At 37.2% G+C, this 57671-nt stretch carries 42 protein-coding genes and 2 tRNA genes (1 of these 44 running past the window's edge); 1 reads left to right on the top strand and 43 read right to left on the bottom strand.

Translation table 11 applies throughout. The features are described from left to right. From ACYQ1N_RS06060 to ACYQ1N_RS06195, 28 genes are all read right to left on the bottom strand, one after another. Window positions 1–2669, bottom strand: a 2669-nt coding sequence (locus tag ACYQ1N_RS06060) for a YDG domain-containing protein (RefSeq protein WP_459833952.1), incomplete at its 3' end; no start/stop codon positions are given. 340 nt (window positions 2670–3009) lie between these two features. After that, window positions 3010–3639 (bottom strand): cytidylate kinase-like family protein, encoded by a 630-nt coding sequence (locus ACYQ1N_RS06065; RefSeq protein ID WP_459833954.1) that lies wholly within the window; start codon window positions 3637–3639, stop codon window positions 3010–3012. Between the two features lie 2 nt (window positions 3640–3641). Continuing rightward, window positions 3642–4673, bottom strand: coding sequence for an RluA family pseudouridine synthase (locus ACYQ1N_RS06070; RefSeq protein ID WP_459833956.1), 1032 nt, complete (start codon window positions 4671–4673; stop codon window positions 3642–3644). 1 nt (window position 4674) lies between these two features. Beyond that, window positions 4675–5187: a signal peptidase II gene (lspA, locus tag ACYQ1N_RS06075; protein WP_459833958.1), complete on the bottom strand. Its 513-nt coding sequence runs from the start codon at window positions 5185–5187 to the stop codon at window positions 4675–4677. Continuing rightward, window positions 5174–6283 (bottom strand): 3-dehydroquinate synthase, encoded by a 1110-nt coding sequence (gene aroB, locus ACYQ1N_RS06080; RefSeq protein ID WP_459833960.1) that lies wholly within the window; start codon window positions 6281–6283, stop codon window positions 5174–5176. Before aroB ends, lspA begins: the two co-directional genes overlap by 14 nt. A 30-nt stretch (window positions 6284–6313) precedes the next feature. Continuing rightward, window positions 6314–6862, bottom strand: a complete 549-nt coding sequence (locus tag ACYQ1N_RS06085) for a cell division protein SepF (protein ID WP_459833962.1) — start codon at window positions 6860–6862, stop codon at window positions 6314–6316. Window positions 6863–6885: 23 nt separating this feature from the next. Beyond that, window positions 6886–7575, bottom strand: a complete 690-nt coding sequence (locus ACYQ1N_RS06090) for a YggS family pyridoxal phosphate-dependent enzyme (protein ID WP_459833964.1) — start codon at window positions 7573–7575, stop codon at window positions 6886–6888. Window positions 7576–7590: 15 nt separating this feature from the next. Continuing rightward, the gene (locus tag ACYQ1N_RS06095; protein WP_459833966.1) at window positions 7591–8901 is read right to left on the bottom strand and encodes a biotin/lipoyl attachment domain-containing protein; all 1311 of its coding nucleotides are present in this window, start codon (window positions 8899–8901) and stop codon (window positions 7591–7593) included. Between the two features lie 9 nt (window positions 8902–8910). Further along, the gene (locus ACYQ1N_RS06100) at window positions 8911–10098 is read right to left on the bottom strand and encodes an FtsW/RodA/SpoVE family cell cycle protein (RefSeq protein WP_459833968.1); all 1188 of its coding nucleotides are present in this window, start codon (window positions 10096–10098) and stop codon (window positions 8911–8913) included. Continuing rightward, window positions 10098–12875: a penicillin-binding transpeptidase domain-containing protein gene (locus ACYQ1N_RS06105; protein WP_459833970.1), complete on the bottom strand. Its 2778-nt coding sequence runs from the start codon at window positions 12873–12875 to the stop codon at window positions 10098–10100. The genes ACYQ1N_RS06100 and ACYQ1N_RS06105 overlap by 1 nt, the downstream gene beginning before the upstream one ends. Next, on the bottom strand, window positions 12856–13386 hold the full coding sequence (mreD, locus tag ACYQ1N_RS06110; protein WP_459833972.1) for a rod shape-determining protein MreD: 531 nt from the start codon (window positions 13384–13386) through the stop codon (window positions 12856–12858). The genes ACYQ1N_RS06105 and mreD overlap by 20 nt, the downstream gene beginning before the upstream one ends. Before the next feature lie 13 nt (window positions 13387–13399). Then, window positions 13400–14254 (bottom strand): rod shape-determining protein MreC, encoded by an 855-nt coding sequence (gene mreC / locus ACYQ1N_RS06115; protein ID WP_459833974.1) that lies wholly within the window; start codon window positions 14252–14254, stop codon window positions 13400–13402. Window positions 14255–14272: 18 nt separating this feature from the next. Continuing rightward, window positions 14273–15295 (bottom strand): rod shape-determining protein MreB, encoded by a 1023-nt coding sequence (gene mreB, locus ACYQ1N_RS06120; RefSeq protein ID WP_459833976.1) that lies wholly within the window; start codon window positions 15293–15295, stop codon window positions 14273–14275. A gap of 19 nt (window positions 15296–15314) precedes the next feature. Then, window positions 15315–16010: a RadC family protein gene (gene radC / locus ACYQ1N_RS06125; RefSeq protein ID WP_459833978.1), complete on the bottom strand. Its 696-nt coding sequence runs from the start codon at window positions 16008–16010 to the stop codon at window positions 15315–15317. Window positions 16011–16262: 252 nt separating this feature from the next. Beyond that, window positions 16263–18248: a DUF6020 family protein gene (locus ACYQ1N_RS06130; RefSeq protein WP_459833980.1), complete on the bottom strand. Its 1986-nt coding sequence runs from the start codon at window positions 18246–18248 to the stop codon at window positions 16263–16265. 322 nt (window positions 18249–18570) lie between these two features. Continuing rightward, window positions 18571–20274, bottom strand: coding sequence for a DUF6020 family protein (locus ACYQ1N_RS06135; RefSeq protein WP_459833982.1), 1704 nt, complete (start codon window positions 20272–20274; stop codon window positions 18571–18573). Window positions 20275–20323: 49 nt separating this feature from the next. Continuing rightward, entirely contained in the window at window positions 20324–21268 is a 945-nt protein-coding gene (locus ACYQ1N_RS06140; protein WP_459833984.1) for a glycosyltransferase family 2 protein, read from the bottom strand. 228 nt (window positions 21269–21496) lie between these two features. Next, on the bottom strand, window positions 21497–22180 hold the full coding sequence (locus ACYQ1N_RS06145; protein WP_459833986.1) for a phosphoribosylaminoimidazolesuccinocarboxamide synthase: 684 nt from the start codon (window positions 22178–22180) through the stop codon (window positions 21497–21499). Window positions 22181–22276: 96 nt separating this feature from the next. Beyond that, a complete protein-coding gene (locus ACYQ1N_RS06150) occupies window positions 22277–23599 on the bottom strand; it encodes a methionine gamma-lyase family protein (protein ID WP_459833988.1) in 1323 nt (440 codons plus the stop codon). Next, window positions 23600–24598: a tRNA (adenosine(37)-N6)-dimethylallyltransferase MiaA gene (gene miaA / locus ACYQ1N_RS06155; RefSeq protein ID WP_459833990.1), complete on the bottom strand. Its 999-nt coding sequence runs from the start codon at window positions 24596–24598 to the stop codon at window positions 23600–23602. Further along, on the bottom strand, window positions 24564–26540 hold the full coding sequence (mutL, locus tag ACYQ1N_RS06160) for a DNA mismatch repair endonuclease MutL (protein ID WP_459833992.1): 1977 nt from the start codon (window positions 26538–26540) through the stop codon (window positions 24564–24566). Before mutL ends, miaA begins: the two co-directional genes overlap by 35 nt. Window positions 26541–26616: 76 nt before the next feature. Further along, the gene (gene mutS, locus ACYQ1N_RS06165; protein ID WP_459833994.1) at window positions 26617–29274 is read right to left on the bottom strand and encodes a DNA mismatch repair protein MutS; all 2658 of its coding nucleotides are present in this window, start codon (window positions 29272–29274) and stop codon (window positions 26617–26619) included. Window positions 29275–29286: 12 nt separating this feature from the next. Continuing rightward, window positions 29287–30693, bottom strand: a complete 1407-nt coding sequence (gene miaB, locus ACYQ1N_RS06170) for a tRNA (N6-isopentenyl adenosine(37)-C2)-methylthiotransferase MiaB (protein ID WP_459833996.1) — start codon at window positions 30691–30693, stop codon at window positions 29287–29289. Next, complete coding sequence (locus ACYQ1N_RS06175) at window positions 30690–31937, bottom strand: glutamate-5-semialdehyde dehydrogenase (protein WP_459833998.1); 1248 nt, start codon at window positions 31935–31937, stop codon at window positions 30690–30692. The genes miaB and ACYQ1N_RS06175 overlap by 4 nt, the downstream gene beginning before the upstream one ends. A gap of 31 nt (window positions 31938–31968) precedes the next feature. After that, window positions 31969–32535, bottom strand: coding sequence for a 5-formyltetrahydrofolate cyclo-ligase (locus ACYQ1N_RS06180; protein ID WP_459834000.1), 567 nt, complete (start codon window positions 32533–32535; stop codon window positions 31969–31971). Next, a complete protein-coding gene (locus tag ACYQ1N_RS06185) occupies window positions 32489–33673 on the bottom strand; it encodes a hypothetical protein (protein ID WP_459834002.1) in 1185 nt (394 codons plus the stop codon). The genes ACYQ1N_RS06180 and ACYQ1N_RS06185 overlap by 47 nt, the downstream gene beginning before the upstream one ends. After that, on the bottom strand, window positions 33674–34498 hold the full coding sequence (proB, locus tag ACYQ1N_RS06190; RefSeq protein ID WP_459834004.1) for a glutamate 5-kinase: 825 nt from the start codon (window positions 34496–34498) through the stop codon (window positions 33674–33676). A gap of 48 nt (window positions 34499–34546) precedes the next feature. Beyond that, window positions 34547–36250 carry a tetratricopeptide repeat protein gene (locus ACYQ1N_RS06195; protein ID WP_459834006.1) on the bottom strand — a complete coding sequence of 568 codons (1704 nt, stop codon included), beginning with the start codon at window positions 36248–36250 and terminating at the stop codon, window positions 34547–34549. A gap of 148 nt (window positions 36251–36398) precedes the next feature. On the opposite strand from ACYQ1N_RS06195, the gene ACYQ1N_RS06200 reads away from it, so the two are divergent. Beyond that, the gene (locus ACYQ1N_RS06200; RefSeq protein ID WP_459834008.1) at window positions 36399–37244 is read left to right on the top strand and encodes a patatin-like phospholipase family protein; all 846 of its coding nucleotides are present in this window, start codon (window positions 36399–36401) and stop codon (window positions 37242–37244) included. Between the two features lie 96 nt (window positions 37245–37340). Here ACYQ1N_RS06200 and ACYQ1N_RS06205 read toward each other — a convergent pair whose 3' ends face one another. From ACYQ1N_RS06205 to purD, 15 genes are all read right to left on the bottom strand, one after another. Further along, on the bottom strand, window positions 37341–38054 hold the full coding sequence (locus ACYQ1N_RS06205) for a DUF6557 family protein (RefSeq protein ID WP_459834010.1): 714 nt from the start codon (window positions 38052–38054) through the stop codon (window positions 37341–37343). Between the two features lie 218 nt (window positions 38055–38272). Further along, a tRNA-Lys gene (locus ACYQ1N_RS06210) sits at window positions 38273–38345 on the bottom strand. 60 nt (window positions 38346–38405) lie between these two features. Continuing rightward, window positions 38406–38478 (bottom strand) — tRNA-Lys (locus ACYQ1N_RS06215). 239 nt (window positions 38479–38717) lie between these two features. Then, the gene (addA, locus tag ACYQ1N_RS06220; protein WP_459834012.1) at window positions 38718–42446 is read right to left on the bottom strand and encodes a helicase-exonuclease AddAB subunit AddA; all 3729 of its coding nucleotides are present in this window, start codon (window positions 42444–42446) and stop codon (window positions 38718–38720) included. Beyond that, window positions 42439–45894, bottom strand: coding sequence for a PD-(D/E)XK nuclease family protein (locus ACYQ1N_RS06225; protein ID WP_459834014.1), 3456 nt, complete (start codon window positions 45892–45894; stop codon window positions 42439–42441). The genes addA and ACYQ1N_RS06225 overlap by 8 nt, the downstream gene beginning before the upstream one ends. 201 nt (window positions 45895–46095) lie before the next feature. Further along, the gene (locus tag ACYQ1N_RS06230; RefSeq protein WP_459834016.1) at window positions 46096–46464 is read right to left on the bottom strand and encodes a lipocalin family protein; all 369 of its coding nucleotides are present in this window, start codon (window positions 46462–46464) and stop codon (window positions 46096–46098) included. A 126-nt stretch (window positions 46465–46590) separates the two neighbouring features. Further along, window positions 46591–47217 carry a response regulator transcription factor gene (locus ACYQ1N_RS06235; protein ID WP_459834018.1) on the bottom strand — a complete coding sequence of 209 codons (627 nt, stop codon included), beginning with the start codon at window positions 47215–47217 and terminating at the stop codon, window positions 46591–46593. Then, on the bottom strand, window positions 47210–48160 hold the full coding sequence (locus tag ACYQ1N_RS06240; protein ID WP_459834020.1) for a sensor histidine kinase: 951 nt from the start codon (window positions 48158–48160) through the stop codon (window positions 47210–47212). The genes ACYQ1N_RS06235 and ACYQ1N_RS06240 overlap by 8 nt, the downstream gene beginning before the upstream one ends. Further along, complete coding sequence (locus ACYQ1N_RS06245) at window positions 48153–49820, bottom strand: hypothetical protein (RefSeq protein WP_459834022.1); 1668 nt, start codon at window positions 49818–49820, stop codon at window positions 48153–48155. The genes ACYQ1N_RS06240 and ACYQ1N_RS06245 overlap by 8 nt, the downstream gene beginning before the upstream one ends. An 11-nt stretch (window positions 49821–49831) precedes the next feature. Further along, window positions 49832–51208, bottom strand: a complete 1377-nt coding sequence (locus ACYQ1N_RS06250) for a leucine-rich repeat protein (protein ID WP_459834024.1) — start codon at window positions 51206–51208, stop codon at window positions 49832–49834. A 200-nt stretch (window positions 51209–51408) separates the two neighbouring features. Continuing rightward, window positions 51409–52956, bottom strand: a complete 1548-nt coding sequence (locus tag ACYQ1N_RS06255) for an ATP-binding protein (RefSeq protein ID WP_459834026.1) — start codon at window positions 52954–52956, stop codon at window positions 51409–51411. Between the two features lie 71 nt (window positions 52957–53027). Continuing rightward, a complete protein-coding gene (locus ACYQ1N_RS06260; protein ID WP_459834028.1) occupies window positions 53028–54404 on the bottom strand; it encodes a vWA domain-containing protein in 1377 nt (458 codons plus the stop codon). A 231-nt stretch (window positions 54405–54635) separates the two neighbouring features. Continuing rightward, window positions 54636–55082: a hypothetical protein gene (locus tag ACYQ1N_RS06265; protein WP_459834029.1), complete on the bottom strand. Its 447-nt coding sequence runs from the start codon at window positions 55080–55082 to the stop codon at window positions 54636–54638. A 16-nt stretch (window positions 55083–55098) separates the two neighbouring features. Beyond that, window positions 55099–56349, bottom strand: coding sequence for a histidine--tRNA ligase (hisS, locus tag ACYQ1N_RS06270; RefSeq protein ID WP_459834030.1), 1251 nt, complete (start codon window positions 56347–56349; stop codon window positions 55099–55101). Between the two features lie 140 nt (window positions 56350–56489). Next, window positions 56490–57671 carry the 3' portion of a phosphoribosylamine--glycine ligase gene (purD, locus tag ACYQ1N_RS06275; RefSeq protein WP_459834031.1) on the bottom strand. Its footprint extends 93 nt past the window's final position, so the window shows 1182 of its 1275 coding nt (coding positions 94–1275); its start codon lies beyond the right edge, outside the window — the gene reads right to left on this strand; it ends in the stop codon at window positions 56490–56492.

Raw genomic sequence — 57671 nt, forward strand, 5'->3', positions numbered from 1 at the left:
TCGGATTTAAGAGGATTCGTTCTGTCCTTCTTCTCATCTCCGTCACTTACTCCGTCTCCGTCTGTATCGGCTTTAAGTGGATCCGTTCCGTCTTTCTTCTCGTCTCCGTCGTTTACTCCGTCGTCGTCTGTATCAGGTTTAAGAGGATTCGTTCCGTCTTCTGTTTCCTTATCATCCGCTACTCCGTCATTATCAGAATCCCAGTCCGGATTATGTGTGATATTGTATAACTTATTGACGGTTCCGCTGTAGTTACCCTTACCTTCTATTCTTACGGTATATTCTCCGACTTCCTTACATTCGGTTACATTATTATCTTTCAATATATAACTTATTTCGTAATCCGTACCTTGAACCAAAGTCTGATTTGTTGATTTATCTTTTACGGTTACGACAGGATTTTGGACGTTTCCGTTATATATATTTTCCGATGTTACGGTAATTTCATAAGCGGATAAATCATCCGTAATTGCCTTTTGGTTTATTGTTGCCAATACGTATGTCTGCTGTCCGCTTGATGCAAGAGAATAATTATCGGCATTCGTTCCCAAAAGTGAAAGATTTGTAATATTTACACGTTTGTTATTTCCGACTTCCGGACTTTCAAATGTTCCGACTCCCGATACGGTAATATTGTCCGAATTTACTGTTCCGACAATATTTACTGAGCTGAAATCAAGTTGCGCACCTGTATTACCGTCAAATACTTTATTTTTGACTTTTATACCTGAAACCGTAACCTGCTTTTTATTAATTGTATATGTATTGCTTACGGATCCGGTGTAATTACCCTTACCCGTAACGGTTACCGTATACGTTCCCGCATTTTTACATTCGGAAACGGATTGTCCGTTAACGGAGTATGTAACCGTATAATCAATATCCTTACGTAATGTGTTCCCACTTGTGGAATCGGTTATGTTTAATGTCGGGTTCTGAACATTTCCGTTGTATGTAACACTTGCATTTACAACATTCGCCTTAAACGAACCCTGAGTAATATTCGCTTTTAATGTAATATTCTTGTTTGTCAAATTGTAATTGGAAGCTCCCGTTCCGGTAAGACTTAAACTTACGGCTACGTTTTTGTTATTTCCCACATCAGCAGTGTCAAATGAAGCACTTCCCGTCACCCCTACATTATCTCCGGAGAAAGTGCCTAAAGTTACTTTTGTAAAGTCTATTTGTGCATCTGTGACGCCGTCATAAACTTTATTTTTTATACTGATGTTTGAAGCCGTGATATCCGCCTTATTTATGGTATATGTTTTTGAAACGGAGCCCGTATAATTGCCTTTACCGGCAACTGTTACCGTATATGTTCCCGCATTCTTACAATCGTTTACTGTTTGTCCGTTAAATGAATAAGTTACGGTATAATCGGTACCTTCATTGATTACCGTGCCGTCGGGAGCTTTTACCGTAACGGTCGGATTGTTTGTATTCCCCGTATATGTTCCGGCAGCTATGTCGTCAACGGTAAATGTACTTTGCAATATATTGCCGTTTAATGTTTTTGTTACATTTTGTGATTCGTTAATAATATAATTATGAGCTTTGCTTCCCGTAAGAGTGAGCGGTTTAAGCGTTACACTTTTATTGTTTCCCGCATCGGCGGTTTCAAAATCAGCCGAGTATGAGATTTGCACATTCGGTTCGTCTCCCGAAACAAGTCCCGTAACAGACAACCGACCCGTATCAAGCTGAGCAGAAGTGCTTCTGTCATATGTCTTATCAAGAATCTTATATGTTCCCGATATATTAACCTGCTTTTGATTTATCCAATAATATGTAACCTGTTCTCCGCCGTACAATCCCTTACCGACAAACTTAATAAGATACCTTCCCGCATCGACACAATTTGTTACAACTTCTCCGCTGCTTTCGTATACATATTGAACATCATAATCCGTGCCTTTAACGAGGGTAACTCCTCTTTTGCTGTCTGTTAACGTCTGATTTGCAACATCATCAGGATTATGTGTATTTCCGTCATAATCGGAAGCCGTTCCGGGAGAAGTGCTTACTCTTCCGTCACCTATGTCATATATACCTGCTCCGTAATTAAACTCAATCTCTCCGATTGTATGAAAATCTTTGCTGAGAGATTTTGATGAACCGTCATTTGTCACATCAACTGTTGTAAAAAGTCCGTTGGATAATTTCAAATATCTTATGTAATAATCGTCATTACTGTGTTTAACGGTTACATTAATCATTTTATTTATATTGTCATTTATGTTTAAATAATATTTTGAAGCGGTACTGTTATATGATAAGCGCATCTGTTCGTTGTTCGACGGCGTAATAGTAACCGTGACACCGTTCGGAAAGACAGCTTCGGCCTTAGTGGAAACCATGGTTCCGTCCTGATTCGTAAATCCGCTTAATTCGGCTTCGTATGCATCTGCATCGTCAGGTGCAGTGTTTTGTAAATAAACTTTGTTATCCTTTATTATAAAATCATATATTTGGCTGGTCGTTGCATATGCCGCATTTGATATAACATGTTCAGGGCTTTCAACTTTATCGCTTGATGAGATTCCGTCCTGTGCCATAACCGGGGCCGTAACTCCTATTGCAGTCGCCAGTGCGCCGGATAAAATAAGCGCATTGACTTTTTTCATACTTCCGTTGACTTTGCTTTTCCTGTTTCTGATTTTTTTCATAGCAATATTCCTCAATTACAGTAAAGATATTAATTTAGTCTTAATAAGTTTTTATACTTATAAAACTTTTATAAATATAAAAACTGTCTTTTTTGTAATTGTATAACTATTAACAATATTTTTTTTACTTATTTGTGCGTAATTTAATACATTTATGTTACAAATGCATTATTTACAAATTTTACCGTTGACATAAACAGTATCTGTTACTAAAATTAACGTCACACAAAACTTTTTCTACAAAACAAACAAAAGCAAGCGTACGGTTATATCAAGGTTTTATTGATATAACCGTACGCTTGCTTTACAAAATGAAATATTTAAGTAAGGTATTAACCCGTCAAATGTCTTTTTTCTTTATCATTGCATACATTTGAATAAGTTCTACCGCTTTATTTAACCCTAATTTACTTGAATCAAAACAGAGATCGTATGTATTGGCATCTCCCCACTTTCTCTCGGTATAAAAGTTATAATAATTTGCTCTCTTCTTATCTGTCTTTTTAATTATTTTTTCGGCCTTTTTTTCATCTAATTCGTATATTCTCTTTATTCTGGATATTCTTTTTTCAAAAGGAGCATGAATAAATACGCTGATAAGATCCGGATCGTCTTCCAATGTATAATCAGCGCATCTTCCGATAATTACGCATGATTCGCGGGCCGCAATTTCCTTGATTACATCCTGCTGAGCATTGAATACTTTTTCATTAAGCGGAGTTTCCGTATAAACGCCTGCAGGATAACCGTATGAATATGATTCCATAGCCAAAGTATATATAAGACTGTTTGATCTTGACTCATCCTGCGCCTTAAGCACTTCCTCACTGAGTCCGCTTTCCTTTGCGGCAAGTTCAATAAGCTGCTTATCGTAACATTTAACGCCCAATGTTTTAGCTAATTCTATTCCTATTTCATGACCGCCGCTTCCAAATTCACGACCTATTGTGATAATAAATCTACCCTTCACCTTTAAATACCGCCTTTCTTTTTTATGAATTCGATGCAATCCCTAAAATACTTTGGTAACTCCGAAGTAAATTCCATATATTCTCCTGTGGAAGGATGTAAAAAGCCTATGGTTCTTGCATGAAGCATTTGTCCTCCGGAAGAAAATCTTCCAAGCATTGCACCTGTATTGGAATAAACTTCGTCTCCCAAAATCGGATGTCCGATACTTTTCATATGGACTCTTATTTGATGTGTCCTTCCCGTTTCAAGTATACACTCAATATTGGCAAATGTACCTATATTTTCCAAAACTTTATAATGCGTAACGGCTCTCTTTCCGTTAATACGATCAATTACGATTTTCTTTCTGTCTACGCTTCCCCTGGCAAGAGGTGCATCAACAACCCCCTCTTCTTCCCTGAAACCGTTAAGAACGATTGCCTCGTATTTTCTTGTCATTCCGTGACACGCCAACTGTTCCGCCAACTTAACATGAGCATTGTTGTTTTTTGCACATACAATCAATCCTGAAGTATCTCTGTCGATTCGATGGACAATTCCGGGTCTGTCTTCTCCGTTTAAATCAGATAAACCGTCTCTTCCGTATTTGTACAATAAAGCATTCACCAATGTATCGTCATAATGACCGGCAGCCGGATGAACGACCATACCTCTGTCCTTATTTACCACAACAACATCTTCGTCCTCATATATAATATTAACGGGTATATTTACCGGCAGTATTTCCTTCTCGTCATTATCGGGTATGTTGACTAAAACACTGTCTCCCGAAGAAACGGTAAAATTCGGTTTAACAACGGAATATTCGGAAAATAAATCTTCATTCTTCTCCGTACAAATTTCATCGGAAACATTGTTGTCCGAAACATTACGCAACAATATTTCCGTGTCGGTATCGATATTACGCGGAAAAACATATACATTTCCCGACTTAATAATCTTCTGAGCCGCCGATCTGGATATTTCTGTATTATTCGAAATAAATGTATCCAATCTTATTTTTTCATCTGCTTTTAGTATTAATCTTTCCATGTTATCTCTTTAATTTAAGGAATGCATAATCCTTTTCTCTGTATATAAATATAAGTGAAATAATAAGCAATACCGCTCCTATTGTTACAAATATATCAGCTACATTGAATACCGGAAAATCTATTCCGTAAAAATAAATAAAATCACGAACATAAGACAGCCACAGTCTGTCAATTAAATTGCCCAATGCACCTGTAAACAGACATATTATTGTTGCCAAAAGCATTCCGTAATGTTTAGTTGCGGGCATTTTGATCAGAACATAAATCATAAAAATTATTGCCGCTATTGCAATCACGGAAAATATTATTCCCGCTCCGGAGAACATACCCCATGCGGCGCCTTCGTTTCTGATAAATAAAAGCTCCAAAACACCGTCAATAAGAACTATGGGCTTTTTCCCTTCAAGAGTGGTTTGCGCAATAAACTTTGTCAGCAGATCCGTAAATAAAAAAAGTGAAGAAAGTGCAATAAATATGGAATATTTTATAATGTTATTTTTATTTGTATTCATTTTGCTCCTTATTCATTATTGCGGATAAACCGTAAAGCATTTCATCATCCGTAATATCTCTTACGATTATTCCGTTTCCGAGTCCGTCAAGAAGAATAAATTTGACAATACCTTTATCCATTTTTTTGTCGGATTTTGTGGCTGCTATTATCTCATCGGCATTCAGATATGAAATGTCCAGATTATATCCCAATCTTTCAAACAGTTCATAAATTCTGTTATAATCGTCTTCGCTTATCAGCTTTCTTGAAAGACTTATTTTCAGTGCCGCAACCATTCCCAATACCACACATTCCCCGTGTAATATCCTGAAACCGGCGCATTTTTCAATGGCATGTCCCAAAGTGTGACCGAAATTAAGCAATGCTCTCTCTCCGAATTCCTTTGGATCTCTTTCCACAACACCTTTTTTAATCTTACAGCTGCCCGTTACAATATGAGACAGTGCATCCGTATCTTTATCAATAATCTTACATGTGTTATCTTCGATAAAATTCAAAAGAGCCGCATCTCTGATTAAGGCGGTTTTAATCACTTCCCCGAGTCCCGATAAAAATTGTCTGTTATCGAGTGTATTAACGGTATCCATATTCATATAAACCAGAGACGGCTGATGAAATGCCCCCACCATGTTTTTGTAACCTCTGAAATCGACTCCGGTTTTTCCGCCTATACTTGAATCAGTCTGTGCAAGAAGTGTCGTAGGTACCTGTATAAAACCGATTCCTCTCAAATATGTTGCCGCCGTAAAACCGGTAAGATCTCCGACCACTCCTCCTCCGAGAGCAATTAAAATATCTCTCCTCTCCATATGCTTTTCAATAAGGAATTCATATAAATCCTGAACCGTATTAAGGTTCTTATTCTCCTCTCCTGCATTGAAAACAAAAGAAAAACATACATTACCGCATTCTTCAACAATATTCTTTATCTTATCCATATATAAAGGTGCCACATTACTGTCTGAAACTATGCAAACTTTTTGCCCATTTGACAAAAATGGTTTCAAGAACTTTGAAAATTCCTGAAACCCCTTTGTAATATTAATTTCATACAGTATGTCATCACCATTTTTTACATTTATGATTTCCGACATAACTATCTCCGTATTAATAATTATATTGTATTAAAACTTATATTCATATTTGCTTCCCGATGCCATTGAGGAAACGGGATTTGAATCTACGGAAGTCTCTCCGAACATACCCATGGCTTTTTCAAAATCACCGGATAACTGAACATCCTTAGGCGTAACAATATAAATAAAGTTTGTGATGCTGTGGAATTTACCGTCAATCGCACAGCATGTTCCGGCTGAATAATCAATTATTCTCTGTGAAAGATTATAATCGATTCCCTCCAAATTAAGAATTACGGCTCTTCCCGATAACAATGTCTTTGTAATCTCTTCACCGTCGTTAATTGAATTAGGTTTAATAACTACTACTTCCATCTGTTTTGTTCTCGTTGTACGAATAGGAACTACATTGTCGTTTCTTGATTCGTACTCATCTTCTTTGTATAAATCTTCTGAGTCGTCCTTTTTAGAAAAAAATCCACGCTTACGCTTAGTAGCCTTAGGTTCCTCATCCACATCATACTTTTCAGGTTCGTATAATTCCTCTTCGTCCTCTACATCTTCCTTGAAAAGGTTCTTCAACGCTCCGAATGCCATACCGACTGCCTCCACTCACATACTCAATTATAATTTCTTGCACCAAATATTGCCGTTCCGACTCTGACATGAGTCGCCCCCTCTTCTACTGCAACTACATAATCATTCGTCATTCCCATAGATAGCCCAGTAATATTTACATTATCAATGTTTTTCGCATTTATGTCAACACTTAACGACTTCATTTCCCTAAAGTAAATACGATTTTCTTCAGGATCGGCAACATACGGAGCGCTTGTCATGAGACCTGTCAGTTTAACGCCTTTCATAACGCTTACCTTTTCGGCAAAATCAAAGACCTCATCGCGTTTGAAACCGAATTTTGATTCCTCGCCGGCGATGTTTACCTCGGCCATAATCTCTGTTACTATACCTGATTTAACGGAGCGCTCATTTATTTCTTCCGCCAGTCTTATGCTGTCAACTGAGTGAATGCAGGCAACTTTACCCACCAGATATTTTACCTTGTTTCTCTGAAGGTGACCTATCATATGCCACCTTATGTCCTTTGGCATTATTTCGATTTTATCGACTAATTCCTGAACATAGTTTTCACCGAAATCTCTTACACCCTCATTATATACTTCAGATAACATTTCCACCGGCTTTGTTTTGCTTACGGCTATCAATGTTACGTCTTTTGGATCTCTGCCCGCTCTCTTACAGGCTTCCGATATATTTTTTTTAACTTCGTTTAATGAATCTTTTAACATATGTCTTTATCTCTCTTAATAAACAACTTCATCCGAACTATAATCTGCGGCATTTAAAAGTATTCTGTCGTAAATTGAAAGGCTTTGTTCATATCCGTACTTAATAATGGAATACTCTTTATTCTGATCCAGTATTTCAACCGGTTTAAATACCGTATATCCCGTATTTACACTGTATACGCCTGTAAGTCTTTCAATTTTCCCAACGGTATATGTTTCGCTTGAATCCGGTTTTTTCAACACCGTACCGCTGCTCATGCGGCGGGTTCTTATATAACAGTTTTCATTGTCCGTCTTTGTAATAACAGGCGTTATAAATGTCACGTTTGAACCGTTTTGCTGAAAGAAACCGTATTCTCCGGACGCTCCCTTTGTAAGATAATCCGCAGGAACCACATACATATCTTCAACCGCTAATGAAGAATTGGGAATCTTAAGTCCGCTTACATTATTGGATGTAATTTCAATATTGGCATATCTGTCCGAGAGGTAGTATTCAATATACTTGTTCAGCGTTATTTTTCCGTACTTTTTGCCGTTTTTTTCAAGAATTTCGAAATTACCTCTTGTTACAACATTATTTTTCCCTAATCTGAGGGAAACGCCATTTACATCGTCAAGACCGTATTCGGATATTATACTGTCATCCAGTTTGATATAAATATTCCAATCTTCGCTTGTCACAATCTTGTATGCAGGCTTACCCGCTTCCACTTTATTGTTGTCAGCGGTTTTTACGGGTTTTATTTCATTATTTTTGTCAAACATCGAATCACTCAGCGAATCTTCATTAATATTTTCCTGTCCGTCCACCCGATATTCAACATATCCCGTAACCTGAGCATTTACCGTGTTTATATCGTTACCCCCGTTTGTAACGTCATTGTGAGCACTTACAAGGATGGTATTTATCATATTCCTGGTATCATACAGTGAACCGAATCCGTCCGTATCATAATTGGTTACATATGATTTCAGTGCACTTCTCAACTGATCTATTCTTGTACTTGTAAGCTGAGTCTTGTCTTTGCCGAGTTCCTCTTCCACATTTCCCATTGCATAAATGGGATCATCCACTTTCACTCTCGCACCCTCATTTTGAAAATATGATATGGTTCCGCTGTTTTCGGCATTATAAACTTTTTCCTGTCTCATTACCAAACCACGGGCGGTATATGTCTGAGAAAGCCCTCCGGCAACTACCTCATATATTGCTGTTGTCGGTCTGAAAAGAATCATTACCGAAAAGCTTATTGCATAAGCGATTACAATTATGAAAATAATTATTGCCGCTTTCGGTTTTGCCGAATATCTTTTTCTTGCCATAATTACTCCTTACAGTCTGAGTCTGTGGGTCTTCTTCTCATCATCTCTGACTTCTTCGATGTCCACTATGCCGCTTATGAATAAATCTTTATCTTTAACCTGTCCGTTTTGCAAACTTATATTTAATACTATCCCCATTGAGGTATACAGAGTAATAAGAGAGCTCAGTCCGTAACTGAAAAACGGCAATGCCAGTCCGGTATTAGGCAGCAACTGAGTTACAACACCTATATTAAAGAATGTTTGAAAACCTATATATGACGCAATTCCTATGACTATCAGTCTTCCCGCATAGTCTCTGGTTTTGATTGCAATATATATACATACAAATACAATGGCAGCCAGAAGGCCTATGGCTATTACCGAGCCTATGAATCCAAGCTGCTCTCCTAAAGCCGCAAAAACGAAATCCGTATGCGCTTCGGCAATGTAATTGGAATTAAGGAGTGATGACGGGTCATCATTATCTAATCCCTTGCCGGTCAATCCTCCGGATCCGATGGCCTGAACCGCATATTTCTGCTGATAGACATTATCGTCATAATTTTCAGGGTTTATAAACGCCATTACCCTTCGCCACTGATAAGGTTTTAACAGTTTCTGATTGGGATTTTGTATGTAAATAAATAACCCAACCGCTACGGGAACCGCAACCATCATTATTTTCCCCAATTTCTTATATGGAAAACCGGCCGTATATAAAACAACAAACAATGTCAAAAACAGTAATATCGTCTGTGAAAGATCGGGCTGTGAAACAATAAGCAAAAGCGGAACCGCAAGTATTGCATTTACAAAAACCAGAAATTTCCATGAATTCAGCTTCCCCTTATTGGTATAAAGCAGCTGAGCAAGAAACAGTATAAGCATAAGCTTTCCCATTTCGGAAGGCTGAATTCTAAACGCGCCGCTTCCGAGCCAACGGGTTGCGCCGCCCGCCGATACACCGAACAGCTTTACTCCTACCAGCAGTAAAACAAGTAATATATACAGCACTCTGTAATATTTCAAAATAAAATGATAATCAACGAATGACAAAAACGTCATCCAAAGTAATGCCATAACAATGCCGCCGGCCTGTTTTACCGTGTATGATGAATCTGCACTGTTAATTATTAACAGTCCGAAAATCGAAGTTATTACAACAAGCGTTACAAGCGCATAGTTGTAGCTTCGCAAGTTGTATTTTTTAAACATTAATTATTGGCTCCATTCTTAAAATCTTTGAAATACCACTCATAAAAAGCGGCTGCACTCTGTGCATTATATGTTGATGTGTATCCGTTCGGAATCTCAATGGAAAGAGCAATTTCCGGATTGTCGTAAGGTGCATACGATACAAATGTACCGTTATCCATTGTGGTTTTATTGACCTGTGACGTACCTGTTTTTCCCGCTACCTTCAGTGACTCCAATCCGCTGAATGTCTTGTAATGCTGCACTGCAAGAATCATTCCGTCGTGAACGGCCTTCCATGCCGTATCTGAAATATAATTCATTTCATTTGATAAAACACTGTTTGTTTCTTTTATGGTCTTTCCCGAATTATCCGTAACTTTAAGAACAAGATGGGTTTCGTAACTCTTTCCGCCGTTTGCAATGGTAGATACATACCTTGAAAGATTAAGACAAGAATACTGTGCCGTACCCTGTCCTATCGCAGATGCAATGGCATTTGTATCAGACGCTTTCGGCGTGGATTCCGGTATTTCTATTCCCGATTTTACGGAAAGTCCCAAATCATCCGTATATTTTTTGAGTATATCCGTTCCGTAGTCCGAATCGTATGACCCGTCTTTGCTCTTTGCAAGATCATAACCTATTGAATAGAAGAATACATTGCACGAATCCCTGAGGGCGGTTTGAACTGTTTCATTGCCGTGTTCTCCGGGATAAACCGAACATCTCGGCGAAGGCGTAACCTCGGTAAATAAACCGCTGCAATATATCTGTGTATAAGGATCGATTATTCCATTGTTAAGTCCCGCTAATGCCGTGGCCATTTTAAATGTGGAACCCGGCATAGTTTGAGCCTGAGTTGCCCAGTTAAGCAACGGCTTAGAAGCATTTTTGCTTATTTGATTGTAATAATCCACATCCATGTTTCCGCTTAATTTGTTGGTATCATAACCCGGATAAGACACCAGTGCCAACAGCTGTCCGTTATTGGGATCCTCAAGAACGGCCGCACCGGAACTCGGAGCAATACCCAGAGTACCAGGCGTTAAAAGCTTATTGTTCATTGCCGTTCTTATAAAGTCGCTTGCGGATAATGTCCAATTTGACAATGAGTTATAATAATCATCCTTTTGTAAATACCCCTGATCGTATAAAAGCATACACATTTCTCTGCCCGAAACGGTTCCGTCCTGAATCAGATACTTAAAGATATTAAGACAAAACTTTCTGTCTTCCTTAACCTTTTCAGTAATATATGATGTTATTTTTGAGTATACTTCGGAAAGATCCGTATATTGACTGTCGGAGATTTCTGAAAGATCAACCCATCCGTTTGTTATACAGTGCTCTATAAATGCTTTAAAACTTATGTCTTCGCCGCTGTTCCATTTTACGGTTACGGGATCTTCGTTGTTCATAAGATCGGTTCTTATAATTTTGTTCTCTGTGAGAATTTCATATGCTCTCCATATATAGGACTTATTCTCATCCGAAAGATCCTTGTAATTTGTACCCTGACCGTTAAGTTCACCTGAAAGCCAGTCGGTTTTTTCTTTTAATCTTTCTTCATATCTTCCGTTAACGCTCTTCTCTAAATCCGTTGTAGGATTTCGCAACTTATCAAAGGATACCAAATCGTTATCTATCAGTGCGAAATATACTTCAGGCATTAATATATACAGATCTATAAGTGCTCCGCCTGAATCATATACATACTTTTCACCGCTCTCTTTCAGGTGCGCAAGCACTATTTCGGTGAGCTTTTCCTCAAGCAGGTCGTATAACTTTTTCTGAAGCCTTGAATCTATTGTGAGATATACGTCATGTCCGGCGACGGACTGTGTTTCGCCGATAACTTCTGTTATTCTTCCCACAGTATCCAGATATACCTGTTTTTCTCCCTTTTTACCCGCAAGGTCCATTTCAAACGCTTCTTCTATTCCGCCCTTTCCGACTAAATCCGTGTTGTCATATGAAGAATTTTCTTTACGTAGTTCATCCAACTGATCCGTGCTTACAACTCCCGTATATCCCATAAGTGCGGAATAATACTTACTGTCGTTGTATCTTCGTACATATTGACTGTCAACCGTTACACCGGTAAACGTGTTCTGATTCTCCGATATGGCGGCGATACTTGCCTCGGAAATTTCACTTGCTATGGTTATCGGTTTATATCTGGTATAAGAATTAGCGGTAAGATTCATTCTTAAATACAGCAATTCCAATAAATCATCCGGAGACAGTTTATCCGTATTTATTTGATAATTGGTTATCATATATTTCATCAGTTCATCAGCGGATGAATTCTTCTGTTCATCGGTTAAATCCGAAATTGCTGCCTTCCCGTAACAATCTCTCAGAAAACCAAGCCTTGTGTTTCCCTCAACATTATATTCGTATTTACCGTTTTCATATGATATTCCGAATGTATTGGTGTATTTGTCTCCGTTTTTACTGAGTATAGCCAATGTTTTTATAATTGAATTATTGATGGCTTCATTTTTTTCGGTTTTATTCTTAAATGAACCTGAGTCACTTATGTTTACGGCATATACTATATCGTCGTAAGCAAGCAGCACTCCGTTTCTGTCAAATATTCTTCCTCTTGACGCAGGTGTGCTGATTACCTTTTCAATTGATGAATTCAACGATTGCTTATATTCATTTCCCCTGATTATCTGCAGGTTAAACAAATGGACAACAAGTATGGAAAAAAGAACCGCCATAACAACAATAAGTACGGAAACCCTGTTGTTAAAAAATGACTTCAGGCTATTTTTTAATTTCTTCATCTATATTCACCGCCTTACTTTTCTTCTTATCTAAAATATTATTTAATAATCTGATAGGTTTATAAATAATCAAAGCTACGATTACTGTATAGACGACTTCCGGCATAATAATTCTTATAATGAAAAAATCGGCTATAATTCGGTTGTGTAATAAAAACTGAACTACAAATGACAGAAACCCGTATGAAAATGTTCCCGCCGCCGTCAAAAATAACGGAATAATAAAATTACTTTCTTCATATTGATTAAAAAACATGCCGCATATATAACCGATTACCGTATATATAAGCATGGTGAATCCCAATAATCCCGAAAAAAATATATCATATATAAAACCGGAAAATATTCCTACAAACATCCCCTCTTTTTTGCCTTTTAACAACCCAAAAAAGACAGGCAGAATAATCAGTAAATTAGGAGCTATTCCGCCTATCCTTATGTAATTAAAAAGTGTAACCTGCAGAATATAAAACCCGAATATGAGGCCGATTTCTGAGAATTTTCTTTTCATGTCAATCTCCCGCTTATCCGTTGGTAAGCTGATCTTTAGTCGTTGTAATAACCACAACGTCTGTCAGATGGTCAAAGTCCGCCGCCGGAACAAGATTTCCGGATTTTGAGAGTCCGGAATCATCTGACGTTATATCCTTAACATATCCGACCAACAATCCGGGAAGATATTTACTGCTTATGTTACTTGTGACAATTTTATCACCGCTCTTAATTCCCGCATTGGATTTAATTCGACTCAGCTTTATAATACCCGAATCCATAAGTGTAATATCACCCTCAACAATACACTGGTCTTTGGTTCTCTCATCCATTGCCGCAACATTTGAATTGTCTGCAACAATTGTAGTAACAACAGAATAAGAATCATAAACTTCCGTTACTATCCCCACAAGTCCCTTGTCGGTTATTACATTCATGTCAACTTTAATTCCTTTTTTGCTTCCCTGATCAATGGTGAAGCTCTGATTCCAGTTGGTCGATGTGGTACCTATTACTCTTGCACCCACTTTTGTATATGATGAAAGCTGACTTTCCATACCGTAAAAGTTTCTCAAGTCGGAAAGTTCATCCGCATCGCTTTTTAATGCGTCATTTTCCGCTTTTAATGATGCAACCTGAGATTCAAGTTCTTTATTTTGAGTTTGAAGTTCCTCTAACGTCTTCTTTTTATTGTCATCATCCGTCAAACCGGAACCGATTGAATTGATACCGTTTTGAATCGGCACCACTATGTATGAAAACACATTTCTTAACGGTGTAATCAGCTTATCCGTAAAGAAGCTCGTTGCCGTAAGAACAACACAGAAAAAAACTACTGCAAGAAGAATTCTTTTCGGTGTAAAAAACTTGGATAATTTATTTTTCATAAATATACTCTTTATCGATTAATCAAAAACCTTATCTCTAGGTATATATGCAAGACTGTTAAATGAAGGATTATTTACAACTTCAGTCAGTCCTCTGATTATACTCTCCTGAGGATTTTCCACCAATCTCGCCTCTATTCCCGTTTCAGACTTAAACAGTTCTTCAAGATGACTTATATTAGATGTTCCTCCCGTAAGATAGATCCCGTCCTTAACAATATCTGCAGCGAGTTCCGGAGGAGTTCTCTCAAGCATAACTTTTACTGAGTCCATAATCTGGTGCAGCGGATCTGATATTGCATTTTGGATAACCTTGGACGATACCTTAACGCTTACCGGAAGACCGGAAATAACATTTCTTCCGTATCCGTCGGTAAATATTTCTTCTGTTTCATCCGAGCAAACAGCACTTCCGAGTTCAATCTTTAACTTTTCGGCAGTTCTCTTTCCTATAATCAGATTATATTCTTTTCTGATTGCGGCAATGATACTTTCATCTAATTTAGATCCGCCTATCTTAATTGTTCTGCTGATTACAATTCCGCCCAGGGATAAAACGGAAATCTCCGTGGTCTCGGCACCTATGTTAACTACCATAATTCCCTTTGACGATGTAACATCAAGACCTGCTCCGATTGCATCGGCAACCGGTTTGTCAACTACGTATACATTGCCGGTTTTAATTTTTGATTTAAGAACAAGTTCGTAAAAAGCTCTTTTTTCAACTTCCGTAACATCTGTAGGTATCGCAATATAGAAATCTGCAGCTCCGGAAGCCTTCTTCGTTTCACTGATTTTTTCATAGAATTTATAAATCAATGACTGCATATTCTGAATATCTGCTATAACTCCGAACTTTACCGGAAACGAAACGTCGATATTGACCGGTGCTTTTTCATACATTTCATATGCTTCGTCACCGAATGCAATTATCTCCTTATTTCTTAAAGCAATAATATTTCTTTCGTTAAGAATGGTTTCGTCACAGCACATCTTAAAATTACTTGTACCAATATCGAGACCGTATGTATTCTGAGCCATTTCTTCTCCTTTCAGAAGACTAACACTTACCTGTTTCTTTTAAACTTATATATTGATTATTACCTATTATTATATGATCCAAAAGAGGTATATCAACTATTTCCGCAGCACGCTTTAACCTGTCAGTGAAATTATAGTCATCATTACTCGGCGTTGGATCGCCGCTTGGATGATTATGTATTACAACAATAAATACGGCTTTATGCTTCAGAGCTTCTATAATTATCTCTCTCGGAGAAATTACAGAGCTGTTAACGGTCCCCTGTGACACAAATTTATCGCAGATTAATCTGCATTTGTTGTCCAATATGACCAATAATACCTTTTCAACTTCAAGGTGCATCATGTCCTGCATGTAATAATCGGCTATTATCTTTGGATTCGAAAAGCATTTTCTTTCGCTTACACTTCCCTTTGAGAGTCTCTTAGCCAACTCGATTATAGCCCGAATCTGTATTGCTTTGACTTTTCCTATTCCCTTAATCCTCATAAGTTCATGGATTTCCGCATTACACAGACCGACTATTCCGTCTTTTCCGGCAAAGGCTCTTAGGACTTCCGATGACAGAGATGTTGCATCCGCTCCCTTTGTACCCGTCCTCAGAATAATTGCAAGAAGTTCCGCATCGCTTAGAGCGGAAATCCCGTATTTCATGCTTTTTTCATACGGACGCGGATTAACGTCATATGAATTATTATTCATGCCAATGTTCAATTATTACTCCTTATCCTTGGGCAGAGATAAAGCCTAATAAACAATATAAGATTATATCACATGTGTTTAAATTATAATTATTAAATAAAAGTTAAGTATGGTATTAATTTGCAATAATTGAGGATGCAATAAAAAATCATATGAATTTAAAGCCAATATAGCAATAAAGTCATATGATTTTTTGAATAACCATCTATTTGTTTTAATATCTATGACTATTTCTAATTCAACATAATCTACTTTTTAATATCATTATGGTATATCATCCGTAATTTTTTTATCGTCCCGCTCCTTATCAATAAATCCAAATATTGCCAATAGCATCGGAAGTGATGCAGCAACTGGAGCAAAATATCTAAAGCAATCATTTACAGGAGATGCTATACATGTAAGTATAAGAAGTTCAACCATAATAACAGGTAAAAGATATATATATTTCTTTTTACGGATTAATATCCAACCTATAAGAACCGTCAGCCATGTATAAAGAGCTATTACATCCGTTAAGCTTAAAAATAATGTGTTATCCCACACTGTTGTCCACTGCTGCATAGCTTCTCTCGCATTATCTAAATCCGGATTTTCGTAATGAAGTTCCGGAAATTCTTCTCCAAACATTTCTGAACTTGCCCAGTTCCATATTGTCATTCCAGAATTCATATTTCCGGAACCAAACGGTAATTTCGGTGTGAAGGAATAGTATCCATATGTAGAAGCAATGATCGCCGATAAGTAGCTTTCGGGATATTTCGATGCCATTTCAAACCAAGTATTCAGCCATGCTCTCCACTCATCTGACTTAAAGCTAAAACCGCTTTTTGCACGACCTTTAACCGGATCCGATACCGTTGGATTATAGGCCTTTCCGAGCTCTTCTATAGGAAATACGGCATCAATAGCTTTATACTCCTCTTCTGTAAGTTCATCCTTATGTTCCTTAACAGTGCGCGCAGTCACTTGATATGGCAATGACATCATTTCATTCGAAGAAGCCTTTTTTACTCCAAGACCTTTATATAAATATTGATTATATCCAAATACGCATACAAACGCTAAAATAATAATTCCAATTTTATATAGCTTAATTTTTTTAACAAGACAAAAAACAACCATTACTATTGCAACAGGAATTATACAATATATGTAATTATTTCTATACAACGATGCAACAAATACTGCAATTGCGAAATTAACATAATCCATCACTTTATCATCATGATTTTTTATCTTATATATAAGAGTTATAAAGCTAATCACACAATATGTAAATAAAGCTGCTGCAAAAGTATCCTTAAATCCATGTTTAGCATATGCAGCCCATACCGGTGTTATTGCGAAATATATAAGTACCAATCTATAAAATAATTTTCTTATACCAGCTTTACGAAGCATATTTACACCGGCGGCATATATAAATGCCATGATAATGTCTCTAATAAGAACATATAAAAATATCCCAAAATTGGCACTTCCCATCTGTTTGCCCAAAGAATAAAACATTGCTAGTATTGTATTGGCAAACCACGGATGGTGATTTATTTGTTCTATTTTCCCAAAATACAAAGCAAGCTGCCAATACACATCGTTATCCATACTTGCAGGATAATATATTATTAACCAAGGTATCCAACATAAAAAGATAATAATGGCAGAAGATATAAAAAAATGAGAACTACACCAAGCCCATAATCTATTCCAAAATGAATTCTTTGATGATTCAGTTTTTCGGTCAGATTCCTTACCGGATTCGCATTTTGCACTTTTATTATTGTCTATAGAAGCTTTAAGTAATCGGTATTCAACAAAATACCATACCCAATAGGCTGCAAGTAAAAAAGCAACAGTCCAACCTAACATGACAATTATTATCCAAAATGTGTACACACCACCGTAAACATTAGGTAATTTGTCCATATGATACATACAAAGTCCAAGAACATTTAATATTCCAAAAATAGGTGCTATGAAGAAAATTAATTTACCATATTTAAAGTTATATCTTCCCATATGCTTTAGCGTTTTATATACAACAAAGATTATGCAAGCACATATAAATGCATGAACAATCCTGTATCCATTTAAAACCTGTGATGTAATAGAAAATGCCCTTGCTACAAAACCACTTTTTTCTAAAGCGGGGGATAATTCTACAGCCTTATATTGAAAAAAGAAAGTATAAGTAAGTAATATTCCTATAATGATACTTTTTATTCTTCTTCGAATTATATTATTAGTCATTTCAAACTTTATCCTTATTCAGTAGATATCTTTTGATATCCTCACATTTTATCAATTCCATCTCAAATTCCTGCCTATTTCTTAATTGTATCGATGCAAGAATCATTCCACAGAAAAATGAGAGCAAGGCTGCTAAATAAACAAAGCCACAAACAATAAGTGTAGGAAATTCCATATCTTATACTTTTTCATATGGATGCGGATTAATGTCATATAAATTACTTATCTCACGGTTCAATTATTGCTCCTTATTCTTAGGCAGAAATAAAGCTTAATAAACAATATAAGATTATATCATATGTGTTTAAATCATAATTATTTTTTATTCATGATGATTATTATAGCTGTCATTTACTTCATAAGTATCTTTGTCTTTATTTTTAAATCCTGCCGTATACATCAGCCACATCAAAATTAATGGGGCTGAGTATGTGAGAGGATATAAATATCTTTTTCCTTCTATATGCATTGATAAAGGAGCTAAAAACAATCCTATAATTACAGATAAAGCTATAGGTACGGCTACTAACCAATACTTGTTTTTTCTTTTTTCTTTTGAATTAAAGAGTGTACATACAGCAAAAGAAGGAATTAATATGGCATATAGTCCATATGATATGAAAAAGTTTAGCACTGGTATCTTGCCCCATGTATCCATAATGTTTTGTACCATCTCCGCAGTGCTCTCAAAAAAACCATGCCTGCGTGTAACATCCTCATCAAATAAATTCCTAAGTGATGTATGGTGATTCATATTAAGCAATGGCGTTGCGGGATAAAGAGAAAACCATCCCGACATCATTGCAAATGCAGATTCAAAATATACTTTCGGATGATTTTTACCTTCCTTAAACCACACCTTTATATATTTGTCATAATATTCTCCATCAGCTCTTTGACCGAATCCCTTAATAGGATCTGCATTTAACGGATCGTATCTTTCTTCTATATTATCTAATCCTATGACTTTATCGATTACTTCTAATTCATCATTAGGCATCTCATCTTTATAATAAGTTACATACCTTGCTGTCATCTGAAATGGCATGGATAGCATCTCTTGCTTACCGCCCTTAGTTATATTCATAGCTTTAAATGATAATGGCATTATAATAAACATTACCGCAAGTATAATTGCTAATACAGATAATAATTTAATAAATTTTTTCCTTAAAAAAATTATTACCATCACAATCGAGAGTGTCAATATATATACACTTACCTTCTTTGTCACACAGCAACTTAGAGAAATCAATATAAAATATATAAATCCACTTTTTGAATTAAGGCTATCACCCTTACTTCGTATAATTTCAACAAATAAAGTAAGCCAAATAATAAATATCCATGAAAAAAAGGCATCCTTTGAAATCGTTTGTACACTCATAGTATACAAAGGGAGAAATATATACATTAACAAAAAGAATATGAGAGCACCTTTTCTTATATTTAATTTCTTATCAGCATAATGAAGCGTAAATGCAAAGGCAAAAGATGTGCATAAAGACTGTATTAATACATATATAAAAAATGCCACCTGTACATTAGCAAATAATTTTGTTAGAGGAAATATTATTATTCCAAGAATAAATGTATCAATAATCGGATGATGATCTGACAAACCTTTTCCTGTATTGATAAATTCTTGATACATATTCAGTTGCCACCAGGAGTCATTAATCAAAGTTCCTGGATAAAGCAATATTAATAAAGGTAGTTGTAATAAAAATATGATTATCGTAAGAATTAAAAGCGGATGGTTTCTTTCCCAAATAATTCTATAAATAAATGATACAAACCTATTTTCATAGCTCTTACTTATATTACTTTTTATCAGTACTCGTATTATGGAAGCTGATACTATAAATATGATACCGAGAAAAATGGATACTATAAAATATCCAATGGTAAAGTAGCATTCTCCTTTATTGATGTAGTGAGGAGCAGCAGCAAATGCGAAGCCAAGCAATAATGCCACAATTATCTCAAATACATTTATATTATTTTTTCTTAATAAACTAATCATATTTTATCCTCGGCTATGTTAATAAAAAAGAATCTTTATTTATTATGCATTATTTACTTTGTATTTTCCGTTTCTTTCTTTCCTCACATTTTATCAATTCCATCTCAAATTCCTGCCTATTTCTTAATTGTATAGATGCAAGAATCATCCCACAGAAAAATGAGAGCAAGGCTGCTAAATAAACAAAACCGCAAACAATAAGTGTAGGAAATTCCGGTACTAGGCCTGTTTTTACATAAGTTATCAGTATCGGAATTAAAAATATCGTACTTATAATTGCTAAAATTACTGCAAGAAATGAATAAAATCCCAATGGCCTATAATCTCTGTATAACCTTCCAATTGTTTTCAAAACCTTTATTCCATCACTGAAGGTATTGAGCTTTGATTCACTTCCATTCGGTCTGTCTCTATAATCCACAATAACATTTTCAACATACATATTCTTATCCACAGCATGAATTGACATTTCCGTTTCTATTTCAAATCCCTTTGATAACACAGGAAATGTCTTTACAAAGTTGTAGCTAAAAGCCCTAAAGCCCGTCATAATATCCTTTATGTTGCTTTTAAACATTCTATTTATAGACTTACGAACAATTTCGTTCCCAAAGTTATGAAATGGTCTTTTGTTTTCTTCAAAATAAGTTGAAGATAATCTGTCACCTACTACCATATCCACATTTTTGTTAAGCACAAGCTCTACCATTTCGCGTCCGTGTTCCGCAGGATATGTATCGTCACCGTCAATCATAATATAACTTTCGGCATCAATTTCACGAAACATACGTCTGATAACATTACCTTTTCCCTGTTGATATTCATACTTAACAGTAGCACCTGCATTCATTGCTATTTCTGCAGTATTATCAGTAGAATTATTATCATATACATATATCTTTGCTTCAGGCAAAGCGGATTTCCAATCTTCAATTACTTTTTTTATCGTAAGAGATTCATTGTAACATGGTATTAAAACCGCAATTTTATCCAATTATCATTCTCCATTCCATGCAACAAACAAGTTGTTTAGTATAACAGCCGACAAAATAGCTTTTCAATGTATCATATACTACATTATACAAGTACCTACCACAAATAAATCATGATAGGCTGTATATCATAAAAGTCATTTGTAACAAAATAAGTTCCACCCATGTTTAACATGATGTGAAACTTATTTTTACAAGTGACTTATATCGTAAAAATATATAAATTGTCGTTATTTATCTAAAATTAATTTTGTTAATTCAACAGGATCAACTCTTTTTCCGTCCTTGTATGCACGCATATTTCCGGATGAAATTTCATCAATGAGAATTACTTCATCGTTGTTATATCCGAATTCATACTTGATGTCCCAAAGATCGAGACCGTGCTTCTTAAGCTCACCGGCAACAACCTTTGTAATATTTAAAGTCTGCTCTTTAAGACTTTCAAACATTTCCGGAGTCATAATTCCAAGGGCAACAAGACCTTCCTTAGTTACAAGAGGATCGCCTAATGCATCATTCTTGAACGTACACTCAACATATCCGCCTTCAATAGGGGTGCCGTCTTCAATGTATTCACCGTATCTTCTTACAAAACTGCCTGTTGCAACGTAGCGGCAGATAACTTCAAGACCGTGTCCGAAAGGTTTTGCAGGAAGAACCTCCATTGTGGCATTTTCTACATCTGCGCTAACATAATGTGTCTTTATACCTGCTTCTTTTAATAAGTTGAAGAAGAGGACAGATGTTTCAAGGTTAGCCTTTCCGATACCGTCAATTGTGAGTCCTACGGCGTTCTCACCCGGATCGAACACTCCGTCTTTACCTGTAACATCATCTTTAAACTTTAATAAAATATTGCCGTTATCAAGTTTGTAGACATCTTTTGTTTTTCCTTCGTAGATCTTTTCCATCTTATAACTCCCTTACATGAATATGTATTACTTTGACGCGAATAATTGTAGCATAAAATATATTAAGAAATAAATAAAAAGTTGCAATTTTATTTATTATAAATTACCGTCCAATTCAACAAGGTTCCTGTCCACAAGAGTCTGGAGACTCTTTATGATTCCCAGCTTTGCGTGCGGCCATGTAAGTCCGCCCTGGAAATATGCGGTAAACGGCTCTCTCAATGGTCCGTCCGCAGACAGTTCAATCGATGAACCCTGAACAAAGGCTCCGGCGGCCATGACCACCTGACTGTCATATCCCGGCATATCCGATGCTACCGGAGTAACAAAGCTGTCTATGGGAGCCGCCGCCTGAATACCTGCGCAAAACGCCAATAATCTCTCGGGACTTCCGAGTTCAACCGCCTGTATAATATCTGCTCTGGGTTCCGTTCCGTCAGGGATTGATTTAAAACCTAACTTTTCATATATGTTTGCCGCAAATATTGCAGCTTTAAGTGCGGACGCAACAACGGTCGGAGCCAAAAACAAACCCTGATACAGTCTGTCGTTTACACTGAGTGTAGCTCCCACTTCCTTGCCGAGTCCGGGACTTGAGAGTCTGTATGCGGCGTTTTCAACACATTCTGCGGTTCCGGCAATATATCCTCCGCAAGGCGCAAGGCCTCCTCCCGGATTCTTAATAAGAGAACCTACAACCATATCGGCGCCCACATCGGAAGGCTCAATCGTTTCGACAAATTCTCCGTAACAGTTATCGACCATGCATATTACTTCGGGCTTTATCCCTTTAATAAAACTTATAAGTTCACCGATTTGCTTTACCGTAAAGCTCGGTCTGCTGTCATATCCTTTTGAGCGCTGTATTGTCACAAGTTTCGTCTTTTCATTAATGGCTTTTCTGATATTTTCATAATCAAAAGTTCCGTCCGAAAGCAAATCAACCTGTCTGTATGTTACTCCGTATTCCGCAAGACTTCCCTTTGATTGTCTTATTCCTATTATTTCATCCATCGTATCATACGGCTTTCCCACCGGGGAGAGTAATTCATCTCCTGGTCTTAAATTCCCCGACAGCGCAATATTTAACGCATGTGTTCCGCATGCAATCTGAGGTCTTACGAGAGCATCTTCCGTATGGAAAATATCCGCATATATTCTTTCCAGATTGTCTCTTCCCTCATCGTCATATCCGTATCCCGTGCTTCCGTGTAAATGCATTTCAGCAGTATTGTTTTTCTGCATCGCTTTTAACACTTTCATCTGATTATATTCCGCAACGGTATCAATGTCTTTAAATCTTTCTTCAAGTCCCGAAGATATTTCGTTACAGAATGAAAGTACATCGCTGTCGATACCGAAAAGCTCGCCGTAATTATTCTGTATTTTCTCTTTTAAAGTTAATGTTTCATTCGACATTTACATACCCTCACATTTTCTGTTTATTATCTCCATGGCCGCGTCCGTAATTTTATCTCTGTCATAATTCAGGTCGGATATATTGATTTCCTCAAAATCCTTCTCCCTTTTAAACCATGTAATTTGCCTCTTTGCATAATGCCTTGTATTCTGTTTTATGAGTTCTGTGGTTCTGTTTAGGTCCGATACATTATCGTAATAACTTACTGCTTCTTTGTATCCGATAGCTTGAAGAGCCGTACAGTTTCTCGGAATTCCTTTGTCAAGTATGGATTTTACTTCTTCAAACAGGCCGTTTTCAACCATTTTGTCTACTCTTTTGTCTATCCGTTCATACAATTTCGACCTGTCATCATTTAAGAATATACATGCCGCATTATATTTATATTCTCTTTTTTCTTCTCTTTTATTGTGAACTGACATCTTTTCCCCGGTGAGATAATTATATTCCAGAGCCCGAATCACCCTTTTAATATTGTTTTTGTGAACCGTATCCGCATAATCCTTGTCTATTATAATAAGTCTGTTATATAACTCATCTCTCCCGTCTTCCGTGGAAGATTTCTTATCGAAATATTCTCTGAGCAGACTGTCCGTTTTTTCTTCGGTAAAATCCACATCCTTTAGTACGGCCTGTATATAGAAGCCGGTGCCGCCTACCATAATCGGTAATTTACCTCTGCTTAAAATATCTTCAATTACTTCGTCAGCTTTTTTTTTATAATCATTTACGTTGAAGTTAACATCGGGCTCGACTATGTCTATTAAATGATGCTTTATTCCCTGCATCTCTTCTGCGGTTACCTTTGCGGTACCCACGTCCATTTCTCTGTAAATCTGCATTGAGTCGGCGCTTATGATTTCGCCGTTTAATTTCTTTGCCAGTTCAATTCCGAGCGCACTCTTTCCGACTGCCGTAGGTCCGGCGATCACAACCATATTATCCTTTTTACCCATCATAAAACTAAACAATCCTTTTGAATTTTTTTTCAATTTCATACTTACTCATTGAAATCAGAGTAGGTCTTCCGTGCGGACAGTTATATGGGTTGTCGGCCCTCATAAGCTCATTGATTAGTTCTTCCGCCTCTCTGAAGCTTATGGCATCATTCCCTTTTATGGCCGCCTTACAGGACATGGACGCCAGCTTTTCCATTAACAGGGCAGGCGTCATATCCCATCCGTTTTCCGAAAGAGAATCAAGCATGTCGATTATCATTTGCTTATAGTCGGCCTTCGGAAGGACGGCCGGAACGGAAAGCACTCTTATGCTCGACTGTCCGAACAATTCTATTTCATATCCTATGCTGTTAAATCCGTCTGTTATTGTTTCATCTTCCAGCATTAATTCAACCGTCGGATCCACATTTATAATAAAGGGCATAAGAAGTCCCTGACTTGCAACTTCCCTTGATTCGATCTGTTTCATCAGGCGCTCATACAATACCTTTTCATGAGCCGCATGCTGATCCATAATATAAAATGTATTTTCATGCTCGATAAGCCAATATGTCTTAAACAGCTGTCCTATAACCTTTATGGGCCTGCTTTCTTCAACGCTTTCCATTGCCTGCTGAATGAAGTTCTTTTCCGGAAATTCCGGAACTTCATCTTTGTTAAACACAAAGTCGCCGATGTGTGAATATTCTTTCACTTCACTTTTCACGATTGTTTCATGTTCCGGCTTTTGATCGGATTTTACAGTTACATCATTATTATGATCGATTTTTTCAATATCCGATGTTTTTGCATATATTACCGAAGAGTCTCCGACGGTGCTTCCGAAATTTCTGTTTTCTTCATGTCTGCCTTCGCTTGTTCCGTTATATATCCGTATATTACCGGTATTATCGCCATTAAAATGATTTGTTCCCTCGCCGTCAATCGGTTTTATTTCGTTGTTATTGTTTCCCTCCGTAAAGTCTTTTTTATTTTCTATATGTACATTGGGAATAATGTTGGATTTTGTGATTGCATTTTTAAAAACCGTTGTAATTATATTGGAAATTCTTTCGGAATCGGAAAGTCTTAATTCTTTTTTTGCCGGATGTACGTTTACATCCGTTAAAGAGTTGTCTATTTTAAATGAAACAGCCGTAAAAGGGAAATTATGCGGCATAATATAACCTTTATAAGCATCTTCAATGGATTTGCCTATTATATCGTTTGATATCAGTCTTCCGTTTATCCAATAATTTTCAAAACTTCTGTTGCCCCTGCTTATCATTGGTTTTCCGATAAACCCCGTAAAGCTTATTCCCTTTTCTTCGCAGCTTACTTCTATTATATTATTCGCAATCTCTCTGCCGTAAATCATGTATATGACTTCTTTCAGATCTCCGCTTCCGCTTGTATGCAGCTTAACTTTTCCGTTAACCGTAAGCTTAAATGAAATGTCAGGTCTTACCATAGCCTGTCTTTCCACAAATCCGACTATATATGAGCCCTCTGTTCCGGAATTTTTAAGGAACTTATACCTGGCGGGTGTGTTATAAAATATATCTTCCACGGTGATGCTGGTTCCGTTTGATAAACCCGTTTCTTTCTTTTCGATATTTCCGGAAATAATCGAATATGATGTTCCCAGTTCGTCCTCAGGCGTTTTCGTATTAAGCGTTACATTGGCAATAGAGGCTATGCTTGACATGGCTTCGCCTCTGAAACCTAAACTGTTAATGTCGAAAAGATCTTCCGCACACATAAGCTTGCTTGTTGCATGTCTTTTAAAGACCTTTTCTATGTCATCTCTGCTTATTCCGCTTCCGTTATCCGTTACGCGGATGAATTTCTTACCGCCGTCCTGAATTTCAATGCTTATTGATGATGCACCTGCGTCAATTGAATTCTCAACCAACTCCTTAACAACAGACAGAGGTCTCTCTACAACCTCACCGGCAGCTATTTTATTAATTGTATCAGAATCTAAAATATGTATGGACATACCGCACCCGTAACTTTCCGTAATACCCCTGCGGATTTAACATCTGCAGGGGTATTAAATATAAATACTAAAAGTCTTAAATTAATTCTTTAGCGCTTTCCTGAAGATCCATAAGTTTTTTTAACGCATCCAGAGGCGTTAAATGATTAATGTCAATACTCTTTATATCTTCGATAAAGTTTTGGTATTCTTCGGAAACGCCGTAATTATCCGTGTTTTCAGAACATTCGGTTCTGTCGCCGTCGTTATCAAAAAATGACAGCTGTGTTCTGGCTTTATCGCCATATTCCGTTGACCGGTCCCTCGTATAGACAAACCTTTCGTCTTTGGAATATTCCGCAAGCAAAATTTTCGCACGCTCAATAACATTTTTAGGCACGCCCGCAAGCTTTGCAACATGAATCCCGTAACTCTTATCCGCTCCTCCGCTTACTATTTTCCTTAAAAACACAATATCATCACCGTTTTCTTTTACGGCAATGCTGAGATTCTTAAGACATGGTATTTCTTCTTCAAGCTCTACCAATTCATGATAGTGTGTTGCGAATAATGTCTTTGCTCCGCATCTCTTTTCATCCGCAATATATTCGACAACGGCTCTTGCAATCGAAAGACCGTCAAGCGTTCCGGTTCCCCTTCCTATTTCATCAAGGATAAGCAAACTCTTTTTGGTAGCATTATTTAAAATAGTCGCAACTTCGCTCATCTCCACCATAAATGTTGATTTCCCGGATGACAGGTCGTCGCTTGCCCCGACTCTTGTAAATATTCTGTCTACTATACATATATTTGCGGATGATGCGGGAACGAAACATCCCATGTGAGCCATTAATGTTATAAGCGCTGTCTGACGCATATATGTTGACTTTCCGGACATGTTCGGACCCGTAATAAGTGCAATTCTCTCATTGGAATTGTTAAGTTCGGTATCATTGGCAACAAATGTATTCTCCGGAACCATATTTTCTATAACGGGATGTCTTCCGTTCCTGATTACAAGATCCCCGCTTGCATTTATACGAGGCCTTACATATGAATTCTGAGATGATACTTTGGCAAGCCCCGTATATACGTCAAGCCTTGCAATTCCGTATGATATCTTCCTCAGCCGTTCGGCTTCTCCCGCAATTTTTTCACGCACTTCCACAAATGTCTCATATTCAATGTTAGACATCTTTTCCTGCGCGCCGAGGATCATATCTTCAAGTCTTTTTAGTTCGGGAGTTATATATCTTTCGGCATTTGTAAGAGTCTGTTTTCTTATCCAGTCCTCGGGAACCTTATCCTTGTAGGAATTTGTTACTTCAAGATAATATCCAAATACTTTATTAAATCTGATTCTGAGATTCTTGATTCCCGTTTTTTCTCTTTCTTCATCTTCCAGCCTGTTTAGCCATTCCGTTCCATTGGTCTTTGCACTTCTGTATTCATCTATTTCATGTGAAAAACCGTCTTTAATTATTCCGCCGTCTCTGATAACAAGAGGAGGATCGTCAACTATTGCATTGTCAATGAGAGATTCTATGTCCGAACAGTCATATAGATTATTAAAGCATTCGGTAATAAGAACATCATTATATCCTGCTATAACCTGTTTTATGGCCGGTATTATACTGAGCGACTTTTTAAAACTCACAAGATCTTTCGGCATTGCGCTTCCGGTACATATCTTACCCAAGAGTCTTTCAATATCATATACCTGACCCAGATATTCTCTCAGTTCTTCTCTGTCTATGGGATTTTTCACAAATGACTCTACAGCGTCAAGTCTTTCATTGATACCTCTTACACTGCATAAAGGCTGTTCTATCATACTTCTGAGCAGCCTTTTTCCCATCGCCGTATTGCTTTTATCCAATATACCGAGAAGGGATCCTCTTCTCGATTTATCATTTATTGTTTCAACCAGCTCAAGGTTCCTGCATGTCGATGAGTCAATAATCATATATTGCTTCGGATCGTACGGAATTATTTCCAGAATATGCTTAGATGCGATTTTTTGTGTTTCATCTATGTAACCGAGTATTGCGCCGGCGGAAATTATGCCGATTGACAAACTTTTAAGCAACGAGTCGTTTCTGTCTCTTCCGGTATGTTTTTTTATGGACTCATATGACAATTCCCTGTCAAAATATGAATTGTCAAGAGTTGAAACAGCTATATTCAGCTTAATTGATAACTCCCTGATATCCGCACCGCTCATCAAAAAATATTCATTTGTTACGAGCTCTGCGGGAACAATTCTGTTAATTTCATCCATTAAAACCGAAACTTCTTTTACTTCCGTAACGAAGAATTCCCCGGTAGTGTAATCAATGTACGATATTCCGAACTTATCCCCAAGATATGCTATACACATAAGATAGTTATTTTTGCCTTCATCAAGTACGGCTGTATCGTCAAGAGTTCCGGGCGTAATAATCTTTATAACGTCTCTCTTAACGATATCTTTCGTCTTTTTCGGATCTTCCAGCTGTTCGCATACGGCAACCTTGTGCCCGTTCTTTACCAGCCTTGAAATATAACTTTCCGCGGAATGATACGGAACGCCGCACATTGGTGCCCTTTCCTCCAAACCGCAGTCCCTTCCCGTAAGCGTTAACTCTAATTCCTTTGATACGATTAATGCGTCATCAAAGAACATTTCATAGAAGTCACCGAGCCTGTAAAACAATATACAGTCTTTATATTTCTCTTTTGTATCGACATAATGCTGCATCATTGGAGATAACATAACATCCTCCGGTTATACGATTGTTCCAAAATAATAGAAGCCTTTAGATTCATCTATATGTACATCTGTTATTTTGCCTATTAAATCCTTGTCACCTTTAAAGTGTACAAGCATATTGTTACTCAGTCTTCCGGACAGGTATCCTTCAAGTTTGTCATTTGTACCTTCCACAAGCACATCCATGGTCCTGCCCGTAAGATTATCATTACATCCCGAACTTTCCTTTACCGTATCAAGAAGCCTGTTAAATCTTTCCGCAATAACATCTTCCGGAACCTGTTCGTCAAATGTCGCTGCCGGAGTACCTGTTCTCTTGGAATATTGGAAAGTAAACGCCGAAGAATATCCGACTTCTTTAACAAGACTTAAAGTATCTTCAAAATCCTCCTCTGTTTCTCCCGGAAATCCGACTATAAGGTCTGTTGTAATTGCAATATCCGGCATTGCTTTTTTTATTTTTTCAACCAATAACAGATAATCTTCTCTTGTATAATTTCTGTTCATTTTTCTCAAAATATTACTGCTTCCGGACTGGGCAGGCAAATGTATATGCCTGCATATTTTCTCTGATTTTGACATTACGTCTATAACTTCGTCGCTGAGATCTTTGGGATGAGGCGTCATAAATCTTATTCTCTTTAAACCTTCTATTTTTTCAATTTCCCGAAGAAGTGACGCAAATGTGACATTTCCGTCCAATCCCTTTCCGTATGAATTAACATTTTGACCTAACAGGCATACCTCTACAACTCCGTTATCCGTCAGTCCTTCTATTTCCTCCACGATATCTTTTACGGGTCTGCTCTTTTCTCTTCCCCTTACGTACGGAACTATACAATATGTACAAAAATTGTCGCATCCGTACATAATGTTAACTCCTGATTTAAAACCGTATTTTCTCTCGGTAGGGAGCAGTTCAACAAATTCTTCGCTTTCTTCCCATACGTCGATAATGCTGTCTCCGGAAGTAATGTGAGCATATAACAACTCCGCAAGCTTATATACATTAAATGTACCGAATATGAGATCTACAAATTTATATGATTTCTTAAGCTTTTCAACAATGTGAGGTTCCTGCCCCATACATCCGCAAAGACCGATAATCATATCTTCGTTTTTCTTTTTCAAAGTGCTCAGGTATCCCAATCTCCCGAAAACTCTCGTATCCGCATTTTCTCTTACGGTACATGTGTTATACAGAACCACATCCGCTTTTTCGGATTCTGTTAATTCATATCCTGCCGCCTTCAAAATCCCCTTTAATTTCTCGGAATCTCTCTCATTCATCTGGCATCCGAATGTAACGACACATGCAGTCATCGGTCTCCCTTTTTCCTCCGACTGCTTTTTTACCGTATCTCTGAGTTTTTCTATATATTTTTCCTGAATCTCCAGAACATTGTCTATTCCTTTGCTCATTTTCTTATCTGTCCGTTTCCGTAAATTATATATTTATATGATGTAATTTGCTCAAGACCCATAGGACCTCTTGCGTGCATTTTCTGTGTACTTATTCCGATTTCCGCACCGAATCCGAATTCCATGCCGTCGCTGAATCTGGTAGATGCGTTAACATATACGCATGCGGCATCTATTTCATTTAAAAATCTCTGTGAATCGGAATAATTATTCGTAACTATGCATTCCGAATGTCCCGTTGTATATGTATTTATATGCTCAATCGCACTGTCCAAATCATCAACGACTTTAATTGAAATAATATAATCCAAATATTCCTTTCCCCAGTCATCTTCCGAGGCCGAAACCACTCTTTCGTCAATGCTTTTTGCGATCTCGTCTCCACGCATTTCAACATTATAAGGCGCAAGTCTGTCCGCAAGAGCAGGTATGAGTTTTTTTGCGATATTTTTGTGTACAACAAGGGATTCTGCGGCATTGCAGACTCCTATTCTCTGTGTTTTGGCATTTTCAATAATATTAACGGCCATATCCGTATCCGCAGACTCGTCCACAAATATATGACAGTTTCCCGTACCGGTCTCAATTACCGGAACAGTGGCGTTTTTTACCACAAAATTTATAAGTCTGCCGCTTCCTCTCGGTATAATCAGGTCTATATAATCCGTAAGATTAAGCATTTCGGTTACATATTTCCTGTCCGTATCGCTTATGAACTGGAGTGCGTCGTCATCAAAGCCATGCTTTGAAAGAGCCGTCTTTATGGCCTCCGCTATTGCCGTATTTGAATGTATACAGTCAGAACCTCCGCGCAAAATACAGGCATTTCCGGATTTAAAACATATTGCAAATGCATCTGACGTAACATTAGGTCTTGATTCATATATCATACCGACAACTCCTATCGGTACTCTCATTTTCCCTATTTTAATTCCGTTAGGCCTCTCCCACATATGAGTTACTTCACCGATCGGATCGTTTAAAGAAGCAACCTGTCTTACTCCGTCGGCCAACCCTTCTATTCTCTCCGGAGTAAGTGTTAATCTGTCAAGCATGGCTTTACTCATACCGTTATTTACGGCATTTTCCACATCCAGCATATTGGCCGCCAGTATATTATTTGCAGACTGTATGAGAGCATCGGCAACAATGTGCAAAGCTCTGTTTTTTTCACTGCTTTTCATCTTGGCAAGTTTTCTTGAAACTTTTTTGGCTTTTTCGCCGAGTTCCGCAACACTAATCATATGTCCCCTTTCTTATAATCGATCTATTCCGTTATATAATTGTCTCACCGTTTGAATAGATTGCGTCTATTCTTATATCATGTTCCTCCGCGGGAACTTTATCAATAATCTGAAAATTATAACAAAATCCGGCTTTATAAATATTCTTCTCCGTTTCGGCAAGAAATTTATCATAATAACCGGCTCCGTGACCTATTCTGTACAGATCTCTCCCGAATACCACTCCCGGAACCAACATGAATCCGTCTTCCCATATATCCGGAAGAGTCCCCGCAGGCTCTAAAATACCGTAGTCACTTCTTATAAGATTATTTAAATCCGCAACTTCTTTAAATACCATGCCTTCTTTTGTCACTCTCGGAAGCAGCAGTCGTTTCCCCCGGTCCAACGCATCTTTGATAATATGCGATGTATCGATTTCCTTCCCGAAGGAAACAAATGCATAAACCGTGTCAGCCGTAATATATTCTTTACAGTCCTTAATAATTTTTTCGGATGCGATTTGGGAAAATTCGGCTAAATCATCGCTGCTTACTTCATGATGCAGTTTATTAATGCTTTTTCTCAGATTCTTCTTCAGTTCTTTTATGTTCTCCATCCCGTTCCCCCTCCAAAAGAATCAAAAGTTCGTCGTTGTTTTGTATACAGTCTAAAAATCGTCTGTTTTCAACCAATATGCGCTTATCATCGTCATAAATCCCGGGATATCTGTAAACAGTTACCTCTTCACTGTATTTCTGCCAAAAGAATCTTCTGATATATTCTTTCATTACGATAAATGTATCGTCAATATACAGAACTTCGTCCCCCTTCATTAATTCCATTATTTCACTCTGGGTTCCCAGGTTAACCACCTTATATTTACCGTTTGAGTCGGTAATAACAATAGGCTCGCCTCCGACCAAAAAAATCTTTTCTATCTTTGATTTCTCATTAATATTATAATTTATCCTTATACGTTTGGAGTTATTGTCGCTGTCATATACAATGACCTGTTCGCTTCCGTCTTCCGCGTTTATCTTCATATAATATATATACTTACCGCATACGCCGAGATTGGCAATATAAGTATCCTCTGATGACTGTTCCACGGAATTATACAAATCCGTTCCGATATTTACCGAAATTTCCGAAATAAATTTATTGATCAATATTGTTCCTATGTATGTTACATTTGAATAATCTCTTCCGATTTGTATGACACAATTATTCCCGTGATATGAAATAATCTTCTGTACCCCGTACTTTGAAAGTACGTCAATATCGACATTTATAGATTTGTCCAAAAGTTGTCTGTAAATATGTAATTTAAACGGTTTTTCTTCGTTAAATGTCTTCTCTTGAATAAGTATATTGTTTTCATCTAAAACAAATGCTTTCATTCTTCCGTCGACCTTGCTTATATCCAACTTATATTCGGCAATGACTCTGTTTGAATTATCAAGATAATTATAACTGTAAAAATATACAAGTAATTTATTGTAACCGATACTTACCGCACTTGTATAAACCACATAGTCTCTGTCATTTTTCGCATATTCTATGTCAGCAATATCAAGCTTTGCAATTTCTCCCGCCACGTCGATTCTGTAATTTTTTTTATAATCATATACATACATTCTGAATTCCGAAAAACCGGCAAACGAATATTCTTCGTCAATAATGTTAAGGAGAGCGGTATCGTTAATTTTCTCACATCTGTCGGAATTTAAATTTTTAATAACTACTATATCCAATTATTCACAATCCCTTGATACAAATAATGTGCCGATTCTCTCACCCTCCATAAGTCTTCTTATATTATATGGGTTGTTTCCGTTCAGAACGACAACATCTATCCCTTCACCTGTTGCAATCTTTGCGGCCGCAAGTTTGGTTTCCATTCCTCCGGTGCCGACACCGCCTTCTTTCGTTCCCTTCGCCATACTTTCCAATTCGTCTGAAAAACCGTTTATTTCATACATAAGCTCGGCACTTGGATTATTTCTCGGATCATCCGTATACATACCGTCTATGTCAGAAAGAATAATCAGCAAATCGGCCTTTATCAGCTTTGCAACTATGGCCGATAATCTGTCGTTGTCACCGAATGTATGTACATGTTTTATCTCTTCCGTTGAAATTGAGTCATTTTCATTAACGACCGGTACCGCTCCCAGCTTAAAAAGCTCATTAAAGGTATTAAGGGCATTAATTCTGGATTCTTCATCTTCCAATATTATTTCCGTAAGAAGAACCTGGGCCGTATTAATACTGTATTCCGCAAAAAACCTCTGATAATGCGCAATAAGCTTTGCCTGGCCTATGGCGGCGCATGCCTGCTTAAAGCTTAAAGAATGGTTATCCGTTTTCATTCCCAATGAGTTTTTACCCGTTGATATCGCACCTGACGATACGAGGCATACATCATTGCCCGCATTTCTGAGATCCGCAAGGATTCTCGCCAGCTTTTCGACTTTACCGATATTAAGCAGCCCTGTTTCGGCATACATAAGAGACGATGAACCTATCTTAACCACTATTCTCTTTTTATCTTTTAGTCTTGCCCTTACATCCGACATGTGTTTCTCCTTATTGCAAAAGATTATTGTAAACGATTATAGCATATATTATTTTTTATTAAATGTATTAACAAGATACAGATCTGCATCTAATCTTGCAACCGCAACCCCGTCTATTAAAAAGAAGCCGTTTTCTATATCCGAAAATTCAATAACGGATGTATCGTCATCATCCTCTTCATCCGTCTGATAGTCCTCAAATATCTTAACATTCTTTGCCTCTATAATAAAACCGTCGGCATATCCGCAATAATCAAATTGAGGAATTGTCACAAATATTTTTCTCCTTACGGTACATGCTCTGTCTTTGTAAAATGTCAGATTAAGCTTAAGGTTATCCATACCCGGATAAGCATATCTCATTTTGATGTATCCGTCGTCCAGTCCCAAGTGAATAATGGCATCCAATGACGATGCCGGAGAATCATTTGACAGTTTTATTCTTTCGCTGTCGGCGCCACGGTCAATCACAGGTTTGATATCTCCCATCGCCATTTCAATATCACTGTATAATTTGGCACTGTCAGGATCATTTATTTCTCTGCTGCATAATGCAAATCTCGCCTGCAGGTAAAAGAAATATGCAAGATTTAAATCAACATCTGTACTTCCCAGTCCGAATTTTGCGATATTTCCCATTCTGTAGGCAATATCCGCAAAATCCTCATGAATATGCTCTTCCGTTATATCGTGAAGAAGTTCTATATATATTCTTTTCAGCACTGATGTTCCGAGTATTTCATCTTTCCATACTCCCTGACCGTTACAGTACATGTCTGATAATCTGAAAGTGGATTCGGGCAATAATGCATCCGATCCTATTGAAAAACATTTAAATGCTTTATCATAATCCGGAACTCCTCCGCTGCATTTTCCGAAATAATATATACAGCCGAGCATTTCCGCATATACGGGTTCCGGAGCCTTCTCCATAAGTCTTTCAAGACATTTCTCGGCTGCGCGATAATCCGTGTCATACAGAGGATTCCCTCTGTTATAGCAGGCAAACGCCTTATATCTCAATGTATAGACGTCATTTTCAAGACACCTCTCGTCAATATAGGTTTTTAATTTCTTTTTAATATCTCCGTCTGCTTTATTTAACCTTCCTGTTTCAAGCCAGTACATAATAAAAAAACTCTCTTGAAGAGTGGTCATTTTCTTGTCTAATATCGGCTTATTTCTGTTTTCCGTATAAACGGTTATTTCGTTAATCACGTCATCCAATTTAAAAATATCTGTTTTTTCTATAAATATTTGAGACATTATAAAAAAACAATCCGAAACCACATGCCTGTCCTCCGGAAAGTCCGTGATTTCATCGTTAATATTGACTGCAAAAATCTTATCCAATCCCACAAAGTTATATAAATTGTTATATATTTTGGCAAACCAATTATCTCTGAACGAATCAATATGTTCGTTTTTTAAACGGTAATTACGAACGGCTGCAAGTATATCATCGGAGGTAAGTATATAATCCTCATCAAATATGGCATATGCATACGGCTTCCCCTGCATAAGTTCGTCGTATGATATTTCATATCTGCAAAATAATTTCAAATCATCTTTTTTTATGACCACGGGTTCGACATATTCCAGTCTGTCCTCTTTAAATGTATATAATTCCCCGTCCTTCTCATCCAATAAGACTATTTTTATATATTCTCCTATGATGTTTCGTATTACTCCCGCTTTTTCAGTCTTCTTAATCGAAACCTTTACAATATCCCCTATATTAAACTTTTTCATCTTTACCTTCCGCTCAATTTTAATTGTTTATATTCTACCATATTATTCATAATGTGAATAAAATTTATGGTTACTTTTATGCCTCAAAAGTGATATTATTCTGATAATATGCTTAATTTGATCTTAAAAATATTCAGAGGTATTTATAATGAAAATCGGTGTTGTTGATGTAGGAGGCGGTCTTCGCGGTATATATGCCGCAGGCGTATTTGACTATTGCTTGGATAACGATATTCACTTTGATCTGTGTATAGGCGTCTCTGCGGGAAGTGCAAACGTCGCTTCGTACATGGCCAATCAAAGAGGACGAAATTACATGTTTTACGCGGAATACTCATTCAGAAAATCATATATGAGTCTTGCCAACTTTATATTTAAAAGGAGCTTTATCGATCTTAAATACGTATACGGAAAGCTTAGCAATTCCGGAGGAGAATACCCTCTTGATTACGAAACTCTTATGAAAAATCCGGCTGAAATGTTGGTTGTAGGAACAAGAGCCAAAAACGGTAAAGCCGTGTATTTTGATAAATCCTATCTCTCAAAGGATCATTATGAAATTTTCATGGCTTCTTCTTCCATTCCGTATGTCTGCAAGCCACATGCCGTTCGCGGAATATATTACTTTGACGGTGCATTGGGGGATCCGGTGCCTGTCAGAAAGGCTTTCGAAAAGGGATGTGATAAGGTCGTGGTAATTCTCACAAAGCCGCTGAGCGCAAGTAAGGATGTGTCCGAAACGGATCTTAAGCTGGCTAAAAAAATAGAAAAAAGATTTCCCGAAGCCGCCGACGCCCTCAGAAAAAAAGCCGGAAAATACATAGAAAGTGTAGAATATGCTCTTGAGTGTCAGAAAAACGGCACCGCGTTGGTAGTATATCCCGATGACACATGCGGTGTAGATACCATAAAACGCAACAAAGAGAACTTTGACAGGTTCTATAAAAAGGGATATGACGATGCATATATCATAAAGGATTTCGTTAAACAATAAACACGGAATCAGTCGTTGTTTTCATATTAAAAAAGCCGTAAATATTGATATTTACTGTATCAATATTTACGGCTTTTTTTGCTGAATATATTAAGATTATAAATTCTCCAATACATCTAAGATATATTTGTATTCCGTAATCTTTTCCTTTAATACATCTTTTGTAGCCTGAATCTTTGCAAGTTCCTTCTCTTCACTCTTATCATTAAGACCGACGCCGCTTAAAAGATGATGAGCGCCTTCCGGAGTAGCCTTCATTTCTTCGAAAGTTTTATTTCCGTTCTTCTTTGTATCATCAGAGAAAGCCTTAAGACCCGCGCGTACTTCTTCAAGCGCTTCTTCATCATATCCAAGGAATGTAAGCTCTGAGATAATGTCAGCGATGAACTGAAGCTTACCGTATTGTTCAACATTGCTGTCGGCAACACTCGCACCGATTACATCGGCCCAACTCTGGAATGCCATTGCGTCAGATATCGGAACAATGTTCTTCTCGAGGAGTTCCTTAGCGAAGATTCCCGCATTTTCATCTATTTCTTCAAATGTAACTGTTTCAAATTCGTCATTTTTACCGAAATTTCTTATTTCTTCGGTATAGTAATGAACCTTATTCTCACCTGTTCCGTTGTCTTTGTGACAAACGCCGATCATAACGCCGCCTTTATTGTCCGAAACATCCATATCTTTAAGTCTTGAAAGAGCTTTTGTGATTTCTGATTTCTCTTCCGTTGATGCATTGTCTCCGAGAACAGCCTTAACAACTTCCTCTGTTTCTAATTCATTTAAAATATCCTGAACTGTCTTACTCATTATTAAGAACCCCTTTTATTTATTTCGTACTTTTTTTAGGTCTTTATTAAATGACCCTATTGTGTTTATCTTAGTAATGATTATCACTCTTTACAATACACACTTGTATTATATTGTATAATGTGTTGCATGCAATTAAATTGATTAATGTATTTTAAAAACGGCAAAAAAATAAATCCTATGACAAGACCGCACATCAAATCAAAGGACCTATAGAGTACACCGTCAGGGGTTCGAACCCTGGACACCCTGATTAAGAGTCAGGTGCTCTACCAACTGAGCTAACGGTGCATATTAAATTAAAATAAGTTCTATGACAAGACCGCACATCAAATCAAAGAACCTATAAAGTACACCGTCAGGGGTTCGAACCCTGGACACCCTGATTAAGAGTCAGGTGCTCTACCAACTGAGCTAACGGTGCATTTCCTTGCCGTTCCTGTTAACGACAAGGGTTATTATATACAAGCCGCAATAATATTGCAACTCTTTTTTTTATAAATTTTAATCTTTTTCAGTGTTTTATTATATATTATTATTTTACTCCGAAAAATGACTATTTACCACCGTATTTCTCATAATTGTACCTTTAATATAACACTCTTCTCCGGAGCCGTTATATCCGACGATTATCGGACGGCACATTTATCGATAATACCGTAATTATACATCTATAAGTTTCCCGAGGTTGAAGGAATATATGTACTTTTCCGTAACCTGCTTTTCCGTAACCTGCTCCAGTGCCTTTGAATAATAAAAGACCTGTTCCCTGTATCTGTCCTTAAGAGTTTCCTCAGGATTGTCGACATGTCGTACTCTGTCCGTTTTAAAGTCGAGTAATACGATATGATCTTCATATTCAATATACATATCCACGGCCCCCTGTACTATGAGTATGTCTTCGCTTGTTTCTTTGCGAATTCCGATCATAAATTCCTGTTCCCTGTGAAGAATTTTTTTATTTTGAGCATCGGCTATAATTCTGCCCATATTGCTTTTGGCAAACAAAAGTATATCATTTTTGTGAATACCGGCTGCGGCCTCCCTCGTCAGAACGCCCTTAAGCTCCAATTCCACAATCTGAGAATCAATTTCCTTTAGCGTTTCCGCCCTGTTAAAATCAAGAAATTCCATAACCTTATGGTATGCGGTTCCTCTGCCTGCGGAAGTGTTTTGTGTTTTTTTATTATATTTCGACACTCCGTATTCTTTTACTTTTTCCGCGTTTGAATATTTATCTGTTACACGGTTCCTGTCCGATGTCGCAAAAGTTTTCTCCGAAGCCTCGTCCGTTATCTCTTCTTCATCTGAATTCTCGTTTATGTTTCCGTAAATATTAAAATATTCATCAAATTCATAGTCCGACAGATTAATATTTCCTTCCGTCAGTTCTGATACGGAAATCTTCGGTATATTATGTGTTTCATCTTCAAATTTATACGGAATGCGTACAGCGTCGGCATTGTTCCCGAAGCGGGAGTCGGTCTTACATGAAGTTGCGCAGCCAAAATCCTCTCTGTCGGATATAAGCGTCATCTCATTTATTTCTTTAACCTCAAAAATGTCCTTATTTTTTCTGTTTAAAACCGACGGCATTACCATGTCAAAGTAAGAGCCGAGATTATCACATTCGGCATATGACAGCCTTTCATCCCCGTCCAAAGCGCCTGATCTGTACTTTTCCATTCTGTCTTCATTTAGGCATCCAACGAGATAAAGCTTTTCTCTTGCTCTCGTCATGGCCACATAGAGAAGTCTCATCTCTTCGGATATAAGATCTTTTTTAATTTTTTTACGGGCGGATTCTTTTATTATTGTTTTATATTTTATTCTTGTTTCCTTATCAACCACATCTATTCCTATGGCATCATCGGTAATTATAACCTTACTTTTATTATCTGATAAATTAAAACTCTGAGTCATGTTTACGATAAATACAACCGGAAATTCAAGCCCCTTTGACTTATGAATGGTCATAAACCTGACAACATCATCATTTTCATCTATTACGCTTCCCGAACCAAGTTCTATATTCTCTTTTATTATTTTTTCAATATATTTTAAAAATTGAAATAAGCTGTTATAATTCGCCTTTTCAAATGATAATGCATTGCTGAGTAAATAATTTACATTTGCGATTCTTATCTCCGGAGAGTCTAAATTACTTATAAAATCAAAATACCCGGTGCCGTATATTATATTCCATATAACATCATGAACACCTTCGTTTAAGAGCATTTGTCTGTATTTTTTCACTCTGTCCAAAAATGTTTTAATTTTATTTTTTATTGTTATATCCGCATTTTCAACTTTTTTCTGTCCCTTGCCCTCATATTCTCCGATATAATTAAGCAATGATTCATACAATCCCAGCTCCGGTGAACATGACTTTATTATTGCCGTTTCGGTTTGTGTGAAACCGCCGAAATATCCGGTTAACGCCCCCATAACCGGTATATCCTGATACGGATTATCTATTACCGCCAGCAGGGAGATAATCGGTTTTATTTCATATGTCTCCAAAAAGCTTATTGTACTTTCCGCGTATACGGATATACCCTCATTCATTAAAGTTTCGACATATTGTCCGGCCTTTGTATTATTTCTTGCAAGTAAAACAATATCTCTGTACTTTATCGGTCTGTAAATGCCCTCATCCTTATCAAATACCAATGTATTGCCGTTCATCAGCTTTTTTATTTTTTTTGCTATGAACTGAGCCTCTTTACGAATGTTTTTTATATGGTTCTTATCATATACTATGGGATATACCTCACATATGCCGTTTACCCCCTCAAATGTTGTTCCCTCTGAATTGTTATTATGAGGATATTTTGCACTGCATACCAATTCATCCCTTACTGTATAGTCCATGGAATTATAATCCTTATTAAACAGAGGTCTGAAACATGCATTGGCGCTGTCCACCACTCCCTTTCTGCTTCTGAAATTATTCTGCAGAAGTATGGTTTCTCCAACCGAAAATTCATTATATTCCTTAAATTCGGACGAAAGATCCTTATTACTATCCATACTGCACTTTGAAAGATCAAATGAATCGTAAAACCCCATGAATATATCCGGCTTGGCACTTCTGAACCCGTATATGCTCTGCTTTACGTCACCTACGATATATCTGTTTCCGTTTGCGTCTTTCGAAACAGCGCTTAATATTGTCTCCTGAATATCGTTACTGTCCTGATATTCATCAACCATAATTTCGTTATATCTTTCTTTTAGTTCGAGAGCGATTTCAGTCGGTTCACTTGTTCCGTACTTCACCAGCACTCCGAGAGCCAAATGCTCCATATCACTGAATGTGACAAGCTTCCTTCTTCTTTTTTCTCTTTCAATTTTCTCGGAATATCTTTTCACCATATCCAGAAGACTGTTTGTTATTCTTATTTCAATATTGTTTACTTTTTCATATACATTATCGTTTAATTGTAAAAGGAACTTATCGGATAATATTTCCTTTATTTCGTCCCTTATGACTTTATATTTATCTTTTAATTCCGATTCGCTGTCATCAAGTCCTCTCAGAACGGGAAATCTTTTGAATTCAATACCGTTAATGAAAATATTAAAGCTTCGGTTCACATCTTTCGTTTCAATAAAATTTTTTATCGCGGTCAGCTCTTCAACCGCAAATGCTTTCAGAGCATCTGATTTTTTTGTATTCGGAAATCGGGACAACAGTTTATCCGCTTTAAAACAGTAATATTTTAATTTCTTCTTTATGTCCTCAATATATAAATTCAAATGTATATTATTTATATTGTCATTTTCGTGTCGGTATAAACTCTCCAGCCACTCCTTCGGCCACGGCTTTGAAAGTCCGGCAATGTATATCCTGTCCAAAATTTCTTTTATGCTTATTTTTCTTACATCGCCGTACAATTCTATTAAATCAAATAAATCCGAATCCCCTTCGAATGATAATTCATCCGTCAGTTCATCATATGCTTCCTGCATTATTAGTTCGATTTCAGCCCGATCAGGAGTTCTGAAGCCCGGTTCTACACCCGATTCCTCAAAATATGTTTTTACTATATCAAGACAAAAACTGTCTATTGTTGTTATTTTAGCGTCAAGCAGCAAAACTTTTTGCCGCAAAAGTCTCTCTTTTAATTCAATATCTCCGTTCTTAATCGCTTTTGACAATTCATCATTTATTTTATTTCTGAGTCGTGTCTTCATTTCCGATGCGGCAGCCTTTGTAAAAGTAACCACAACAATATCATCCACGCTTATTCCTTCGTTTATGATTTTATTACATATTCTCTCAACGAGAACCGCGGTTTTACCCGAACCTGCAGCGGCTGAAACCAGGAGATTATGACCTGAATTATTAATAGCCTCGCGCTGAGCGTCTGTCCATCCTTTACTCATAATTCTCCCCCTTGCCGGTTATTAATCCTATAATTTCTTCTGTTTTCATTTTAGTGCAATTATTATAACTGAACGCTTTGTTATCATTGGAAAACGGACAAATATTGCAATAATCACAATATTCACAGGCCGTATTATTCTTTGGATTCTTTGTGTCTGCAGCTTGCTTTTTAAAAGGATGAGGTTCGATATCTCCGTATAATATTCTCTCTCCGATCGATTTTATCTTGCCAGATTCGAATTTCCTCGCCGCGGCAAATTCAGCGGTAGACATTGTTACGGCGCTTATTTTTCCCATTGAACCGTCTTTTTTAAACTTTACCTTATCAATCAGACTTCCTGTTTTTTCACGATCCATGAGGCCTATTATTTCCGTGTCGGAATTAATAATACCGCTCAAAGAAAGCTCTTTTTGTATCTCAAAATCAACATTCGTACTTAATTTCTCATATTCTATAACCGGATTTCTTAAATGACTTATAAAAACTCCTGCGGGTATTATTGATTCATCCCTGTATACGTTGCTTATTGCACCTTCCAAATACATAAGCATTTGAAGCTGCCTGCCGTCATATATATCATTCAAATCTATATCGGTATTACCTGTTTTGTAATCTATAACTCTGATATATTTGCCGTTTTCATCGGTACATATATCTATTCTGTCTATTTTTCCGCTAAATGATAATCTTCCGCCGTTTTTAAGTTCCATACCGTATGAGTAATTTTGCTCCAATTTATCCGGCATAAATCCGGAACCTTTTATCTGGGCAATATTTGCCCACAGACTTTTATTAATACGACTCTCTAGGCTTTTCTTAATAAATAATCCCCTGTCCGTTTCCGTAAGATATGAATATTTATTCAATACCGAATCAATAATATCCGATGTTATACTCATAATTTCCGATTTTGAAATGCTGTTCGCATCAATATATCCGTCTTTAATTTTTTCCATTGATATTTGCATTATTTCGTGAGCAAATATACCCATGTCCATTTGATTAAATTCATATTTTTCCCTTTGTTTAAGCCTCATACCGTAATTTAAGAAATGCATATGAGGACATTTCGAAAATGTTTCAAATCTTGATATGCTGCCTTTGACAATGTTTCCGTAAAGAGCGTTCGAAAGAAGAACATTCTTCTCATCAGGCACGATTAATGCTTTATTAAATGCGTCGGCGATTAATTCGGCATCCCTGCATCCCGGCAATATAAGACAGTCGGCTTTCGGAATGATTATATTGGCGGATGCGGTGTCATTATTTACTTTCTCGGTATTAATTTCGGGATACATATCCATGATTTCTTTTATTAAAAAAGACGGAAAAAGGGATGATCCTCCGTTATCTTTTACGGTATATAAAATGTATAATTTGTCCGACGCCTTTGTTAACATAAGATATATATAGAATCTCTGTATAAAGCTTCTTTCTTTAATTCCCGGGGAAAGCGTGACCCCGGCCTCTTTTTCAAGCTTCGATCTGTCGGAATCGGTCAATATTCCTCCGTCGGAATGTGTCCTTGGTATGCTTCCCTCATTTGCTCCGATAATAAATACCGCTTTTACCTTACCGAGTCTGGTTCTCTCCATGTCACCTATGATAACCTGATCGTTGGTAGGAGGTATTATTCCCACCGACAGTCCCTCAAGAGCAGCGTTAAACATGTCCATAAAACCTGATTTATCAACTTCAACATCGCCTAAAATATTTTTCATATTATTTAAAATATCAAATATTTTCTCTATAAGCTGAACGTTTTCGGAATGAGCCGACGGATTTATTTCTTTTACGGAATCAATATATCTTTCTATCTTATCATCCACATTACTTTTGTTTAAAAAGTCAATAAATCTTTCCGCTTTCCTGCCTACCGTCTTTGCGTCCGTGAATTTTACGTCTCCGGATTTTATGTTTGATTTTACGGATTTATCGGATATCGCTCCCTTCAGCATGTTAATTTCAGATATAATATATTCCCTGATTTCATTGAGTCTGTCCAAGTCATATATCTGCCACGTATCTGTATCGCCTTCGTTGCACTCATTTTCGTCGGAGCCTTCGCTGTTTAAGATATTCTCCCGCCTTGCATTTTCCTCTTTTGTACGTCTGTCCCATTTCTTACTCCATTTTGAATAAGTATTTATACCGAGGGCAAGGGTATAATTCTCTATTTTAAAGACTTCTTCTTCAGAAATGTTGTATATACCTGTTTTTATCAAACCTATTATGTTGTTGTAATTAAATCTCCCGACGGATAATTCCGAAATATATCTTATATATTGAAGAAATCTGTTGTTATCAAGTCCGGATTTTTCATCTATAAATATCGGGATATTATTGTCTTTCATAATTTTTTTTACGGACGGCGCAACTGCGTTAATATCCCCTGCAACAACGGCGATATCCCTGTATCTGAAACCCTTGTTCCTCGTCAGATTATATATCTCTCCGGCAACATACTTTAGTTCTTCGTCAACGGTATTCGTTTCCAATATATGTATATTTTCGGTTTTTTTGTAAAATGTTTTCCCGTTGTTTTTAAGGATGTTTTTTTCAAGAAATACCAAATCTTCTCTGTTATCGTATCTTAGAGCTTTTTCAAGATAAACAGGTTCGTTTATTTCTTCTTCGATTTCTTTTGTGATATCCGATATATATCTGATTATGTCACTGCTCATAAAAAACAGGTTGCCGATATTATTTCCGTCTTCCCGAGACGATGTTGAATTCATGAAATCCTCAAACTCATTGGCCGTAACGGTAATATATACTTCTCTTGCTTTCTTAATAATTACTCTCAGCAAATCATATTGAGCCGGGGTAAAACCCGTGTATCCGTCAAGGTATATTACGGCATTATCCAGATAATCGGATTCCGATAAACGCTTTGTAAACAACGGTATTAATTCCTCAAGCGCCATTGAACCGTTATCTGTTACCGATTCTTTAAATCTTTCATAAATATAAGAAATATCTGATAATTTGTCCGACAGCTTTTTATCTGAAATTGTTAATGCCGCTTTTTTCAGTTTTTCACTGTCTATACCGTATTGTAAAAGCTCTGAAATAACTGATTTAAGCTCTTCGGTTACTCCCGTTTTAAGGGCGGCATTGTTGTATATTTTAAGTTCACCCTTACCGTCATTGATTATTTTTCTTATAAATATATTTTTTATTTCCTCATCAATAACCGGTATATTTCCGCCTCCGATTTTACTTAATCCTTTATATGCAAGTCTGTTAAAACTTAACACACTTATATTAAGTAATCCTCCCGTTCGACTCTTTGATATAATTTGTTTTTCGGTCTCTAAAGTATACTGTTCCGGGACTATAATCTTAATATTTTCGGACCTGTCCCCGGCTTTTTCACATGCAGAATCATATACATATTCCGATTTTCCCGAGCCTGAAGGACCTATAATAAAAGTTACGGACATATCTCATCCTTTCTGATACCTTTGCAATTGTTTTGTTTATTTTATCACAAACCTTTGTTTTTATTAAATTTCATACCATTATCTGCGTTGCGTATAATGATGCCAAACAATTTTCCAAAATAAAAACCGCCTCTCATCGTCAATGATAAGAGGCAGTTTAAAGTACATAAACAATCTGCAATAAAATATCAGTTATTTTTATTATTTCTTCTCGGCTTTAATGGAACCTCCGTCCTGTGAGATTACAAGCTCTTTTCCCTTTACGGTATATTTAAGCGATTCATCGCCCATTTTAATCTCATCCTTGGTCCATGTGATTTCCGAAACGTCATCTTCGAAACTGTATGTTCCTGTTCCGTCTTCCTTTAATTCAATGTATAGTTTCTCCGTATCCTGACCGCTTAATGCAGCAAGTTCTTTGATGTTTATTTTATTGCCTTCGACCTCCATACTTACTATGTAATACTTTCCGGCAACATCTTTAGTATCTCCGCCGCCGCTGCATCCTGCGAAAATTCCCGCTGCCGCAATTGAAACGGATGATATTGCTATAACTTTCTTAAATGACATAATAATTCCTACCCTTCTTTAAAACCTTTAAAACAAACTTATAATATATTTCTTTATACTCATTATATATTTTTGTTGTGTTTTTACATCATACAAGGGTAGTAATTAAATGACTGTTTTCTCGGATTAATACTCAGGAAGAATAAGTCTGTTTTTTGTAACGAGATAACACAGTCCTATAAGGTTACTTTCTCCGGTTTTTTCTTTTAAATTTTTGATATGACTTCTTACGGTCGTATAAGCGATGCCCATCCTATCCGCTATTTCATGCAATCCCATATTCTGCACAAGATATGTCAATACCTCCAATTCTTTAGGTGTAAACATTTCACTGCTTATATTTCCTATCTGTACGTCAGGCGTGGAATCCGGGTATATTTTTTCACCCTGCATCGTTTTATCCATAACATCTATAAGCTCTTCATCGCTGAATTCTTTATACCAGAAGCTGTCTGCTCCGACCTCTTTCGCCTTATCAATAAAACGATAATCCGGAGCACTGGTTACAATAATTATTTTTATATTGGGATATTTGCTTTTTATTCTTTTAGCCGCCGTTATACCGCTGTGCTCATTTGCGGTGCAAATATCCATTACGATCAAATCAACCTTACCGCTTGCGCAATATATTTCCGCATTGTCCGCATCCTTGATTGCACCGGCAAGAGCATATCTGCCCTCAGTCTTTTCGATATAGTACGTAAATAACTCCTGAACGATACGCTCGTCATCCACAATAAGAACATTAGTCATACAGCTCATCCTCCTTTTTAGGGATAGTTATTATCACTTTACATTCGGGCTTTGAAATGATTTCCATTCGTCCCATTCCTTCGGTTATTTTCTTTCTCAGGGACTTAAGACCTCCGCCTTCAACGATTTCACCCTTTGGTTTATTCCCGTTATTTGTAATTTCAATCATATGCTCTTTATCTGTGCTGTTTATCAAAACAAACAACCTGTCTCCCTCGGCATGTTTTACGACATTTGTGATACATTCTCTGATTGACGCCGCAATCAACATAATGCTTTCTTTATTCTCAGGCATCTCTCCCGTTATCTCGATTTTTACGCCTATGGATTCCGCAATTTCACTTAATTCCTTTATGTCATCCACTTCGTCTGAAGCTTCGCCGTCTCTGCTTAATACGGCTATTGTTTTATTTATCTGACGAATGATATCTTCCTTCTCCGAAGCAATGCATCCGTTGACGTAGTACCTGTGCATGCTCAGTATATTTCTGCCCATATCGTTATGAATACGCATTTTCATAGACAGAATTTCCTTCTCTCTTGCTATTTCCACGATATTCCTGTTAGTCGTTCTGATGTTTTCAATCATTTTCTTAAGTTCTTCATTATTGTTTTGAAGTTCTTTATTTTTTCTGTATATTTCGGTAATGTCTACGGCAATATACTCCATCCAATTTCTTCGGATCTTTTTTCTGTGAAATTGCCATATGGTTCCGCACTCCGATGTAATGATATTGTCACAGCAATTTGAAAGTAAATTTAACAACTCGGACTCATATTGCAGCTCTTTATGCAGCAAATCAGCAGTTATTTCATCCATTGTATGATTACTCATAATCAACAAACCTTTGGAATTGAAATAACATAATCCGGACGGAAATTTATCAAAAGCTTCCTTTACGGCATTCGGGCCGGCAAAGAATGATCTGTCTTTTTTAAACAATACCGTCCTCCTTATCATATGATATTTTTATAATGTATTCGTCAATGTCTTCCTGTTCGATTTTATATCCTTTAGGAAACAGCGTCAGGCAATCGCTTATACCGGATATTCTGACTCTGAGTTCATATGTATCCTGCTCTTCTGTTAATGATAAGAAGTAAGACGGTTTGAATCTTTCCGTATTTTCCAATATTTCCGTAATGTCATCATACAGACGTGCCGTTTTTGCAATGGATAAATTACCGTTTAATTGAATCGATGAACGAAAAAAAATACCGAACACATTCAAATGTCTCTCCGACTCTGATACGCAGTTTTGTATCTCATCCGGCGGAATCATTGAGTTTTCTTTTTCGATAAATATCAGATTATCCATTCTTTTAACATATATCGACAACGTTCCCATCAGAAGCAGATATTTCCACTCATCTTCTTTTGATGCGGTTTTAAATTCCTCGGTCAGATGTCGTATTTGTTGTATTTTATGCGATGTATAACGGCGCATTTCATCATACAGAAGATTTCGCTCTCTTAATCTTCTTCTGACTATATTGGTATTCTGCATATTACTTTCAGCCACATATTTTCCTTCAAGATAATTTCGTGAAGAATCCAATTTTTTCTTTATGGATACCAGTTTTGATATATTGTCTTTCCAGATTATATATCCTTTGCTTAATCGAAACATATTTAATCTTATGTTTCCGTCTACAATAACATTTTTTTCGCGGAGGATATCAATCATATTATCATCGCATATTTTTTCATCCGTATTCATAAATATAATGTTTTTGTCATTGTCCAATATTGCGGCAGGAATTGACGATTGCTCAAATATGTCGGCATAAAACATATTTGACCTTATTATTCCCGTTTTAATAAGTGACTCAAAAATAAGTATCGTAAAAAAGGCAGTCCATATGATCATGTCTCTGAAAAAATGATGCAGTACACCCGAAATGTACAATATGTGATAAATATATGTAAAAATCAGTATAATCGAAGGTATCCAAATATATTTATTCTTTCCCGGTATTTTACACCGTTTTATTATCATCCAAATAAATATAATGCAGCATATTAAATACCATGCGGAAATTACATAAAATAAAAATCCTCTGGCATAGTTTTTATCACTGTATACGGATCCGTCATCGGGAAAAATAAATACCGATTGATGAAAATCATTTGTCAATACAGCCGTAATCAGAATAATCGCAACAAAAAACAATATAAACACAGGCTTTGATCCCCCATCGCCTTTGGAACCGTCCCTGTTAATGTAAGAAACGGCATATATTGAGCTGACCGTTATCAGCAATAGTGGTATGTAGTACATATACCATGTTATTCTATGGGCATCCGTATATGTTTCAAAAATATTGTACTTAAGATACCTCATCAAAATAAACACTGCCAGCAATACGCAGATAACAACCGTCCAATTCCTTATATACCTGTTAATTATACGGTTATATGCCAATACTCCCCACCATATTACCAATAATTCCATAATAAATGTCAGAAGAGACGAAAGAAAACAGTTCCATTCTTCAGTCGGACCGTCAACTTCCCTGATAATAAGCGCGGCTGCAAACAGCAATGCAAATATAATACAAATAAAATTATATCTTTTCAGCGGATTTAATGATGATGTCATTACGATTTACCTTATATCTCCAAAAAACCGTTACAAAACGAATCTTCTTTAGGACATGTATTTCTCAGTTTATTTTGAAATTCCATAAACCATGCCGTAATTTCCTCATGTCCCAACTTACTGTGTATGTCAATAATCATGCCTGTTGTTTTATCGTCAAATATATCCAAGTCGCCGAGCATTTTTACGGTTTTTATATCTTTATTTTCAACCAGCATGTCCACCGCATCAAATATATTATCTTTTATCCTGTTTCTGAGTCCCGTATCCGTTTGAGCATCCATATCCACAGGATATGTGAGCCTTACGGCAATCATTTTGATTCTTTCCGCCGTAAGAGATTCTTTAAGTAAAAAGCCGTCGAGATAAGTATAATCATACAGTCTGCCGTTTTTACCGAACCCTTCCTGCATATCTTCCAGCTCGAATCTGTTGTCCTTATAAAAATATATTCTTACTTTTCCGCCGTTCAGATAAAAATCATGAATATATGACCCGTCAAAAACTTCTTTATGAATTTCTTTAACGGAATCCGGAAGCCTTAATTCATTGACGGGAGAATCAGAAAAACATCTGTATCCCAATACTGCGGTTCCCTCTTTTACCGTATATTCATTTCCCCTTTCAAATGATCTCACAAGAAGATATTTATTATTTTCAATTCTCTTAAATACCGCATTGTTTTCCGCAAAGAAAATCGGATTGTTTTTATCTATGATAACTTCTTTTATCCCGGTATACCCGGCGGATATGTTTCCGTTATATGACAATGCGCCTTCCTCAATATATGTCGTATTCTTCGGAATAATGAGTTTTTCGAGGTATTTTGTTACTCTTAAGGCGTTTCCGGATATTCCGACGGTATCATCATTTAATGAATATTCCGTTCTTGGATCAGCACCGTTTACTCCTATAAGCACTTTACCTATGTATTCTCCGTTATCGGAGATATATTCATTTTCATAAATTCCGTATCCGTCCGCGCTGTAGCGCCTGTTTCCCGTTGCATATACCGCGCTCTCTATTAAGTCGGGTCTTACTAATTCTTCCACGCTTTCGGGAATTTCAACACTTTCGGCGGCAGTTGCGGTAATAAATCCTTCCCCGATATATTTAACACTGTTCGGAATGACGATACGGCGTAGGTTAACCATGTATGCAAATGAAAATTCGCCTATTTTTTCAACCGTATCCGGAAGTATTATTTCTTCGATGAACAGTCCTTTTATATTGAAGTTTCCTGCTCCCGTTTCCGTCACTCTCTTACCGTCTATTTCTCCCGGAATTTCCAAAACCCTCAGCTCTTCCGATATATCATCTGACTTTATTCCGGTAATGCAAATTTCTTTATCATTTAAATCAATATATTCAAATTCAATGTTATCCATGTCTCTTTCTTCCTGATTTTATTTCTTATTTTATTATACCATCTGCAGACATTATACTTAAAGCTATAACAATAACCATAACCTGAAAAGCCCCCTTATCCGGCATCGGTAAGGGGGCTTAAAATAATATTGCGACAATCGCCTTATATCATTATACAGACTGATAAGTTTTTGGATTATGATTGGTTATGTTATTCGAATCAGATACCGTCGATTTCTTCCGATTCACCAACCATTTTTTCGAAGTTTTTGATATCTTCAAGCAGCGCCGTATTTCTTTCGTCAAGCATAAGCTTCTTGTTGTATTTGTAATATTTATCACATCCGTTTTCGGCAATAAATCTGGCGCCGGATCTGCTTATTGTAAGTTCCGTTACAAAGAGAAGCATCTCATTGCCGTCTCCGTATGCTTTTTCAATAAATTCAAAGGCATTATTAAGCATGTTTTTAATATCGGCCGCATTTGCTCTTACATTTTTTACTTTCTCGTTAAATTGAGTCTGTAAATAGTTAAATGCTCCGTCGCCGTCAACATCTATTCTGAGGGCCTGAACCGTCTCTTCGACAAATGCCATTGCATATTTATACTCTCTTTTTCCTTCCAGATCCAAAATGCCTCCGGCAATTTTTTGCTCATATTCTTTTTGCAATGCTTCTTCTGTCTCTGAAAGCTTTTTAATTATATTGTCATTTGCCCCGGTATTCTTAATATAACCGAATAATTTTTTAAGACTTTCAAATAATTCGGTATTATCCCTCATCATCGGAATAAGGCCTTCAATCATCAGTCCAACAACGGTTATTCTTTCATCGAATGCGGCGTCATGAGCTCTTGCAACCGCCTTTTCGTCAGCACCTTTCTCAAGAATGGACATAATTCCGTAATCTGATTTATATTTAAGATATAAGCTGTAGTATGTTGCAAATTCTCCCGCAACACGCTTATTTCTTATGTACTGACTTATAAGAGATTCATCCACCGTATATCCCTTTTCTTCATAAAGGAATATCGCCTCCGAAAGATCTTCCCATCCTCTGGCCGTTACATATGACTTTCCGTCTACCGTTGTTTCAATAACATAGAAGTCACTGCTCTTTATGTCAAGATATGTCTGAATGGAATTGTGAATTCCCTTTTTCTTTGCATATAATTTCCATGTTTCAAGATCGGGTTCGGCCTCAATAACTTTCAGTCTGTCAAGAGTAACCACGTCAAATTCATGGACCGATCTGTTATATTCAGGCGGGTTACCTGCCGTAACCACAACCCATCCTTCCGGAACACGGTGGTTACCGAATACCTTATACTGAAGGAACTGAAGCATTGAAGGCGCAAGAGTCTCCGATACACAATTTATCTCGTCCAGGAAAAGAATACCTTCAACCTTTCCCGTTGATTCTCTTGTCTCGTATACGGATGCAATGATTTCAGACATCGTATATTCAGATACGCTGTATTCCGTTCCGTCAAAATTCTTCTTAACGATGAAAGGAAGTCCGAGCGCCGACTGTCTTGTATGATGCGTCATGGAATATGATACAAGGGCAATGCCCAATTCATCGGCAATTTGCTCCATAATCGCCGTTTTACCTATACCCGGCGCACCGAGAAGAAATATAGGTCTTTGTTTTTCAATCGGAATTTTATAATTTCCCAGATTATCTTTTGCAAGATATATATCAATTGACTGCTTAATCTGATTCTTAGCTTCTCTTATGTTCATAATATATATAAGGGATAACCCCATATCCTCCGTTTAAAATTTATACCACATCGTGTCTATTCTTAAGTTTAACCATGTTTAGACCTTGTAAACGATTATCCGTCCAAATCGTCTCTGCTGACGAGTTTACTTATAACCCAATCCGGCAAACTCGGCATCATGTCTTCATACGGCATTATAATAAATGCCGTTTTATATTCAGGTGCCTTATTGGGAAATATTCCGAGACCGTCAGACAAATATAACAAACCTCTTAAGTCCGAAAACTCTCCCATTTCCTTAAGTTCGTTAACTCTTTCAAATACCGGTCTGAAGTCGGTACCCCCTGAGCCCGTGACCTCAACATTACTTATATACCGTTCAAATTCCTCATCCGATCTTAAAACCGTCTCGCTTTGAATTGTATTGTCGCATTGAAATATATGCACATTAATTCTGGTTCCGAATACGGTCTTATTTCTTAAAATTGAATATGTCCTTCTGAGAAAATTCTTTACAACTCTTCCTCTGCATGACCCGGATGTGTCTATTGCAATTACGAAGTCGTATATCTTAAGAGTTTCCTTGTATTCTAAAGGCTCTATCAACGGCATGTTTTTGTAGAGTTCCATACCGTATGTATAGTATATATAATCGAATTCATCATCGTTGACTCTTACTTCTTCCTGTAATTTAGCAAACTTCATAAGGAATTCCGTGTAATCGTTGTTGTCTCCTTCGATTCTTCCCAATACATCGGTCACCGAAGCAAGAGATTTGCCCTGTCCCTTTTCTACTGTTTCTTTGTCCTTTTTTACATTTTTAAAGACTCTTTCCCATTCGCGCCCGAGCTGATCCAACTCATTTGAAGCCATCGGCAGAAGGAAATTACCCTCCTGAGCCACAAGACCCGAATTTTTCCATATTTCATGATGGTCTTTTTTAAACAGTTTTGAATATTGAATCCAGTCTGTCGCATGCTGCTTTGATGAAATCATGAATTCATATATTTTTTCGGCATAAGGATGCTCTACATTTTTATGAATCATATGCCAAACGGTCTCCCGTTCCGAATCTTCCGGCTCTTTCAGCGCATCAATGTTAAGGTCCATAATAGCAAGTTCCACCGCCACATCACATGCAAAATCCCAATATTTCGTATTTAATCTGTTATAGTTAAAAGGATGTTTATAAAGACAATGGAAGATTGAATGCAGCATCTTTCTGGCAATTGTAATTCTGTTGACTTTGAAATCATCAATGAGAAGATTTATATCCGCATATATCTTTTTCATATCCGTTGCAAATCCACCGAAGTCGTCCGCAACAAATTTCTTCGGCTCATAAAATTCCACCGGCATCTTAAGAATCGCCCTGTTAAAATACGGCAGTGAAATAATAAGCTCATCCCGTACATATTCTATTATCTTTTGGCCTAATTTATTTTTTTGAATATTGCTTAAATCGACCGTTTCTTTCATATTTCCCGACATGAAACCTACTCCTTCGTTTCATATACAACTTTTGTTTATGTCAGTCGGACTTTTACGCCGACCGACAGATTAATTTCTATATTGTTTCCGGAATACCGTAAAATTATTTCAAAAACATATATCTACAAAGAAATATACTACAATAAAAACAGCATCTTCGTTGTATACATCCGTTTATTAGTGTATACAATGAAAATGCTATTTTTAATGTTTATTTTATTAATATTTAACTTATTGTACAAATTTGTCCATAGGTCGAAATATTGTTGTTTCTTCCGGCGGATTATAAAACTTTCCGTCTATATATATGCCGGTGACCCTTATATTATTTTCTTTAACTTCAAAATCTATGCTGACTACAGAATTTTGCCTCGGCGGATTCTCAAACTTATAGGACAGAGTAATTATGCCGTTATTATTATCATCCAATTTGTCAAGATTGGCTGTCGTGCTGTTCTCGCTTACAGACTGTATCCCCCATGGAACCTCACTGTAATTTCTTGTTACGATGCTTGAAAAGTAACTGAAGCAAGTATTTTTTAAATTTTCTCTGTATATATAATCGGCATATGATTCACTTTCCGCTTTTTCTGCACTGTCAGAACAGCCCGTTAATACAAACGATGCTCCGATAAGTGATATCACCGTCATTGCCTTTGCTAAACCATGCAGTCTCATATTGATTCCTAAATCATTAAAAATATACTATATCAGGCTTAACGGACATATTGATAAATCCCGAATATCCTTTTTCTTCCAATTTATCAATAAATTTGCCTGTCTTCTTAGGTTTGATAAATAAACTCACAATTAACCCGTCTGCTCTGAGTTTATCAGCCTCTTTTGCGGCTTCAACAAAGTTACCCGCGTCATATAAAAGAGCAATCCTTTTTCCCGTATCGGCGCAGGACGCACCGTTTTCCGAAAGAATGGCAAATATTCTTTCAAATCCTATTGAAAAACCGACTGCCGGAATGTCTCTTCCTATGAACTTGCCGATAAGCCTGTCATATCTTCCGCCTCCGGCAACCGATCCCTTGAATTCGTTGCTTACAACCTCAAATACGGTTCCTGTATAATATCCCTGACCTCTTACCAGTGACAGGTCAAATTCAATATTAAACGAATTATTCGAAAGCTCGTTACATGTTGCCATAATATTTTTAAGGCTTTCAACAGGCTCTGCTCCTTCTCCGGATAAAAATTCTCCGATATATTCAAGAGTAATCGAATCTCTTGAAAGAAAGTCCCTGAAATTGTTAACGGCTTCCGACTCAAATCCCTTTTCGGACAGCTCGGAACACACTCCGTCCAATCCTATCTTGTCCATTTTGTCAAAAGAAATACATACGCTGTCCAGTTCTCTGTCAAATCCCAACTTTGTAAGAACATTTGTCAGCAGCCTTCTGTCATTTATCCTGACCGTAAAGTCCGAAAGACCGATGGCTTTGAGAGCTTTTGCCGTGGTTAATATTAATTCTGATTCGCTGTCGGATGACTCACTTCCGATAATATCTATATCGCATTGTATAAATTCTCTGAGTCTTCCTTTTTGAGGTCTTTCCGCTCTGTATACTCTGTCGATCTGTATACATTTCATAGGCATAAGCAAATCATTTTGGTTATTGGCTATGTATCTGCTCAACGGAAGAGTAAGGTCATATCTGAGGCCGAGATCGCTTAATTCTTTTTGATTATCCGCAGTCACGCCCTTATTAATAACCGATTCCAACTTTTCACCGCGCTTAAGAATATTGAATATGAGATTAAGATTTTCTCCTCCTTCACTCTTGTCGAGGTTTTCCGCATCTTCGATTGCCGGTGTAATGATATGCTCAAAGCCGTTCTCTACGTATACGTTTAAAATTTGAGATTGTAAATAATCTCTCAATCTCACCTGTTCTGGCAGGTAATCATTAGTCCCTTTTACCGGGTTGATCTTCATAACAGTTCTCCTAAAAACATATCAAACATATTAAATGTGATATTAATGCCCTTTTGCATAGTAATTGCCGTGTCACAGATATCTGTCCCGGACAACGCTTTAATAATTTGCCCGTACAATATCATCTTAAGGAATTTGCATCAGGCCTCGTCAATGGCCTTGCCGATATCGTGACGCATGTATTTGTTATCGAAGTGAACCCACTCTGCGGCTTCATACGCTTTGGCTCTTGCCTCTTTAAGGTCCGCGCCGAGAGCCGATATTCCGAGAACCCTTCCTCCGTTGGTTACGATATTTCCCTTATCGTCGAATTTAGTTCCGGCGTGGAAACAGAAATAATAATCTCTGCCTTCAAATGCTTCCAGTCCCGTAATCGGAAGTCCTTTTTCATATGATAACGGATAACCGTCGGATGCGAGAACAACACATACACACGCCTCATCTCTGAACTTTAAGTCAATTTCGTCAAGCGTTCCGTCGATACATGCATTAAATACATCGACAATGTCGTTTTCCAATCTCGGAAGAACAACCTGGGCTTCCGGATCTCCGAATCTGCAATTATATTCAAGAACCTTAGGTCCATTCGGCGTAAGCATAAGACCGAAGAATATTACTCCCTTGTAATGTCTCCCTTCATCGGCCATGGCGTCAACGGTTGCCTGATAAACATATTTTTTGCAGAACTCATCTACTTCTTCCGTGTAGAAAGGAGATGGTGAAAATGTGCCCATTCCTCCGGTATTTAAGCCTGTATCACCGTCCCCGGCTCTCTTATGATCCTGAGCGGAACTCATAATCTTAATCGTCTTGCCGTCACAGAATGAAAGAACGGATACCTCTCTTCCGGTCATAAATTCCTCAACAACTATGGTGTTTCCGGAATCACCGAACTTTTTATCCACCATAATTGTATTTACACCTTCAATAGCCTCTTCTTTTGTATTACAAATAAGCACTCCCTTACCGAGAGCAAGTCCGTCTGCCTTTAATACAATCGGATAATCGGAGGTCTCAAGATATTTTACGGCTTCATCCGCATTATCAAATACTTCATATGCAGCCGTAGGAATGTTATATTTCTTCATAAGGTCTTTGGAGAAGGACTTTGAACCTTCGAGAACGGCTGCCGCCTTGTTCGGCCCGAACACTCTCAATCCTCTTTCCTCAAATACGTCAACTATTCCGCCTACAAGAGGATCGTCCATTCCGACTACCGTTAACTCTATATCATTCTCCGATGCAAACGACGCCAATTTATCAAATTCCATGGCTCCTATGTTTACACATTCGGCAATTCCCGCAATACCTGCATTACCCGG

Source organism: Howardella ureilytica (assembly GCF_054657495.1).

Excerpts from the sequence above, each read along its gene's own strand:
- ACYQ1N_RS06070 (WP_459833956.1), bottom strand. The coding sequence starts at position 4,673 with ATGGAAAGATTAATACTAAAAGCAGATGAAAAAATAAGATTGGATACA.
- lspA (WP_459833958.1), bottom strand. The coding sequence starts at position 5,187 with ATGAATACAAATAAAAATAACATTATAAAATATTCCATATTTATTGCA.
- aroB (WP_459833960.1), bottom strand. The coding sequence starts at position 6,283 with ATGTCGGAAATCATAAATGTAAAAAATGGTGATGACATACTGTATGAA.
- ACYQ1N_RS06085 (WP_459833962.1), bottom strand. The coding sequence starts at position 6,862 with ATGGCATTCGGAGCGTTGAAGAACCTTTTCAAGGAAGATGTAGAGGAC.
- ACYQ1N_RS06090 (WP_459833964.1), bottom strand. The coding sequence starts at position 7,575 with ATGTTAAAAGATTCATTAAACGAAGTTAAAAAAAATATATCGGAAGCC.
- ACYQ1N_RS06095 (WP_459833966.1), bottom strand. The coding sequence starts at position 8,901 with ATGGCAAGAAAAAGATATTCGGCAAAACCGAAAGCGGCAATAATTATT.
- ACYQ1N_RS06100 (WP_459833968.1), bottom strand. The coding sequence starts at position 10,098 with ATGTTTAAAAAATACAACTTGCGAAGCTACAACTATGCGCTTGTAACG.
- ACYQ1N_RS06105 (WP_459833970.1), bottom strand. The coding sequence starts at position 12,875 with ATGAAGAAATTAAAAAATAGCCTGAAGTCATTTTTTAACAACAGGGTT.
- mreD (WP_459833972.1), bottom strand. The coding sequence starts at position 13,386 with ATGAAAAGAAAATTCTCAGAAATCGGCCTCATATTCGGGTTTTATATT.
- mreC (WP_459833974.1), bottom strand. The coding sequence starts at position 14,254 with ATGAAAAATAAATTATCCAAGTTTTTTACACCGAAAAGAATTCTTCTT.
- mreB (WP_459833976.1), bottom strand. The coding sequence starts at position 15,295 with ATGGCTCAGAATACATACGGTCTCGATATTGGTACAAGTAATTTTAAG.
- ACYQ1N_RS06130 (WP_459833980.1), bottom strand. The coding sequence starts at position 18,248 with ATGACTAATAATATAATTCGAAGAAGAATAAAAAGTATCATTATAGGA.
- ACYQ1N_RS06135 (WP_459833982.1), bottom strand. The coding sequence starts at position 20,274 with ATGATTAGTTTATTAAGAAAAAATAATATAAATGTATTTGAGATAATT.
- ACYQ1N_RS06145 (WP_459833986.1), bottom strand. The coding sequence starts at position 22,180 with ATGGAAAAGATCTACGAAGGAAAAACAAAAGATGTCTACAAACTTGAT.
- ACYQ1N_RS06150 (WP_459833988.1), bottom strand. The coding sequence starts at position 23,599 with ATGTCGAATGAAACATTAACTTTAAAAGAGAAAATACAGAATAATTAC.
- miaA (WP_459833990.1), bottom strand. The coding sequence starts at position 24,598 with ATGAAATTGAAAAAAAATTCAAAAGGATTGTTTAGTTTTATGATGGGT.
- mutL (WP_459833992.1), bottom strand. The coding sequence starts at position 26,540 with ATGTCCATACATATTTTAGATTCTGATACAATTAATAAAATAGCTGCC.
- mutS (WP_459833994.1), bottom strand. The coding sequence starts at position 29,274 with ATGTTATCTCCAATGATGCAGCATTATGTCGATACAAAAGAGAAATAT.
- miaB (WP_459833996.1), bottom strand. The coding sequence starts at position 30,693 with ATGAGCAAAGGAATAGACAATGTTCTGGAGATTCAGGAAAAATATATA.
- ACYQ1N_RS06175 (WP_459833998.1), bottom strand. The coding sequence starts at position 31,937 with ATGATTAGTGTTGCGGAACTCGGCGAAAAAGCCAAAAAAGTTTCAAGA.
- ACYQ1N_RS06180 (WP_459834000.1), bottom strand. The coding sequence starts at position 32,535 with ATGGAGAACATAAAAGAACTGAAGAAGAATCTGAGAAAAAGCATTAAT.
- proB (WP_459834004.1), bottom strand. The coding sequence starts at position 34,498 with ATGTCGGATGTAAGGGCAAGACTAAAAGATAAAAAGAGAATAGTGGTT.
- ACYQ1N_RS06195 (WP_459834006.1), bottom strand. The coding sequence starts at position 36,250 with ATGAAAAAGTTTAATATAGGGGATATTGTAAAGGTTTCGATTAAGAAG.
- ACYQ1N_RS06200 (WP_459834008.1), top strand. The coding sequence starts at position 36,399 with ATGAAAATCGGTGTTGTTGATGTAGGAGGCGGTCTTCGCGGTATATAT.
- ACYQ1N_RS06205 (WP_459834010.1), bottom strand. The coding sequence starts at position 38,054 with ATGAGTAAGACAGTTCAGGATATTTTAAATGAATTAGAAACAGAGGAA.
- addA (WP_459834012.1), bottom strand. The coding sequence starts at position 42,446 with ATGAGTAAAGGATGGACAGACGCTCAGCGCGAGGCTATTAATAATTCA.
- ACYQ1N_RS06225 (WP_459834014.1), bottom strand. The coding sequence starts at position 45,894 with ATGTCCGTAACTTTTATTATAGGTCCTTCAGGCTCGGGAAAATCGGAA.
- ACYQ1N_RS06230 (WP_459834016.1), bottom strand. The coding sequence starts at position 46,464 with ATGTCATTTAAGAAAGTTATAGCAATATCATCCGTTTCAATTGCGGCA.
- ACYQ1N_RS06235 (WP_459834018.1), bottom strand. The coding sequence starts at position 47,217 with ATGACTAATGTTCTTATTGTGGATGACGAGCGTATCGTTCAGGAGTTA.
- ACYQ1N_RS06245 (WP_459834022.1), bottom strand. The coding sequence starts at position 49,820 with ATGACATCATCATTAAATCCGCTGAAAAGATATAATTTTATTTGTATT.
- ACYQ1N_RS06250 (WP_459834024.1), bottom strand. The coding sequence starts at position 51,208 with ATGGATAACATTGAATTTGAATATATTGATTTAAATGATAAAGAAATT.
- ACYQ1N_RS06255 (WP_459834026.1), bottom strand. The coding sequence starts at position 52,956 with ATGGGGTTATCCCTTATATATATTATGAACATAAGAGAAGCTAAGAAT.
- ACYQ1N_RS06260 (WP_459834028.1), bottom strand. The coding sequence starts at position 54,404 with ATGTCGGGAAATATGAAAGAAACGGTCGATTTAAGCAATATTCAAAAA.
- ACYQ1N_RS06265 (WP_459834029.1), bottom strand. The coding sequence starts at position 55,082 with ATGAGACTGCATGGTTTAGCAAAGGCAATGACGGTGATATCACTTATC.
- hisS (WP_459834030.1), bottom strand. The coding sequence starts at position 56,349 with ATGAAGATCAACCCGGTAAAAGGGACTAATGATTACCTGCCAGAACAG.